Origin of the sequence: Acuticoccus mangrovi (assembly GCF_016411865.1) — a bacterium.
GTDB classification, from domain to species: Bacteria; Pseudomonadota; Alphaproteobacteria; order Rhizobiales; family Amorphaceae; genus Acuticoccus; species Acuticoccus mangrovi.
In genome coordinates this window covers 1-43976 of sequence record NZ_JAEKJA010000030.1, presented here as the reverse complement: position 1 = coordinate 43976, position 43976 = coordinate 1, and the positions used below count along the sequence as shown (strand labels likewise).

37 protein-coding genes and 1 pseudogene are annotated in these 43976 nt (G+C 68.0%); 15 read left to right on the top strand and 23 right to left on the bottom strand.

Annotated elements, in window-relative coordinates:
• From JCR33_RS22700 to JCR33_RS22675, 6 genes and pseudogenes are all read left to right on the top strand, one after another.
• A pseudogene (locus tag JCR33_RS22700) lies at positions 1-536 on the top strand (polysaccharide deacetylase family protein); the annotation flags it as partial.
• Positions 533-1576 (top strand): GntG family PLP-dependent aldolase, encoded by a 1044-nt coding sequence (locus JCR33_RS22695; protein ID WP_198884431.1) that lies wholly within the window; start codon positions 533-535, stop codon positions 1574-1576. The pseudogene JCR33_RS22700 and the gene JCR33_RS22695, both read left to right, overlap by 4 nt.
• Positions 1577-1631: 55 nt before the next feature.
• A complete protein-coding gene (locus JCR33_RS22690) occupies positions 1632-2528 on the top strand; it encodes a polysaccharide deacetylase family protein (protein ID WP_198884430.1) in 897 nt (298 codons plus the stop codon).
• Positions 2529-2539: 11 nt separating this feature from the next.
• Complete coding sequence (locus JCR33_RS22685; protein WP_198884429.1) at positions 2540-3868, top strand: Zn-dependent hydrolase; 1329 nt, start codon at positions 2540-2542, stop codon at positions 3866-3868.
• Between the two features lie 11 nt (positions 3869-3879).
• Positions 3880-4857 carry an NAD(P)-binding domain-containing protein gene (locus tag JCR33_RS22680; RefSeq protein WP_198884428.1) on the top strand — a complete coding sequence of 326 codons (978 nt, stop codon included), beginning with the start codon at positions 3880-3882 and terminating at the stop codon, positions 4855-4857.
• A 128-nt stretch (positions 4858-4985) separates the two neighbouring features.
• Positions 4986-5660 carry a GntR family transcriptional regulator gene (locus JCR33_RS22675; protein ID WP_198884427.1) on the top strand — a complete coding sequence of 225 codons (675 nt, stop codon included), beginning with the start codon at positions 4986-4988 and terminating at the stop codon, positions 5658-5660.
• A gap of 12 nt (positions 5661-5672) precedes the next feature.
• On the opposite strand, the gene JCR33_RS22670 is transcribed toward JCR33_RS22675, so the two are convergent.
• Together JCR33_RS22670 and JCR33_RS22665 are read right to left on the bottom strand one after the other, a co-directional pair.
• Positions 5673-7076, bottom strand: a complete 1404-nt coding sequence (locus tag JCR33_RS22670) for an aminotransferase class V-fold PLP-dependent enzyme (protein ID WP_198884426.1) — start codon at positions 7074-7076, stop codon at positions 5673-5675.
• A gap of 365 nt (positions 7077-7441) precedes the next feature.
• Positions 7442-9109: a sulfatase-like hydrolase/transferase gene (locus tag JCR33_RS22665; RefSeq protein WP_198884425.1), complete on the bottom strand. Its 1668-nt coding sequence runs from the start codon at positions 9107-9109 to the stop codon at positions 7442-7444.
• Between the two features lie 586 nt (positions 9110-9695).
• Here JCR33_RS22665 and JCR33_RS22660 point away from each other — a divergent pair.
• Positions 9696-10721 carry a helix-turn-helix transcriptional regulator gene (locus JCR33_RS22660; RefSeq protein ID WP_198884424.1) on the top strand — a complete coding sequence of 342 codons (1026 nt, stop codon included), beginning with the start codon at positions 9696-9698 and terminating at the stop codon, positions 10719-10721.
• A 341-nt stretch (positions 10722-11062) separates the two neighbouring features.
• Positions 11063-13027, top strand: a complete 1965-nt coding sequence (locus JCR33_RS25600; protein ID WP_211110528.1) for a mechanosensitive ion channel family protein — start codon at positions 11063-11065, stop codon at positions 13025-13027.
• A gap of 114 nt (positions 13028-13141) precedes the next feature.
• Here JCR33_RS25600 and JCR33_RS22650 read toward each other — a convergent pair whose 3' ends face one another.
• The 18 genes from JCR33_RS22650 to JCR33_RS22565 form a co-directional block, all read right to left on the bottom strand.
• Complete coding sequence (locus JCR33_RS22650) at positions 13142-14113, bottom strand: helix-turn-helix transcriptional regulator (protein WP_198884422.1); 972 nt, start codon at positions 14111-14113, stop codon at positions 13142-13144.
• A gap of 341 nt (positions 14114-14454) precedes the next feature.
• On the bottom strand, positions 14455-15207 hold the full coding sequence (locus JCR33_RS22645; protein ID WP_198884421.1) for a GntR family transcriptional regulator: 753 nt from the start codon (positions 15205-15207) through the stop codon (positions 14455-14457).
• Positions 15208-15272: 65 nt separating this feature from the next.
• Positions 15273-16232 carry a 3-hydroxyacyl-CoA dehydrogenase family protein gene (locus JCR33_RS22640; RefSeq protein ID WP_198884420.1) on the bottom strand — a complete coding sequence of 320 codons (960 nt, stop codon included), beginning with the start codon at positions 16230-16232 and terminating at the stop codon, positions 15273-15275.
• Between the two features lie 39 nt (positions 16233-16271).
• Complete coding sequence (locus JCR33_RS22635; protein ID WP_198884419.1) at positions 16272-16922, bottom strand: hypothetical protein; 651 nt, start codon at positions 16920-16922, stop codon at positions 16272-16274.
• Positions 16923-16925: 3 nt separating this feature from the next.
• Positions 16926-18992 (bottom strand): hydantoinase B/oxoprolinase family protein, encoded by a 2067-nt coding sequence (locus tag JCR33_RS22630; RefSeq protein ID WP_198884418.1) that lies wholly within the window; start codon positions 18990-18992, stop codon positions 16926-16928.
• On the bottom strand, positions 18992-21145 hold the full coding sequence (locus tag JCR33_RS22625; RefSeq protein WP_198884417.1) for a hydantoinase/oxoprolinase family protein: 2154 nt from the start codon (positions 21143-21145) through the stop codon (positions 18992-18994). The genes JCR33_RS22630 and JCR33_RS22625 overlap by 1 nt, the downstream gene beginning before the upstream one ends.
• Before the next feature lie 7 nt (positions 21146-21152).
• Positions 21153-21503 (bottom strand): acetone carboxylase subunit gamma, encoded by a 351-nt coding sequence (locus tag JCR33_RS22620; RefSeq protein ID WP_198884416.1) that lies wholly within the window; start codon positions 21501-21503, stop codon positions 21153-21155.
• Positions 21500-23482: a hydantoinase/oxoprolinase family protein gene (locus JCR33_RS22615; RefSeq protein WP_198884415.1), complete on the bottom strand. Its 1983-nt coding sequence runs from the start codon at positions 23480-23482 to the stop codon at positions 21500-21502. The genes JCR33_RS22620 and JCR33_RS22615 overlap by 4 nt, the downstream gene beginning before the upstream one ends.
• A complete protein-coding gene (locus tag JCR33_RS22610; RefSeq protein WP_408628778.1) occupies positions 23479-25161 on the bottom strand; it encodes a urocanate hydratase in 1683 nt (560 codons plus the stop codon). Before JCR33_RS22610 ends, JCR33_RS22615 begins: the two co-directional genes overlap by 4 nt.
• A gap of 588 nt (positions 25162-25749) precedes the next feature.
• The gene (locus tag JCR33_RS22605) at positions 25750-26709 is read right to left on the bottom strand and encodes an alpha/beta hydrolase (RefSeq protein ID WP_198884413.1); all 960 of its coding nucleotides are present in this window, start codon (positions 26707-26709) and stop codon (positions 25750-25752) included.
• A gap of 53 nt (positions 26710-26762) precedes the next feature.
• Positions 26763-27437 carry an ABC transporter ATP-binding protein gene (locus JCR33_RS22600; protein WP_232372775.1) on the bottom strand — a complete coding sequence of 225 codons (675 nt, stop codon included), beginning with the start codon at positions 27435-27437 and terminating at the stop codon, positions 26763-26765.
• A 103-nt stretch (positions 27438-27540) separates the two neighbouring features.
• Positions 27541-28338 carry an ABC transporter ATP-binding protein gene (locus JCR33_RS22595; RefSeq protein WP_198884411.1) on the bottom strand — a complete coding sequence of 266 codons (798 nt, stop codon included), beginning with the start codon at positions 28336-28338 and terminating at the stop codon, positions 27541-27543.
• Complete coding sequence (locus tag JCR33_RS22590; RefSeq protein ID WP_198884410.1) at positions 28335-29405, bottom strand: branched-chain amino acid ABC transporter permease; 1071 nt, start codon at positions 29403-29405, stop codon at positions 28335-28337. The genes JCR33_RS22595 and JCR33_RS22590 overlap by 4 nt, the downstream gene beginning before the upstream one ends.
• Positions 29405-30286: a branched-chain amino acid ABC transporter permease gene (locus tag JCR33_RS22585; RefSeq protein ID WP_198884409.1), complete on the bottom strand. Its 882-nt coding sequence runs from the start codon at positions 30284-30286 to the stop codon at positions 29405-29407. Before JCR33_RS22585 ends, JCR33_RS22590 begins: the two co-directional genes overlap by 1 nt.
• A gap of 2 nt (positions 30287-30288) precedes the next feature.
• Positions 30289-31230: a hypothetical protein gene (locus tag JCR33_RS22580; RefSeq protein WP_198884408.1), complete on the bottom strand. Its 942-nt coding sequence runs from the start codon at positions 31228-31230 to the stop codon at positions 30289-30291.
• Positions 31230-32180, bottom strand: a complete 951-nt coding sequence (locus JCR33_RS22575; RefSeq protein ID WP_198884407.1) for a hypothetical protein — start codon at positions 32178-32180, stop codon at positions 31230-31232. Before JCR33_RS22575 ends, JCR33_RS22580 begins: the two co-directional genes overlap by 1 nt.
• A gap of 30 nt (positions 32181-32210) precedes the next feature.
• Complete coding sequence (locus tag JCR33_RS22570) at positions 32211-33383, bottom strand: ABC transporter substrate-binding protein (protein ID WP_198884406.1); 1173 nt, start codon at positions 33381-33383, stop codon at positions 32211-32213.
• A 49-nt stretch (positions 33384-33432) separates the two neighbouring features.
• Entirely contained in the window at positions 33433-34203 is a 771-nt protein-coding gene (locus JCR33_RS22565) for a GntR family transcriptional regulator (protein ID WP_198884405.1), read from the bottom strand.
• Between the two features lie 410 nt (positions 34204-34613).
• Between JCR33_RS22565 and JCR33_RS22560 the strand changes: the two genes are divergently transcribed.
• Complete coding sequence (locus JCR33_RS22560; RefSeq protein ID WP_198884404.1) at positions 34614-34949, top strand: hypothetical protein; 336 nt, start codon at positions 34614-34616, stop codon at positions 34947-34949.
• Between the two features lie 133 nt (positions 34950-35082).
• Here JCR33_RS22560 and JCR33_RS22555 read toward each other — a convergent pair whose 3' ends face one another.
• Genes JCR33_RS22555 through JCR33_RS22545 form a run of 3 tightly spaced genes read right to left on the bottom strand, consistent with a single transcriptional unit; the run spans position 35083 to position 38009 of the window.
• On the bottom strand, positions 35083-36009 hold the full coding sequence (locus JCR33_RS22555; RefSeq protein ID WP_198884403.1) for an NAD-dependent epimerase/dehydratase family protein: 927 nt from the start codon (positions 36007-36009) through the stop codon (positions 35083-35085).
• Positions 36010-36064: 55 nt separating this feature from the next.
• Positions 36065-36829, bottom strand: a complete 765-nt coding sequence (locus JCR33_RS22550; RefSeq protein WP_198884402.1) for an acetoacetate decarboxylase family protein — start codon at positions 36827-36829, stop codon at positions 36065-36067.
• A gap of 28 nt (positions 36830-36857) precedes the next feature.
• Entirely contained in the window at positions 36858-38009 is a 1152-nt protein-coding gene (locus tag JCR33_RS22545) for an alpha-hydroxy acid oxidase (RefSeq protein WP_198884401.1), read from the bottom strand.
• 289 nt (positions 38010-38298) lie between these two features.
• Here JCR33_RS22545 and JCR33_RS22540 point away from each other — a divergent pair, with 289 nt between their 5' ends.
• The 6 genes from JCR33_RS22540 to JCR33_RS22515 form a co-directional block, all read left to right on the top strand.
• A complete protein-coding gene (locus JCR33_RS22540) occupies positions 38299-39048 on the top strand; it encodes an SDR family NAD(P)-dependent oxidoreductase (protein ID WP_198884400.1) in 750 nt (249 codons plus the stop codon).
• Positions 39049-39069: 21 nt separating this feature from the next.
• Positions 39070-39921 (top strand): fumarylacetoacetate hydrolase family protein, encoded by an 852-nt coding sequence (locus JCR33_RS22535; RefSeq protein ID WP_198884399.1) that lies wholly within the window; start codon positions 39070-39072, stop codon positions 39919-39921.
• Positions 39922-40062: 141 nt separating this feature from the next.
• Entirely contained in the window at positions 40063-41088 is a 1026-nt protein-coding gene (locus JCR33_RS22530; protein ID WP_198884398.1) for a TRAP transporter substrate-binding protein, read from the top strand.
• A 99-nt stretch (positions 41089-41187) separates the two neighbouring features.
• Positions 41188-41676 carry a TRAP transporter small permease subunit gene (locus tag JCR33_RS22525; protein ID WP_198884397.1) on the top strand — a complete coding sequence of 163 codons (489 nt, stop codon included), beginning with the start codon at positions 41188-41190 and terminating at the stop codon, positions 41674-41676.
• Complete coding sequence (locus tag JCR33_RS22520) at positions 41666-42979, top strand: TRAP transporter large permease (RefSeq protein ID WP_332461253.1); 1314 nt, start codon at positions 41666-41668, stop codon at positions 42977-42979. The genes JCR33_RS22525 and JCR33_RS22520 overlap by 11 nt, the downstream gene beginning before the upstream one ends.
• An 8-nt stretch (positions 42980-42987) precedes the next feature.
• Positions 42988-43976 (top strand): GntR family transcriptional regulator (locus JCR33_RS22515; protein WP_198884396.1); only part of this gene is annotated, 989 nt, incomplete at its 3' end.

The following is a 43976-nucleotide window of genomic DNA, read 5'->3' as shown; positions in this document are numbered from 1 at the left end:
ACACCCATCGCCTCAACGAGGTGCCGCCGGAGGAGGAGCGGGTGCTGGTGAAGGAGATCCTCGACACCATCGAGGGGCTCTCCGGGACGCGGCCCGTCGGCTGGCTCGGCTCCGGCCTGCAGGAGACCTGGAACACGCTCGACTACCTTCTCGAGAACGGCATCCGCTACGTCTCGGACTGGGTGAACGACGAGCAGCCGTACATGATGGACGTCGGCGGCAAGTCGCTCGTCAGCGTCCCCTATTCCTATGATCTCAACGACGTGCCGGTGCTGTGGAAGGCGCGCAAGCCGGGGCCCGAGTTCGAACGCATGATCCGCGATGCCTGCGACGTGATGCTCGCCGATGCCCAAAACGGCAGCGGGCGGGTCATGTGCCTCGCCCTGCATCCGTTCGTGATCGGCCAGCCGTCGGTGATCGGCGTGCTCGATCGGGCGCTCGAGTACATCCTCTCCCATGACGAGGTGTGGGCGGCGACCGGCTCGGAAATCTGCGAGGCCTATCTCGCCCAGCGCACGGATGACGCAGCGGGATGATCGATCTGCGCAGCGACACCGTGACCACCCCGACGTCCGCGATGCGCCGCGCGATGGCGGACGCCGAGGTGGGCGACGACGGCTATCGCGACGATCCGACCGTGCTCGCTCTCGAGGCCGCCGCCGCCGAGCGGCTCGGAAAGGCCGCGGCGCTGTACGTGCCGAGCGGCACCATGAGCAATCTCATCGCCGCCATCGTGCTCGGGACACCGGGCGGCCGGCTGGTGGCGCACAAGGATTCCCACATCGTCCTGTCGGAGCGGGGCGGGGCATTCTCGGTCGCCGGACTGGAGCCAGACCTTTGGTCCGGGGTGTCGCCGGTGCCGACCGTCGACGACGTTGGCGTCGGCTTCGGGAAGGGTCCCGCGCTCGCCGTCGTCGAGCTGACGCACAACGCCCTCGGCGGCCGCGCTGCCCCACCCGAGGCAGTCGCCGCCTACGGGCGCGCCTGCGCCGCCGCCGGGGTCCCGCTCCACATCGACGGTGCGCGCATCTTCAACGCCGCCGTCGCGACCGACACGACCGTAGAGGCGCTCGCCGAAACGGCAGTGACGGTCACCTTCTGCCTCTCGAAAGGGCTCGGCGCGCCGATCGGCTCGGTCCTGTGCGGCCCGGTGGAGGTGATCGAGGAGGCCCGCGAGCGGCGCAAGATGCTGGGCGGCGGCATGCGCCAGGCCGGCGTGATCGCCGCAGCCGGCCTCGTCGCCCTGAGCACCATGGTCGACCGCCTCGGCGACGACCACGAGAACGCACGGCTCTTCGCAAGTCACATCGCCGCGGAGCATCCGGAGGTCATCGATCCGGCGGTCGTGGAGACCAACATCGTCCGGCTCAACGTCGCCCCGTCCGGCATGCCCCCGGCGGCGTGGGTCGCCGCCCTCGCTCGGCTCGGTGTGCGCACCAAGGTCCATGGCACGCACGTGCGCGCCGTCTTCCATCATCAGGTGAGCCGGGCGGACGCCGTGCAGGCCGCCGCCGTGGTGTGCACCGTCGCCCGCAACTTCTCCACAGCAACCCGGCCGGCGCGCGGCGCGGCCTGATCCATCTCTCGAGGCCGCCGGCCGCCGACGTCCCCCAACCCACGAGGCTCATTGCATGAAACCTGCGAAATACGGCCCGTTCGAGTTCTCCGCCATCGCCAAGCGGCCGCATTGGACGTGGCCGAACGGCAAAACGCTCGCGGTCTGGCTCTGCCCGAACGTCGAAATCTTCCACCTTGATGTGCCGATGCCCGGGGATTCGCAGGAGCGGCCCACCGGGCGGGAAGCGGTGCCGATGGTCCGCCAGTGGGCGCAGCGAGACTACGGCAACCGCGTCGGCATATGGCGGGTGATGGACGTCCTCGCCAAGCACGGCATGCCCGGCACCGCGGCGCTCAACAGCGACGTCTGCGTCTACATGCCTATCATCGTCGAGGAGATGATGAAGCTCGGCTGGGAGATGATCGGGCACGGCCGCACCAACACCCACCGCGTCAACGAGATCCCGCCGGAGGAGGAGCGCGCGCTGGTCAAGGAGGTGTTCGACCAGATCGCCGAGACGAGCGGCACCCGTCCCGTCGGCTGGCTCGGCTCCGGCCTGCAGGAGACCTGGAACACGCTCGACTATCTGATCGAGAACGGCGCGCGCTACGTCGCCGACTGGGTGAACGACGACCAGCCCTACCGCATGAGCGTCGACGGCAAGCCGCTCGTGTCGATCCCCTACTCGTTCGAACTGAACGACAGCGGCACGTTGTGGCGGCAGAAGCAGTCGATGGTGGAGTTCGAACGAATGGTCTACGACGCGTTCGACGTGCTCTACGCCGAATCGCAAACCTCGGCGCGCGTCCTGTGCATCAGCCTGCACCCGTTCGTGATCGGCCAGGCTCACCGGATCGGCGTCCTCGACCGCTGCCTCAAGCACATCATGTCGCATGACGGTGTCTGGGCGGCGCGCGGCTCGGAGATCGCGGACGGCTTCCTCGAGGCGACCGGGGCGCTGGCGTCGTGACAAGCCCCGCCATGTCGCTTCATGACAGCGCCATCGCCGCCGCCGTCGATGCCCTGATGCCTGAGGCGGCGGACCTCTTCGCCACTCTCGCCCGCGAGACCGCCGACCCGGAGATCGGCATCACCCGCCCCTCTTACGGCGAAGGCGAGACCATCGCCTTCCGCCGCGTTGCGGAGGCGGCGACCCGTCACGGCCTCGTCGTCGGCACCGATGCCGCGGCCAACTGCATCATCACGGCGCCTGGGGCGGCGCCGAAGGGAGCGGGGATCGTCACCGGCTCGCACCTCGATTCGGTCCCGATGGGCGGAAACTTCGACGGGCTCGCCGGGGTCGTCGCCGGCTGGCTCGCCGCCGCCGCGCTCCGTCGCGCCGACGTCACGCTGGCGAACGACCTCACCGTCATCGGCATGCGGGGCGAGGAGAGCGCCTGGTTCTCCACCCACCATATCGGCTCGCGCGCCGCGATCGGCCTCCTCCCGGCCGACGAGCTCGACTCCTCGCGCCGCTTCGACAGCGGACGCACTCTCGGCGAGCACATGACCGACCTCGGCTGCGACGTCGCCGCGATCCGCGCCGGCACCGCGACCTTCGCGCCCGCGGACGTTGCCGCCTTCCTCGAGGTCCACATCGAGCAGGGGCCGGTGCTCGTGTACGAGGAGATCGGCGTCGGCCTCGTCACCGGCATCCGCGGCAACCTGCGGGCCCGCGCGGCGTGCTGCATCGGCGAGACGGCCCATTCCGGCGCGGTTCCCCGCGGAATGCGACACGACGCGGCGCTCGCCGTCGCCGAGTTCCTGTCGCGCGCCGAGGCGATGTGGATCGAGCTCGAAGCCGAGGGTCGCGACATGGTGCTCACCTTCGGCAAGGTCCACACCGACATCGCCCAGCACAGCCACAACAAGGTGCCGGGGCGAATGGACTTCTGCATCGACGTGCGCAGCCACGAGACCGACACGCTCGACATCATGGAGGCGTTCCTGCCGAAGCTCGCCGCGGAGATCGGCGCCCGGCGCGGCGTCACCTTCGATCTGGGCCGCTTCTCCCGGGTGACGCCGGCGCCGATGGCAGCCTCGGTGCGCGCCGCCACCACCGCGGCGGCGGATGCGCTCGGCATCCGCACCATGGAGATCGCGAGCGGCGGCGGCCACGATGCCGGCGACTTCGCCAACGCCGGCGTGCCCGCGGGGATGATCTTCGTGCGCAATCCGAACGGCAGCCACAATCCCGACGAGGCGATGGCGCTCGAGGACTTCGCCGAGGCCGTGAAGGTGCTGGCGCTCGCGATCGTCCGCCTCGACCGCGCCCAGGCGGCGGCCGACGCCGGGACGGTGGCGGCATGAGGAGCGACGCCATGCCCGCAACCTTGACGGTGATCAGCGAGGCGACCACCGCCCGCCTCGCCACCATGGGGGACGCCGTCGAGGCGTGCCGCATCGCCCTCTCCGATCTCGCCGGAGGTGTCGCTTCGCTGTCCAACCCCGCGGCGATGTTCCTCAGCGGCCCGCAGGAGACGGACACCCACTTCAAGGTGAAGGGCGGCTCCGTCCCGACGCTCCGCGCGCTCGGCTTCAGGATGATCGGCGATGTCGGCCGGGACGGTGCCGGCGGGGAGCACCACTGGTGCTACATGCTGGATCCCACCACGGCCCGTCCCCTCGCCCTCGTCGCGCAGACCCACATCCACCGCCTCCGCACCGCCGCGAGCGGTCTCCTCGCGGCAAGACTGCTGAGCGGGGTCGCGGCTCCCAGGGTTGCGCTGATCGGCGCAGGCCGGATCGGCACCTGCCTCGCCGCCGGCTTTCGCGAGGTCTTTCCGGACGGCCGACTGACCGTCGCGTCCCGCCGCCTGTCGAGCGCGACCGCCGCGGCCGATGCCGCCGGCGAGGGCGTCACCGCCGCGTCGATCCCCGAAGCCGTGGCGGACGCCGACGTCGTGATCGCTCTCTCCACCGCGGATGAGCCGGTGCTCGACCCCCTCGCATTCCGGCCGGGCATGACGGTCATCGGCATGGGCGAGAACCACGAGCTGCCGGCGGCGCTGCTTGCCGCCGCCGATCGCTTCGTCGTCGACGACCTCGGCTACGCGACCACGTTGGGGTCGATCTCGGCTTGGGTTCGTCGCGGTGAAACGACGCCCGATGCGCTCCAGGCGCGCCTTTCAGCTTCGCTCGGCGAGGTGCTCGCGGATCCCGCCCGCGGTCGCCGCACCGCCACGGAGCGCGTGCTCGCCGTCGTCCAGGGCCTCGCGATCGCCGATCTCGCGCTGGCCGAGATCTGCCGGAGACGGGCCGAAAGTGCGGGTGCCGGGCGTTCCGTCTCGCTCGACTGACGCCCCGCGGTGAGCCTCGCGCCATGACAAGTCACGCATCCTCGGTCTACGTAGACGATCCCCGGCGCTGAGACGGCCGATTCGTCGGCGCTTCGACGCACCGAAGACAGTAAGGAAACGGCAGGTCGATGACCCAACAAGCGACGGCCCCGCTCGCCCGAAAGGCCTACGAGGAGTTGCGGGCGCTCATCCTCGCAGGTGGACTTGCGCCCGACGAGCCGATCAGCGAGCGCGGCCTGTCCGAGCGGCTGGGCCTCGGCCGGACGCCGGTCCGCGAGGCTCTGAAAGCGCTCAACCGGGACGGCCTCGTCATGATCATACCCGGACGCGGCACGTTCCTGCGCACCCTCAGCCTGCACCAGCTCCGCGAGCTCTACGAGGTGCGCATGGGGATCGAGGGGATCGCCGCCTACCTCGCCGCCCAGCGCGGGCCATCGCCGGCCCTCGCGGCCTTCAAACCGCAGTTCGAGGACCTGCTCGCGAACGCCGGCAACGTCCCGCTGCGGACCATTCAGGACACCGGCACGGAGTTCCACAACGAGCTCGTCGCCGCCGCCCACAACGACCGCCTCCTCGCCTTTCACGAAACGCTGCGGGATCAGATCGAGCTGACGATGCGGCTGACGCGGGACCACGACCACAGCCGCATTCACGCGACGATCGGCGAGCATTTCGCCATCCTCGTCGCCGTGCTCGATCGCGATCCGGCGGCGGCCCAGCAAGCGGTCTACGACCACCTCTCGAACGCCATCTCGGCCGGCGTGCAAATCTTCAGTCGCGTGGGCGCCCAGCGGCTGGGCTGAGGCGCCCGCAGCTCACCCGATCGCCCGCCGAGCGACGTCCAGGACATGGGCGACGTCCGTCTCGTCGTTGAAGCCGTGCAGACCGAAGCGGACGAGGCCGCGACGGATCGAGAAGCGCACGCCCGCCTCACGCAGCGCATCGGCGAGCCGGTTCAGCATCCCATCCGCGCTCGCGTACGCATCGCCGGCGCCGAGCGTCCCCAGCGTCACCATCGGGCTGCGCAGAGCGGGCTCCGCCGGCGCGTTCACCGGCAGGCCGAGCGCGACAAACCCGTTCCGCAGCGCATCGGCGAGCGCGACCGCGTGCCGTTCGATCCGCTCGGGCCCCACGGAGAGGAGCGCCTCGACCGCCGAGTCGATCGCCGCGATGGCGGGCCAGTTGTAGTTGCCGACCTCGAAGCGGGTGGCGTTGTGGCTGAAGATGAAGTCCCCGCCCTCGATCTCCGACTCGTGCCCGGAACCGCGCTCGACACCGTAGCGCGAGACGTAGACGGGCTCGAGCCGGTTGATCCAGTCCGGCGCGACCGCGACGAAGCCGAGACCCGCCGTGCCAAGGAGATATTTCGTCGTCGACGTGACGAGCGCGTCGATGTTCTCGGCGGCAAGATCGTGGCTCAGCACGCCGCAGCTCTGGACCGCATCCACGAGGAAGAAGGCGCCATTCGCCCGCGCCGCCCGACCGACCCGCTCGAGGTCGAGGCGGAAGCCCGGCGTGAACGTCACCGACGAGGCCGTGACGATGCGGGTGTCCTGATCGATCGCGGCGATCAGCTCGTCCGCCGGGATCACGCCGGCACGGGCCGTGACCTCGCGGACGTCCACGCCGTGCCGGCGCATCTTCTGCCAGAGATAGATGTTGTTCGGGTGCTCGAGATCGGCGCACACCACGACGTTGTCCCGTTCGCCGCGCGGCGGCACGGCGGTCGCGACCGCGTTCAGCCCGTCCGAGACGTTCTTCACCACGCCGATCTGGCCGGCCTCGGCCCCGATGAGGCTGGCGAAGCGCTGCCGTGCGGACCGCAGGGTCGGCGTGGACTCTTCCTTGCTGAATTCACCGAGGCAGATCGCCTCGATCACTCTCTGGGCGCGATCGGCAGCCACACGCGAAACGATGCCGGAGGACGCCGTGTTGAGATAGGCCCCGCGTTGCATCGCCGGAAATCCACGACGAAAACTCACGAGGTCGCGAGGCGGTTCGCCCCTCGCGGCAATCCACCAGGGCTCCGGGCCAGACATATCCATCAAACTCTCCGCTCCACCGTTCGGCGGCGAACCAACATGCCACTGGTATACCAATGCTGCCGACGATGAAACCGCTTCATGCACTGAGTCTCGCTCACGCCACGTAGCGCGAGTCCGAACTACGGACGAGCAGACGCGCGTTCTGACTGTCGCCGCACGCACGGAAAGAACCATTGTGACGCTGCAGCTCACCATCACTGCGCGTCGAAAGACAAATGAGCACGGCCTGAGATCGACGCGGGCCGCGGCGATCGACCTATCCATAGCCATAAGAGAGCCCACCGCCTCTACGGGGGACCCGGACCCGCCGTCGGGATCGAAGCGACAGATGGCGGGGACGTCGTCCGGCGCGATCGCCGCCTCGGCGCCGAACGCGAAAGGCGCCGCCCCCCGACGTCGCCTGACCGGCGAGCCGATGGACGGCGCCTTCGTTTCTCAATCTCGGCATCACGGGCACCGAGCCGCCCTCCCAAGCAAGGCGGGAAGAACCGGCCCGAAGGGGTCCGCTCTTCCCGCCCTTTTCGCTTGGGCCTCGTCGGTTAGGGGGTCGGCCGCCCGACGCCGTTCTCCTCGAGCATCTTCTGCATCGCCCCGCGGGCTTCCGGCGCGAGGTTGTACATCGCCGGGTTGTTGCCCACGAAGCCGATCTTGAACTGCGGCGGGTACTTCATCAGCTCGCTCATGTAGGCGCCCGTCGCCCCGATGAGCGGCACCGTCGCCGGGATGTGCCGGACGCCGATGTTGACGTCTTCCTGCGGGCTTTCATACAGGTTGAACAGCACGGCGCCGCCGGTATCGTGGAACAGGCTGCCGCTGAAGCCGCCCCAGCTCCCCTTCTGCACGATCGAGTCCTCGATCTCGCCGGTGAACATGTACTTGAACTCGTCGATGCGGAGCGCGCCGAAATACTGGTTGATCGTATAGGGGCGGCTGCGGCGGTTCGATTCACCCTTGTCGGCCAGGAGGAACGAGGCCTGATCCACGCCGTCGATATAGGTCTTCGCGTCGAAGAGCTTGGCGAGGTCGGCCCCCTTCACACCGCTGAGGGACATGACGGTCGGCAGGATGTCCGCGAAGTCGAACAGGCCGTCCGACCGGCGGGGGGCGATCATCCCGTTCCAGTAGGCGAAGGTGGGAACCCGCACGCCGCCTTCCCAGTTCGTGCCCTTGCAGCCGCGGAAGGGGGTGCGCCCATGCGGCGGGATCTCGCACTCGGGACCATTGTCCGACGTCAGCAGGATCAGCGTGTTGTCCAGCTGGCCGGTCTCCTTCAGCTTATCGACGAGGGCACCGAAGATGTCGTCCATCTCGACCATGCAATCGCTGTACACGGTGTGGGCGGCCGACTTGCCGGCGTAGTCGTCACTCGGATAGTTGTCGAAGTGGCAGCCGCGCGTGGCATGATAGAGGAAGAACGGCTTGTCGCTGTCCTTCTGCTTCTCGATGAAATCGAGACTCACATCCTTCCAGTGCTGATCGAGATCCTTGATGTAATCAAGATCGATCAACCGGCCGCTTTCGCACTTTTCCGTATCGGCGATGCTGCAATGCACCTCCGTATGGTTGAACTCGTCCTCTTCCATCATCTTGAAGCGAGAGGGCGAGAGGGCGATTTCCGGGTTCAGATAGACGTCGCGCCACTCGGTGTACATGTCCGAGACGCCGAGGAAGCCGACATAGTCGTCATAGCCCACGTTCTGCGGCAGCGAGCCCTTGTTCTCGCCCATGTGCCACTTGCCGACCCCCTGGGTCACGTAGCCCTCGGCCTTCAGGAGCTTCGGCAGCGTCGTCGCGCCGTCGAGACCCCCGGCCTCGCCGTACATCGGCGGACGCAGGATGCCGTGATGCAGCGGGTTCTGGCCGGTGTGGATGGTCGCCCGGCTCGGCGAGCAGGACGGCGTGGAGTACGCCGACGTCAACAGCAGACCGTCCTGCGCCAGCTCGTCCATGTTCGGCGTGGCATTGCCGACGGCGACGCCGCCACCGTTGAAGCCCGGATCCATCCAGCCCACGTCATCGAGCAGGAAGATCATGATGTTGGGCTTCTTGCCGGCCTTCGCCTCGAACGCCGACAGCTTCTCCGCCGCCGCCTTGTCCTGCTCCGGCCGCTGCAGCACCGGGTACATGTTGTCCGCCGGCTTCACGTCCTTCATGTGGAGCGAGAAGCCCGGATAGTCGTACCCCTTCGCCGAGGTCGGCCCGGTCATCGAGCCCCGCGGATTGGATGCCTCCTGGGCGTGGACCGCCCCGGGCACCAAGACGGCGAGCGAGAGCGCGATCGCGGCCCCTCTCGCGCGCCGGGTCGCACCTGCAACAGGAATCGGTCGGGGCGACCGGCTCTCTCGTAACGTCCCACAAGGCATATCGTCCTCCTTACGCTCGCCCCCGGGATCTGGAACGAGCGGCATACTTGACAGGGTTCGGGGGGAATTCACGCGACACGACAGTGACGAGAACACGGAAGGCATACATCGAGTGATGCGTCGCACATGCCGACCAAACACAATCTTTGCGTCTCTATTCCAATATTTATATACTATATATACGCCAAATAAGAACTCTCCTGAGCAAATATTTAGATCGAGCGCCTAAACTATATTTTGGCAAATCGCAAAACTGTCATACCTTTGCTTGTCAGCAAGTTCGTATATGCGATGTTGCTTTGCGGTCAGCTCTCGGGTAGGGACCTCCTACCGCAAGATTGCCGCCTCGTTTCCAAGCTACGGACAGCTCCTCTATGGCCCGACCTTCCGTGTTTCGGTTAGTCATTTTGCGTCACTTGGAGGTCCGCCGATGACGAAGCTCGCCGTCGTGCCTCTGGCGCGTGCGCGCGGCTTCGGTTCTCTCCCGTCGTTTCTGGAGGAGCGCGCCGGCGAGGCGGCCCTCATCAGGACCTTTCAATCGACCCAGCTGCCGCTCGCGCTCGAGGCCGAGCCGGATAGGCCGATCCCGATCCGGGCGATGGCCGAGCTGTTCGAGCGCGCCGCACACCAGCTCGGGTCCCGCACGTTCGGCCTCGATATCGGGGAGCGCATGACGCACCTCGGCTACGGCAACTGGATGAGGCACAGCCTGCAGGCGCCGACTCTGCGGGAGGCGATCGTGCGTGTGTGCGCGACGAGTTGGTCGCACCAGCGCGGGTTCACGTGGTCCTTCCATCGCTCCGGTCCGGTGTGGCTGTGGCGCGCGACCCCCCCGCTGGGCGAGACGGTGCGCGCCCAATATATCGACCACCTCATCTACCCGATGATGAAGTTTGCTCAGCATTACTTGGGCGAGGACTGGGCACCGGCCTGGATCGAGGTCAACTATCGCCACGATCGCGACGCCGCGGCGGTGGAACGCCGCCTCCAGACGCCGGTCCACTTCGACAGGCAAGGGATCGCCCTCGCCATTCGGGCAGAGGACGTGCGCCGCCCGCCGCTCGTTCTGCCGCACGCGCGTCCCGTGCAGGTCGAGCTGCACGATGTTCTAGAGGAAACCGTCCCCGAGACCGCGCCCGAGGCGGTCCGCTCGGTGTCGGCCGTCGTCGCGCTGCGCCTGCTCGACGGCCACGCCGATATCGACGGCGCGGCGCAACTGGCCGGTCTCAGCCTGCAGGGGCTGCAGCGTCGGCTTCGGCGAGAGGGCTACTCCTACCGGCAGATCCTCGAGGCCACACGCCGCACGCGTGCCGTGTCGCTGCTGCTCGAAACCAGACTCTCCATTTCCGAAATCGCCCTGACGCTCGGCTACGAAGAGCACTCGAATTTCACCCGTGCCTTCACGCGCTGGATGGGCGTGTCCCCGATGAAGTTTCGCGGGCTCCACAGGTCCTAGAGCACCTCCCGCTCAACCTGAATCGGGTTGAGTGGGAAAAGCGTGCTCGCTCTCCAGATCTGGCGCGATTGCTCTTCGCTCAGGTTGATCCAAGCTGAGCGGCAAGCGCGCTAGACGGCCCGTGGGCGTGACCCGTCCCGACGAACCGCCGAGCGAGCTCTCGGGGTGCGCTCTGTCGGGAGGGCGTTCGCCCGCCCGGCGCGGGGAGTGCCCTGGCCCGCCGCCGGCCGGCTCGCCGAGGGATGGTCGCGGCGCCGCACTGACGCAAAAAGCACAGACACCGCGCGACGGATCGCGTAGTATTACGCGGTCAACATCTTGAAATGGAACGCACACGGGCTGTGTCGGACATCATCATTACCGTCCCGGCGGGAACGCCGGCGGACGAAATCTCTCGGATCCATGCGATCTTCCCCGATGCCGGCTTCGTCGCCCCCACCGCAGCAGCCACGGCCCCGCCCAGCGTCGACGACGCGTTCGCCGCCGCGGTGGTCGCCGCCCGATCGTTCCCGGCAGACCTTGCCAACGCCTTCGCGGCCGCCGGTGGGCTGACCCTGCTCGCCTACATGGCGATCGCCGTCGTCGCGGGCGCCGTGGCGGAAGGCGTGTTCCGCCTGATGTCCCCGAAGCGTTCGGCCGCGGCCGGATCGGACGTCGCCCGCCTGCGTGACCGCGCCCCGCGGGCGCTGCGCTTCCTCGTGCGGCGACTGATCGCACTGGCCATCTTCACGGTGGTCGCCGTCATCGTCGGACGGCTCCTCCCGTTCAGCGACGAAGGCCGCGTCCTCGGCCGCGCCGTCATCATGGCGATCATCTTCGCCCGCATCATCCGTCTGTTCGTCGCGGTGTGCGTCGCCCCGACGGCGCCCGAGCGGCGCCTGATGGGCTTCACCGACGCCGAGGCCCACGTGGTCCAGCGCGCCGTGCTCCCGCTCGCGATCGCCGTCGCCGCGATCGGGACGCTGCGCGGCTTCGTCGAGATGGCCGTGGGCACGGATCCCTCCGGCTCCCTCGCCCGCCTCGTGCTCGCCGTCATCCTGAGTATCGCCACGATCTCGTTCTTCGTCGCGATCCGTCGGCCGCTCGGGAGCCTCATCGGCCGCTCCCTCGCCAACAACGGCGAGGCGAGCCCGAGCTGGGGCACGCGCCTCGCGCGCCGAACCGTCACGCTCTACATCGTCCTCGTCGTTCTCGACATGACGGTGAAGTCCCTCGGCGCGCTCGGCCTCCTCGGGGCCGCCGCGGCCTCCGGGGCGGGCTCCACCGTGTTCCTGCTCGTCCTCGCGCCGCTCATCGTCGCCGCCCTCCGGATCTGGGTCGGCGAGCTCGAGGAGCACGAAAAGACCCCGGCCGTCCTCGCCGGCTTCGCTCTCGCGGAGGGCGCGGTGATCGTCGGCATCGCATCCCTTCTCTTCACCGCCTGGGGGATCCAGCCCTTCGGCAACTCCGACGCCGAAGGGCTCGCCGCCATCGTGCCGCACATCATGGAGGCCGCGGTCATCATCGTCGTCGGCGTCGCGGTGTGGCGCGCGGTCCTCGGCATTCTGGGCGAGGCACACGGCAAGAAGGACGGCGACGAGGCCGCCGAGCACGGCGAGATGGGTGGCGCCGGCGACCGCATGGACACGATCCTTCCCATCCTGCGGGGCGCCGCCCTGGTGCTGATCGTGCTCGTGACGGCGTTCACCGCGCTGACGTCGCTCGGCGTGAACGTCGCGCCGCTGATCGCCTCGGCGGGCGTGCTCGGCCTCGCGATCGGCTTCGGCGCGCAAACCCTCGTCACCGACATCATCAGCGGGCTCTTCTACCTCTACGAAGATGCCCTGCGGGTCGGCGAGTACATCGAGACCGACGCCGGCGGCGGCGCGGTGGAGCGGATCTCGTTGCGCTCGGCGACGCTGCGCCACCCGCGGGGCGCCGTCATCACGGTGCCGTTCTCCAAGATGGGCACCATCAAGAACGCCAGCCGCGACTGGGCGGTGATGAAGTTCACCTTCCGCGTCCCGGCCGACACCGACGTCGAGATGGTCCGCAAGCTCGTCAAGAAGGTTGGCGAAGAGATGGCGCAGGATCCGGAGCTGAAGGACAAGATCATCGGCCCGCTGAAGTCGCAGGGCGCCGTCTCCATCACCGGGCGCAGCTATGAAATCGGCTGCAAGTTCACGGCGGTTCCGGGCCAGCAGTTCGCGATCCGCCGCTACGCCTTCGCGATGCTGCAGCGCGCTCTCAAGGAAAAGGGCGTTCCGCTGGCGGGCCAGGACGTCGACTTCTCGCAGCTTGCCCAGGCCGTCCACCCCGCGCCGTAGGCACTCGGAGACGCATCGGCCCCTCCCCGGCAGGCTCGCCGGGGACGCAGCCCGGGCCCCGTCGGCGACGACCCTTCGATCCGCGGCTCTCGGTCGACCGTGCCGATAGCCCTGTCATTTCCGCTTGGCGCGCACGCCCGAAAGAGCCGCCTCCCTCATGGTGTTGCGATAGGTCGACGGGGCACATCCCGCCCATCGCCGAAACGCACGGCTGAAGTTGGGGTGGTCCTCGTAGCCGAGGGAGAGGGCGATATCGAGCACCGACATCTCCGTCTCGCGAAGCAGCGCCTCGGCCCTCCTGTGGCGCGCCTGGTTGACGATCTCGCGGTACGTGTAGCCCTTCTCCCTCAGTCGCCGCTGAAGGCTCTGGACGCTGAGGTCGGTCATCTGAGCCACACCGTCGATGTCCGCCCGCCCGTCGAGAAGACGAAGCGTCACCACCGCCGCGATCGACCGGGCCGGCTCCGGCGCATCGGCGAGAACGACGTCGGCCACCACCTCGCGCAGCGTGACGGCCCCCGCGCAACCGGCCGGCGCGACCCGCTGGCGCTGCAACAGATCGGCCGGCTTCAGAACGACGCCGACCCCCGGCTGCTCGAAGCGAACCGGGATCTGCAAGCGCTCCTCGATCAACCCGGCGTCCGGATCGCGCCTGTAGCTGAGCTCGACGAACTCGGGCTTCCAGCCGAGCCCCAAATAGTGCTGGCACAACAGGAGCATCGGGCCGAGCACGTGATCGGCGTGGGTCTGGACGTCGACGTCGAACCGCCGCACGAGCCAATAGCGCCAGACGTACCGGTCCCCCATCGGCAGGAGCGAGAGATGGGCCCCGGTCTGATGCATCGACAACGTGTTGCAGAGCCGCCGGATCGCGGTGCCGAGATCGGGCGCCAGCGCTCCATATTCCCGCCAGCGCCCGTAGGCCGTCGCCGCCATCGTCTGGCCGAGCTCCAGCCCGAAGGTCCGGTCACCGAGGCAGTGTGCCGCGCGGTCGTGAAGAGCGATCATCGCCCGCAGCGGGATCGGGATGTGCGGCGCCTCGATGACGGCCTGCGGCACGCCCACCGCCTCGAACGTGCGCTGCAAGCCGCGCTCCCCAGCGCGCTGCTCGAGAAGTCGCGGCAAGGGACCAAACCCGTTCGCCCGCGTCAGATCGATGGATGAGTCCAAGGCGCATCACCCGCTCTGTCGATCTGAAATGGCATCGACCGATGTAAAATGACAAGTCCTCAATCGTGGATTTTTGCAATCGCCGCAGGCGCCTAACGCAACCGTGAAGAGCCGGCGCAAGCGGGCGCTCCCGCGCCTCACCCCCATGTGCGCAGACCAATCGCCCGACATACAGGCGTCTTGCCGTCGCGGTAGGCACGAGCATGTTCGACGGCTCAGCCCCGGGCGAGCGACCAACGAGGTCGCCGTCGGCGTCGCTAGTCGACCGTGTCCTGGCGGCCGAAGGCCTCGACGAGCCATCGCCCCGCACGCAGAATGTGCTTCCGCGTCGCCTCGCGCGCATCGGATGGGCTGCGTCGGCGGAACGCGTCGATGATCTCGTCGTGATCCTCGACGTTGAGGCGGTGCGCTTCGTTCGCGTTCTTTACGGCAAACCACACCTGCCGCACCGGCACCGAGTTCTGCAGGTTGACGATCAGTCCCTTCAGCCGCTGATTGCGGCACGCGGAACGGAAGATCGCGTGGAACTCCTCGTTCACCGCGGCGATGCGCGTCGCCACTTTCGTCTCCGACTCCGACGTGACGTTGGCATGGCTGAGGGCGATCTCGACGAGGGCCGTCAGCTTGGCTTGCGTCGACAACAGCTCGATCTCGTCGTCCTCGGTCCAGTTGGCGACCGCCAGCTCGGCGGCAAACCCTTCGAGCTCCGCGCGGATCTCGTAGACTTCCATCAGGCCGCTCGCCGTCGGCGACTGAACGATCGCGCCCTTGTTGGGCACGATGACGACCATGTCCTGCGCCTGAAGCTGCTGCAGCGCCTCCCGGATCGGCGTCCGGCTCACGCCGTAGCGATCGCACAGATCGGTCTGCTTCAGGTGCTGGCCGGGCGCGAAGGCGCCATGCAGGATGTCCGCCTGGAGACGAAAGGCGATGTCGTCCACGAGGTTCGAGCCATGCCCGACCTCTTCGAGGAGTCTGTGCGGGCGAACGATCGTATCGGTGCTCTTCATCGTCTTCGCATCGGTCTCACGTCGTCTATGCGACCCTCGCACAAGTCTTCATCCAAAGGAGGCTGTCACGTGCGCTCGGCGCGGCGGAGGGCACGGATTGCCGCAGCGCGACGTTGGAACAGTTTGGTTACCGACACGCTATCATAGCCGCCGCAGATGCCCCGTCCGGACTTCGCGCCGAGATCTCCCTTCGCGACCAGCTCGACCAGCCGGGGATGCGGCTCCGTGGCGGCGGACAGTTGCGGATAGAGCTGCTGGGCGACGGCGAGGTGAACGTCGAGACCGGCGAGATCCATGCTCTCCAACGGTCCCGTTGCCGACCAACGCGGACCGAGACAGGCCACGAGCGAGGCGTCGATGTCCTGCGCGTCGCACACGCCCTCGGCCATCAGATGGTGCGCCTCACGCAGCAGCGCATATTGCAGTCGATTGACGACGAAGCCCGGGATCGGTCGCTTCACCCGCACGACCTGCTTGGCGATCCCCTCGGCGAAGGCTTGCAGCGCGTCGAGAACGGCCGGCGCCGTCGACGGGGCGGCGACGATCTCGACGACCTCGACCAACTCGGCGGGGTAGAACCAGTGGAGCCCCGCAAACCGGGCCGGCCCCGCGACGGCGCCTTCGAGCTCTGCGAGATCCAGCGAGCTGGTGTTCGTCGTGATGACGGCACTCTCCTCGCAGCTGTCCGAGATCGCGGCCAAGATCTCGAGCTTGAGCGGAACCGCTTCGGGCACCGACTCCACGATCAGCGCGCTGCCCTCGACGGCCTCGCCGATCGAGGGCGCCGTTCTGATGCGCTCCACGATCCCGTCCTTCTCGGACGGCTGTGCGAGGTCGGCGGACACCAGAACGTCCAGCGCCGTGCCGATCCGCTCGAAGAGCTTCGACCGCGACTCGTCGCTGCGCACGAAGCAGCGCACCGGATGCCCCGCCCGAGCGCAGGCGATGGCGATCCCCGCTCCCATCGCGCCGGCACCGACGATGGCCACCGTCTGGCGCGCGTCGGCGGGCGAGCCCATCGTCATATCAAGATCCCCTTCCCGTCGGGTCGATGCCACCCGCCGTCACGGCGCGCTTCCGAACTGCTTGATCTCGGCAAGGGTCCAGCTGCGGCTGACGTCGCCCGGCGTCAGAACCACGCCGGCTGGCACGTCCCCCGCCACGGCCACCGCCCCGTCGCGGGTGATCTCGCGCGCGCCGTCCTCGCCCAGCACGATCACGGGAAGATCGAAATTGTCCGCGAGCCGCTTGATCCGGCCGGCCACCGCCCCGTCGGCGCCAGCGATCAGGATCGCGGCGATGCCGGTCCCCATCGCCGCTCCGGCGATGTCGCACAGAATGTCACCCACCAGGTCGGCGTCCCCGTCGTGGAAGCTTGGAAGGGCGGCGACGAGCGGAACCTGCACCGTCGCCGCAAGACGGCTGAGCCTGTCGATCGCGTCGGCGACGACCGGGTTGTCGAGGACGTCGTCGCAAAGGCCCTCCAATCCGGGCTCGTCCGCCAGCAGGCGCTGCTCGCTTGGGTGAAGGATATCGACCACCGCGCCGTGCGCTCCGGTTGCCCCGATCAGGTCGAGCAGGAGGCGTCGGCACCCGGTCGCATCGGTCCACCAGCCGGGGCCGGCGCTCATATTGACGAGCGACGGCAGTTCCTCCCAGGCGTACGGGACGAAGCAGCGGCTCTTCCCTGCCAAGGCGTCACGCAGCGCGGCCATCCCTCAGATTCTCACCACGTCCCGGTTGGGCTTGGCGTCGGGCCAGGTTCCGAACCACTTGAGCGCCTGATCCGGCGGCCGCTTCGCCTCCCACGACTTGACCCATTCGCCGTAGGGCTTGGCTTTGGCTCCACGCGCCTGCCGCATCTCCTGGCGGCGCGCCGCGGTGGCCTCCTCGTCGACCAGGAAGCGCTGGGGATCGACGATGACCCCGTAGACGTCGCGGGCGACGCCGAGGGTGATGACCTCCTTCCTGAGATCCTCCGCCACGCTCGCCGGGTCGCGTTCGAGCACGTCGCCGTAGCCGCCGCTCCCCTGCGTGCTCGCGGCGAGGATGTCGCCCTCGGCAAGCACGCGGATGCCGCGCGTCTGGTGCTCCATGATCACCTCGCCGCCCAGCGTCTTGTTGGCCTCGGCGACGGCCAGCTCGTAGTCGTCGGTCGGGATGTTGGGGTCGCCGGCCGCCATCCTGGCGAGCGCGTCCGTCCCGCGGACCTGAATGCCCGGCAAGGTGGACATGGAATAGCCGCCGAAGAGGCCGTTGTGGGCGGGGAACTTCGATTCCTTCTGGCTCGAGGTGAACGCCACGTAGGGCGACCCGCGCACGATATAGGCGATCGACGCGCCCACCCCGCCGCGATATTTGCCGTAGCCGCAGGTATCCGTCATCTGACGCTGGTAGAGATGGAGAAGCGGGAACTCCGACTCGATGTCCTCGACGTCCGGCGCCTTGCCCCACGGGCCGTGCGGGAAGCCGAACACGTCCACCCCGTCCTGATCGCACCGGGCGCCGAGCCCGTAGGCGTTCAGCGGATAGCCCATGAAGTCGGTCACCCGGACACCGTGCTGGTTGGTGCCCGATACCATGACGGCGGAGGCGCTGGACGAGGTGTAGCCGCACACCTGGTCGCGCTGCTCGGAGCTGTACATTGCCTTCGACAGCACCACGCCGAGGAGCGGGAAGACCATACCGCCGACGAGCGGCGAGCACGAGATCGCCGCCTCGGGCCCGGCGTCGAAGAACGACCCCTTCGGCACCGCGATCTCGATGTGCTCCATCATGCCCGACGACATCGGAAAGTCGTTGAACGGGAGTTCGAAGAGGATCACCGCGCAGTGGGCGCGGATGACGGAGGCGAACGCGTTGTAGCTGCCTTCGTGCTCCGGCGAGCTGCCTTCGAAGTCGATGCTGAGCTTGCCGTCCTTGACGGTCAGCGTCACCGACGCGCGCAACAGCGAGTCCTCGTGGCCGGTGGTGTCCATGAACACCGTGTGGCGGTAGGTGCCGTCGACCCATCGCGCGACGCGCTGATGCACGCCGGACGACGTCTCCTGGATCATCTTGCGGAAGAGACCCTTCATGGTCGCCGTGCCGCGCCGCGCCGCCATCGCCTGAACCCGCTGGCGCACGCGGTCGCAGGCCGCCACGCGCGCCTTCACGTCGGTGACCTGCATGCGCGGCGCGCGCGAGATGAAGTTCTCCATCATGTTGAGGAGGTCGGTGCGCAGACGGTAGTTCTCGCCGATCTTGATCGGCGTGAGCTTCATGCCCTCGTCGTGGCGCGTCGTCGCCGCGGGGATCTCGCCGCCCGGCTCCGAGCCGCCGGTCTCCGACTGATGCGCCCCGCTGACCACCCAGGCGAGCAGCTCACCGTCGACGAACACCGGCATGATCGCGAACTGATCCGGGTTGTGGATGCCGCCGTAGAGCGCCTCGTTGGTGTAGTAGACGTCACCTTCGCGCACGCCGACACTCGGATCGTCGGTGAAGTGCTTGATGATGTATTTGATCGGAATCTGGCCGGTCACGCTGTGCAGCAGCGTGCCGCACACGGTGGTGACGAGGTCGCCCGCCGCCGTGTAGATCCCGACCATCGTGTCGCCGGAATGAAGCATGGACGAGATGCCCATCTTCGTCATGACCTCTTTTCCCTCCTGGGCGATCAGCACCAGGTTCTCGGAAAAGATCTCGTAATCACCGACCTGGAGCGCCTCGGCCGCGTCGAGTTCTTCCTGGGTCGGCGGCACCGGCTTGATGCCGGATTCGATCAGAGCGACGTCGAGTGCCATCAGGCAGTCTCCCTTGACAGTACGAGCGCGTGGTGACGGTCGACATTGAGGGTCCAACCCGGGTCGAGAACAAGTGTCGTGCTCTCGTCTTCGATGATCGCCGGCCCGCGCAGACGGTCGCCATGCAGCAGCAGGTTCATCTGATAGACGGGGGTCGGCTCGAACCCCTTCTCGACATCCCAGAAGGCGAGGCGCGTGCCGGTCTGCGCCTCCTTGGCGCCTTCCGGCCGGCCGCCCTCGGGGTAGACCGGGAGAACCGGCCGCGGCTGCGGCAGCCTCGCCTTCAGAATGAAGCCTTCGATCTCGATGCCGGCGTCGGGGTTCAGCCCCATCGCGCTATAGGCCTCGCTGAACTCCTTCTCGAAGGCGGCGGCGATCGTGCGGGCGTCCTCGGTGCCGGTGAGCCGGAGCATCGGCGAGGCCACCCGCTTGACGTTGAGCTGACCGCCGAAGCGCATCTCGAGCTCGAGCTCGAAGGTCAGCTTGGAGCTGTCGAAGCCCTCGCCGGAGAAGTCGCGGCGCGCCTGGTCGGACAAGTCCTCGACCACGGCGTTGAAGGTGCTGCCGTCGGCGAGCCAGGAGTCCGGATCGCTGGGCTTCAGCAGCGTGATGCGCTGCGACCGCTCGTAGACGTGGAGCACGTCCATCGTCGACGATCCGAAGGCGCAGAACGCCGAGGAGAACGGGAAGACCACGATCTCGCTCATGTTCGCCGCGGCGGTGTAGCCGCAGCAATGGACCGGGCCCGCGCCGCCCATCGCGAACACCGTGAAGTCGCGCGGGTCGTAGCCCTTCAGCACGGTTTCCTTGTGGATCTCGAGGCCCATTTTGGCGTCGATGATCCGCTTGATCAGCAGCGCCGCGTGGGGAACGGAGACGCCGAGCGGCTTGGCGATCTTCGTCCCGATCACTCGCTCGGCCCGCGCCTTGTTGAGCGTGAGCTTGCCGCCGTGGAAGTTGTCGGCATCGAGGTAGCCGAGGACGAGGTCGGCATCGGTCACCGTCGGCTCGCGCCCGCCCTGGTCGTAGGAGACGGGGCCCGGGATCGACCCGGCGCTCTCCGGGCCGACATCGAGGCGGCCGCCGAGCTCCTCGCTGACGCGGGCGATCGAGCCGCCACCGGCACCGATCGAGCGCGTATCGAGGATCGTCGCGTCGATCACCCAGCGATCGATGGTCGGCGCGAACTGATAGAAGCGGGTGCTGCCCTGCACCACCATGCCGATGTCGAAGGAGGTGCCGCCCATGTCGGTGGTGACGACGTTCGAGCGCCCGTAGGACTCACCGATCGCGGCGCTGCCCATCAGACCGGCGACGGGACCGCCGCTGAAGGTCTGCACGGCGGACGAGCGAAACACGCTCGCCATGCCGCCGGTGTTGTGCACCATCATCAGCGGCGCCTTGTAGCCGCGGCTGCGCAGCTGCTGGCCGATGCCGACGAGCTCCTCATAGATCGACTGATGGAGGTAGGCGTTCAACAGCGTCATCGTCGAACGCGTGTACTCCATCTTCCGCGGCGAGACCTCGTGCGACAGGAACACCGGCATGCGACCGAGATAGGACTCGTCGTATTCGCGCTCGATCAGCTCGCGAATCTTCAGCTCGTGCACCGGATTGAGGTAGGAAAACAGCGTGCAGACGACGAAGCCGCGCACGCCCTGGTCGACGAGATGGTCGAGCTTGGCGAGGAAATCGTCTTCGTCCAGCGGGCGCAGCACCTCGCCGAACGAGCCGATGCGCTCCTTCACCCCCACCGTCAGATGCTTGGGGATCAGCGGAACCGGCTTGTTCACGCGCGCGACGTTGCGCTGCTCCTTGAACGGCAGGCCGTCCGACCACTGGCTGGCGCGGCCGATCAGCAGGGTGTCGTCGAAGCCGGACGTGGTGATGTAGGCGAGTTTGGGCCCGCTGCGCTCGATCAACTTGTTCAGCGCGACGGTGGTGGAGTAGCGGACGATGCTCGTCTCTTCGAGCAGCGCGTCGCCGGACGTGTCCAACCGCTGGGCCGCCTCATCGATCGCGCGGGACAGGCCGAGACCGAGGTCGTGCGGCGTCGTGCGCACCTTGCACCAGGTCGTCCGACCATCGCGGGAGGTGACGTAGCAATCGGTGAACGTGCCGCCGATATCAATCTCGATCGATGAATGATTCATCGTTCTCTCACGCTGATTTCTTCTTCAAGGAATCGATATCGATCTCGATGTCGTGCGTGACCGGATGGCCGGGCGGCAGATATTCCGCCTCGATGAGGGTCAGGCATCCGGGGCAGTAGAATTCCACGATCCGGCACCAGTCGGGATCGGGCGCGAAGGTGTACGGACCGTCGATGACCGGCGGGTGCACCTCGCGCGGGTCGCGGTCGGCGACCAGGCAGGCGAACTTGTAGTTGCTCGCCGCCTCGCCGAGATCGTGACCGCAGCAGCGGCACTGCCACCGCCGCGCGTCCAGATCGATGGCGAGATATTCGGTCACCTCGAGGAGGCTCGGTCGCTCCGTGTCGGGCTTGCTCATTGGGATGCCCCCTTGCGCAGAGTGCCGAAGCCCAGCGCGTCGAACGTGCAGTGCCAGCCTTCGGGAATGACGATCGTCGTGTCCTGGGCCGCGAGGAATGCCGGTCCGTCGACGGGCGCGGCGTTCGGCTCGCCCAGCCCGCGCACGATCGGATAGGCGCGCGCGCCCTCGCGTGTGTGGACGGTCCGGTCTGCCTTACCCAATTCCGGCACGCCCATGCGCACCGTCACGTCGAGGGGACGCTCCACCTCCACGCGCAGGTCGACCCGATGACTGCGCGGCGTCAGGTCGACGCTCGCGTCGTCCGCCTTGAGCGACGCGAGGTCCGACTGAATCTCCGTCTCCACCCCGTCCGTCGACGACACGCTGACCGAGGCTTTGACCGCGGCGAGGTCGGTGATCCCTTCGGCCCGCAAATCGCGCTCGGCGGCGCCCACCAGAGCGGCGAGCTTGAAGGGCCCTGCAAGACGCGAGGCGGACGCCCGATAGGCGTGGGCGATCGGCATCAGGCCGCCGCCGAACGCCGAGAACACGGACGACTGCGGGAACACCACGACCTGGTCGATGCCGAGGGATTGCGCCGCCTCCACACACAGGAGACCGCCGCCGCCGCCGTAGGAAAAGAGCCAACGCCCCGGGCCCGACAACAGCTCCGGGTGGTTCGCGGCCCACGCCCGCATCCCGTCGGCCAAGGCGCGATGGACGGCGTCGAGCGCATCGAGGGCCTTGTCTTCCGCCGATCGGTCGTCGCCCGGAAAGACCGCGTCGAGCGCGGCGATCGAGGCGTCCTTGCGCAAGGTGCGGCGCCCGCCGAGATAGCCCTCGGGGTCGATATATCCGAGGATCAGCCAGACGTCCGTCGGCGTCAGATGGGTGCCGCCCAAGCCGAAGCACGCCGGCCCCGGCGACGAGCCGGCGCTGTTCGGCCCCACCGTCAACGCCCCGTCCTTGCGCGCGATGATCGACCCGCCGCCGAGGCCGAAGGACCAGAGGTCGATGGCCGGGTGCGGCACCGAGAGGCTCGCGGCGACGGTGTGCGGCGTGCGCAGGGCCGTGCCGTCGTGGATGTAGGCGACGTCCGTCGTGGTGCCGCCGACGTCGAAGGTGCAGACGTGCTCCGCCTTGATCGCGGCGGCGACATTCGCCGCGCCGATCACGCCGGCCGACGGGCCGGAGTTGAACGTGTCGAGCGCCCGCGTCTTGGCGACGCGCGTGGTCGAGCCGTCGGTGTTGACGATCAGCAGCGGGCGCTGGTGTCCGCTGGTGCGCAGCCCGTCTTCGGCCTTGTAGAGGCTGCGCACCAGCGAGGGGTGCAGATAGGCATTGAGGATCGCCAAGGCCGTGCGCCCGAAGTCGCTCGGCGACAACGACAGCCGGGCGGCCTGGAGAACCGGAATGGCGCCGAGATAATGCCGCGGATAGGAGGCGGTGATGAGCTCCCGCGCCGCCGCCTCGTTCGCCGGGTTCTTGTCGGCGTTGCGAAAGCTGATCACGATCATCCCGACGCCGCGCTCGAGGAGACGGCGCACGGCGGCCTCGACGTCGGCCGGGTTCGGTGCCAGCTCGACGACGCCCTCATCGCTGACGGCTTCGGGCACCGCGACGACGAAGTCGGGATCGATGAAATCGCTAAGCGACGCGAACTCGCCGTCGGAGCCGTAGGCCGCGAGCCCGCCGTCGCTGACGATCAGCCCGACGCGGTGGCCGAGCCGCTGCACCACGGCGTTGGTGGCGATCGTGGAGGAGAAGCGCACGTCCCGCAGCAGGGCGAGGAAATCCTCCAGCGGTTCGTTCATCGCCTCGGCGGCCGCTTCCACGCACGCCATGAAGCCCTGGGTCAAATCATGCGGGGTCGTGTCGACCTTGACCTGAACCTGACCATCGGGACCGGATGCGAAGCCGTCGGTGAACGTGCCCCCCGTGTCGATGCTCAAACTGTAGCATGGCGAGCGGTCCTGTTCCGCCAACTCCGGCTTCATCGGGCTTCTCCCGTGTGACGTTTCGCAAGTGTGTCGGTCAGACGCGGCAGGTTGAGCCCTGTCTCCGCGGCCCGCTGGATGGCGGCGTCGTAGCCGGCGTCCGCATAGCGGGCGACGCCGAGCGCCGGGTCGGTCCAGAAGACGCGGCGGATCTTCTCGGCGGCACGCGGCGTGCCGTCGGCGACGACCACCATGCCGGTGTGGATGCTGTTGCCGACACCCACGCCCCCGCCATTGCCGACGGCAACCCAGGTCGCCCCCTGGGCGCAGTTGAGCATGGCGCTGAGCACGGGCCAGTCGGCGATCGCGTCCGAGCCGTCGAGCATCCCTTCCGTCTCGCGCAAGGGCGAGGCGACCGAGGCCGGATCCATGTGGTCGCGACCGAGCGCCAGCGGGCCGATCTCGCCGGCGGCGACGAGCTCGTTGAGCCGCGTGCACACCGCATCGCGCTGGCCGAGACCGAGCCAGCAGATGCGCGCCGGAAGACCCTGCCGCGGGATGCCCGCCCGGGCGAGCTCGAACCATTTCTCGAGGCCGGGCGTTCCGGCGACCTCGAGCACCGCGTCCTCGCTCTTGCGCAGATCCTCGTCGTCGCCGCTCAGCGCGATCCACCGGAACGGCCCCACGCCGGAGGCGAAGATCGGGCGGACATACTCGTTCACGAAGCCCGGAATAGACATGATCTCGTCGAGCCCGGCCCGGCGCACCTGGTCGCGCAGGTTGTTGCCGTACTCGAAGACGATGCTGCCCCGACGCCTGAACTCCAGCAGTGCCTCGCCATGCCGCAGCATCGAGGCCTTCACGGCGGCGAGATATGCCGTGTCGTCCGCCGTGGCGGTGCGGGTGTCTTCCGGAGAGTAGCCGATCGGCACGTAGCCGTTCAGCGCATCGTGGGCGGCCGTCTGGTCGGTGACGGCATCGAAGTGGACCCCGTCACTCAACAGCCGCGGCGCGACCTCGGCGATGTTGCCGATCAGGGCGATCGCCTCCGGCGCGTCGGACGCGTGGAGAAGCGCTATCGCCTCGTCGTAGTCGTGCGTCAGATGCTGTACCCAGCCCGCCGAAGCGCGGCGCCGGGCGCGCTTTTCATCGACCTCGACGATCAGCGCGCGGGCGCCGGCCTTGGGGATGGCGAAACCCTGGGCGCCGCCCATGCCGCCGAGACCCGCGGTGAGGACGCGCTTGCCCGCGAGCTTGCCGTCGAAGTGCTTCCGCCCCAGCGCCAGGAAGGTCTCGTAGGTGAAGCCGAGCACGCCTTGGGTGCCGATATAGAACCAGCCGCCCGCCGTCATCTGACCGTACATCGTCAGTCCGCGCGCCTCGAGGTTCCAGAAACTCTGGGAATCCGACCAGGCCGGCACCAGCATGGCGCTGGAGATGATCGCCCGCGGTGCGCCGGGATGGGTCGGAAGCACGGCGACCGCGGCACCCGACTGGACGATGAGGGTTTCGTCGTCTCCGAGATGCTTCAGAGCCTCGACGATGAGGTTCAGGTCCTTGTGGCTGCGCGCCGCGCGGCCCTTACCGCCATAGACGACGAGCTTTTCGACGTCCTCGGCGACGTTCGGATCGAGATTGTTGAGCAAGCAGCGCAGGATGCCCTCTTGCTCCCAACCGCGACACACGAGCGGGCCGCCAGGAGTTGCGCTGCCTACCATCTCGTCCCTCTCCAACCTCATCGATCAAAATTGGATACATGGATCCCCGAGAGTCAAGGGCATGCCCGATCCAATTGGACGCGGTGTGCCCGCATGACGCGGGTTCGGAAGCTCCCGCCAGGAAGGGCGGCAGGACCGGCGTTCGTGAGGTGGAGGAGTGTTCGCGATAAATTCCGCGTAATTTCAGTTGGTTATTCTGCGATCTGAGAGTTCGCATTGCCACCCGAGAAGAGTCGGACCGGCGACCTCAAGCCCTCGATCGGCCGACCCGAGTCCCGATCGACTACGTCCTCGGGGCCGCCCACCTCGGCGACGCTTCGCCTCGACCGCCAGTGAGCGGAGCGAAGGCACATGCAGTGTATCCACGCGCAAGTCGGCACCCGGTCTCGACCAGAGCGTCGAGCTCCGAGCGAAGTCACTGAGAAATCGGCGATCCTGGAGCGGGAAGCCTCGCGCCCTGCCGTCACCCGGTTCGCGGCGACGCGGCGCAGTCGGCCGCATGGCGGGCCCTGTGGTGCGGAGGCGGAGGCCCGTTCAGGGCCGCAGCCGGCCGAGGTGGCGGCAACGCGAAGCCCCGCCGCGGCGCAGAGGGGCTTCGCCGCCGGCGTGTCAGGCGGGCTCCGAGACCTTTGCGGCGAGCCAGGCGCCGGCCTCGCTCAGCGTGGCGTCGGCGGCCGGCAGGGTGCGGCCATAGGAGAGGAAGCCGTGAATCACCTGCGGCACCACGACGAGCTCGGCATCGACCCCCGCGGCGCGGAGCTTCTCGTGCATCATGATGTTCTCGTCGTAGAGGACGTCGCACTCGGCGGCGACGACGAGGGAGGGGGGCAGGCCCGCAAGGTCGGCGTAGAGAGGATAGAGCTCCTCCTCCTCGCCGCCGTTCGCGGCATAGGCCTCCCAGTACATGCGCATCGCCGCCAGACTGAGGCCGAAGTCGCCCCCACCGAAGCGCACGTAGGAATCGAGCGCGAAGTCCTTCTGGTAGCAGCCGTAGAAGAGGAGCAGCGCAACCGGCGCCGGGAGCCCCGCCTTGCGCAGGCGCAGGGCCGCGGCGACGGCGAGGTTGGCGCCCGCCGAATCGCCCGAGATGATCCACCCCGTCGCCTCGCCGATCCGCGGATCCGTCGGCGGCGCCGACACGAGCTCCACGAGCGCGTCGAGCGCCAGCGGAAACGGTGCCTCCGGGGCGAGCGGATAGTCGAGCGACAACACTCGGAGCCCCGAGGCGAGCGCCAGCAGACGGGTGATGCGGTCGTGAGTGTCGATGCTGCCGACGCACCAGCCGCCACCGTGGAGATAGACGCATACGGGCCGCGTGTCGGTGCTCGTCGCGGCCCCCTCGCGCGGATCGTAGAGGCGGGCGCGGAAGGTCGATCCGGCGGCCTCGATGGTGAAGGTCTCGATGCGGGGGAGATCCGGGTTCACGTCGTTCCACCAGGAACGCTGGGCTTCCAGCGCCTGCCGAGCCTCGGGGAAGGAGAGCTCGTAGCGATTGACGCCGATCGCGGCGCTCGCCAGGCGGGCGAGGACGTCCTGCATTTCGGGCGAGAGATAGTCTGAGGCAGTCACCGTCTTCTCCGGGGGCGAAGTCATGGGGGAAAGGGATTGGGGAAAGGGATGGGTCAAATGCCGAGATAGGCCGCCTTCACCGCCGGATCGGCGGCGAGCTTCTCCGAGGTGCCCTCGCTGATGATCTGTCCCTCGCTGAGGACGTAGCAGCGGCTCACCGTGCGGAAGGCCATGCGGGCGTTCTGCTCGGTGAGGAGGATCGCGAGACCCTCCGCGCTGATCCGGCGAATGACGGCGAAGATTTCCTGCACCACGCGCGGGGCGAGCCCCATCGACGGCTCGTCGAGGAGGAGGAGGCGCGGGCGGGACATGAGGGCGCGGCCGATGGCGAGCATCTGCTGTTCGCCCCCCGAGAGCGTCCCCGCGAGGGAGGTGCGGCGCTCCTTGAGGCGGGGGAAGATCTCGTAAATGTGGGCGAGGTCGGCGGCCACCTTCGGGTCGCGCCGGGGCCACAGGCGCTTGTAGGCGCCCATCTCGAGGTTTTCCTGCACCGTCATCGGCTTGAAGACGTGGCGGCCCTCCGGCACCAGGGCGACCCCCTCGCGCACCCGCGCGGCGGCGGAAAGGCCGGTGAGGTTGCGCCCGGCGAAGCCCACGGTGCCCTCGTAGGGGCGCAGAAGCCCGGCGAGGCAGCGCATCAGCGTCGTCTTGCCCATGCCGTTCGCCCCGATGAGGCAGACCGCCTCCCCCGCCGCCACCTCGATGTCGACGCCGTGCAGGACGCGCATCTCGCCATAGCCGGCGTGGATGCCGCGCACGACGAGACCGTCGCCGAGGCTCGCGGCGGTGGAGGCCGGGACGGCCCCTTCGGGAGCCGGGGCGATGGCGGCGTCAGGCATCTTCGTCCTCGCCCAGATAGGCGGCGATCACGTCGGGGTTGGTGCGCACCGCGTCGGGGGTGCCCTCGGCGATGAAGCGGCCGTTTCCGATCACCAGGATGTCGTGGGAGAGGTTCATCACCATGCGCATGTTGTGCTCCACCAGGAGGACGCTGAGGCCGTCCGCGTTGAGCTCGGCCACGATCTCCATCATCCGCTCGGCGCCGGCATGGGAGAGGCCGGCGGCGGGCTCGTCGAGGAGGAGGAGGCGCGGCCCCGTCGCGAGCGCGCGCATCAGCTCGAGGAGCTTGCGGTCGCCGAAGGAGAGGTCGCCGGCGCGGTCGTTCGCCCGGTCGGCGAGGCCGACGCGTTCGAGGAGCGCCATCGCGTGCTCGCGCTCCCGCCGCTCCTCCGAGAGGCCCGACGGTAGGCGCAGGAGCGCGTTGACCCAGCCGCTGTGCCCACGCGGATAGTGCCCGACGACGACGTTCTCGAGCACCGACATCTCGGTGAAGATCTGCAGCGTCTGGAAGGTGCGGCCGATGCCGCGGTCGACGCGCTTGTGGGCGGGCATCCGCTCGATGCGCTCGCCGGCGAGGGTGATGCGGCCGGAGGACGGCGCGGTGACGCCGGCGATCATGTCGAAAAGGGTGGTCTTGCCGGCGCCGTTGGGGCCGATGACCGCCTTCACCTCGCCCTCGCGCACCTTGAAGGAGAGGTCGGCGACGGCGGCGATGGCGCCGAAATTGCGCGACAGCCCCGCGACCTCGAGGATGTCGCCGGTGGCGGCGGCGATGCTCTCCCCGCTCATTTGAGCCACCGGCGCCAGCCGTCGGCAAGGCCGGCGATGCCCGCCGGGAAGCCGATGAGGACGATCAGCATCGCGAGCCCGAAGAGGAGGAGCTCGAGGTCGGCGAAGTCGAGCAGCACCTGGGGCACGGCGATGAAGACGGCCGCGCCGAAGATCGGACCCCAGAGCCGCCCCGTGCCCCCGAGCGCGACCATCACGAGGAGCATGATGGAGGGGAACACCGAGAAGGTTTCCGGCGACACGTAGAGGTTCACGTGGGCGTAGAGGCTGCCGGCGATGCCGGCCATGGCGCCGGCGATGGCGAAGGTGGCGAGCTTGGTGCGGTAGGTGTCGATGCCGAGGGAGGCGGCGCCGCGCTCGCTGCCGCCAATGGCGCGCAGGCTCCGCCCCATGCGCGAATCGACGAGGTTGGCGATGGCGATCATGACGACGAGCGACACGATCCACACGAGCCAGAACACCGTCTCGTCGGTGTCGAGGGCGATGGGGCCGAGGGCGAACGGCTCGATGCCGAGGAGGCCGTTGGGGCCGCCGGTGAGGGGGATCAGCTCGTTGAACAGGACGACGAGGATGGCGTTGAAGCCGAGCGTCGCCATGGCGAGGTAATGCCCGTGGAGGCGCAGCGCCGGCAGCCCGATGACGAAGGCGCCGAGCCCGCCCGCCAGCGCCGCCGCCGGCAGGCCGAGCCAGGGGGTGAGGCCGAACTTGGCGCTCAGGATCCCGCTCGCATAGGCGCCGAGGCCGAAGAACCCCGCATGCCCCAGCGAGATCTGGCCGCAGAAGCCGATGACGAGGTTCAGGCTCGCGATCAGGATCACGTAGATCAGGAAGAGGTTGACCAGCGAGACGACGTAGAAGTTGGGCGCGACGAAGGGGACCGCGATCATCAGCGCCCACAGGACGACGAAGCTGACGGCGTTGCGGGCGAAAAGGCGCGGCTTGCGCACCGGCCGGGCGGCGGGCGCGGCGTCGGTCCCGCCGGTGCCCTCGCGGGCGTCGTCGCGGACGTCGTCGTGGGCGGGGAGGGCGCCGGCGGGCGGCGCTTCGGTGGCGGCGGTCTGGCTCATCAGGCCTTCACCACTTCCACCCGGCCGAACAGCCCCGCCGGTCGCATGAACAGGATGAGGAGGAGCACCGCGAACGAGATCGCATCCTTGAAGTGGGACGAGATGTAAAAACTCCCGAAGGTCTCGATGAGGCCGAGCAGCAGCCCGCCGACGACGGCGCCCGGCAGGTTGCCGATGCCCCCCAGCATCGCCGCGCTGAACCCCTTGAAGCCGAGGGTGGCGCCCTGGTCGTAGGTCATCAGCGTGAGCGGGGTGACGATGGCGCCCGCGATCCCGCCGGCGAGGGCGGCGAGGCCGAAGGCGAGCATCAGCATCTGCGACGACGGGATGCCGACGAGGGAGGCGGCCTGCGGGTCGGCCGACACCGCCCGGAGCGCCTTGCCGAGCACGGTGCGTTCGAAGAAAAAGTGCATCAGGACGAGGAACAGGAGCGTGATCGCGATGATCCACAGGCTCTGCGTCTGCACCGTGACGCCCTCGATGCTGATCACGTCGGTGCCGGAAAAGCCGGAATAGCCCGCCGGCATCTTGCCGAGGAAGATCATCACGAGGCTGCGGCTGACGATGGCGAGACCCACGGTGACGAGGGTCAGCGTCATCGGGTCGGGCCGGCGCACGGGCCAGATGGTGATGCGCTCCGACACGAGCCCGATGGCGCCGATCAGCACCGTCGCGGTGACGACCGCGAGCCCCACGGAGGAGAACACCCCGAAGAGCGCCGCGGTCACCATCCCCCCCATCATCACCCATTCGCCCTGGGCGAAGTTCATCGCCCCGGTGCACTTGAAGACGATGTTGAAGCCCAGCGCGATGAGCGCGTAGATGCTGCCGATCGACAGCCCCGCGATGACGAGCTGGACGAGGGTGTTCGTGCCGTCCACGGTCAGAACCAGCCGATGTGGTTGGAATTGAACCGCGGCAGGTCGATGCCGAGCTCGGCGAAGCGCTGACGCGCATCGGCGACAAAACCGACGAGAACCTCGCTTTCCGCCTCCTTGGACACGGCGCCAAGGCCGGCCTCGGCGGTGATGGCGTCGGCGCGCGCCTCGGCCTCGGCCCGCTCGGGCGCGAGCCAGGGGCAGTGGAGGCCGAGCATCTCGACGTCGTTCACGTGGCGCACCAGCTGTTCGGTGATGGCCGCCTTGTCCTCCTCGCTCCAGGTCGGAGCACGGTGTTCCAAATAGAGCCAGCCGAAGGTGCCGTGGCGCTCCTTGCCAGGCAGTATCTTGTCGAACATGCCGGCGAGGATCGGGTCGGCCGCCCCCTCTCGCCACGCCTTGGTGAGGCCGTATTCGAGCCCGTCCTCGAAGGCACAGTGGACGGCGACGTAAGCATCGAGCAGCTGGCTCGCCGACACCACCTGGCGATGGCGGTGCTGGTTGAAGGCGGCTTCGTAGGCCCGGTTCTCCGGCCGCTCGATGCGCCCGCCGAAGGCTTCGGCCACCCGGTCGAAGCACTCGATGGCCCACACTTCCTCGGTGTTGCGCACGGTGAGGAAGAATTTGGGGTCGACCTCGCGACCCGTTTCCATGCAGAAGCGGATGAGGAGGGCGGGGGTCTCGGTGAGACCGGTCGCCTCGCCCCAGGCGCGGCGGCTATAGGTGCGGCGCACGGCGGCGGCGGTCTCGGGGTCGAGGCCGTCGGCGGTCAGCGCCTTCCAGGGTACCTCCTGGAAGGGGTTCCAGCGCCCCTGCTTGGCGGCCTCGTAGAGGTCGTTGATCGAGGCGATCTTGGGCGACAGATAGAGCGGGAAGCGCTGCTCGACGAAGGAATAGATCGTGTCGAGCTCGCCCTGGGTCGGCCGGTCCGCGGCGAGGGTCGACATCAGAAGGTCCCGACCTTCGGGTGCTCGAACGGCGGCAGGTTGATGCCGAGATCGCCCATCTGCTTGCGGATGCGGGCGATGGACTCGATGAAGATCGGCTTCTCGAGCTCCTCGATGGTCGCCCCGAGGCCGGCGCCGTGGGTCACCTCGTCGGTCTGGATCTCGTGGCGCGTGCCGGGGTTGTCGGGCGCGAGCCAGACGCTGTGGTAGCCGTTGAGCTCCACCTTCTCGATCATGTTGACGACGGCTTCCTCGATCATCGTCTTCTGCTCGTCGGTGAGGTCGTCGCAGATTTCTTCAAGGAAGTACCAGCCGAAGGCGCAGTGGCGGCTCTCGTCGCGCATGATCAGGCGGACGATCTGCTTGGCCACCGGGTCCGACGTCACGTCGGTGAGGTGCTTGAAGACGTCGAAGGCGATCTCTTCGGCGGTGCACACGAGGGCGGCGATGATGCCCTCGAGCGGCACGTCGGCGGCGAGCGCGGCGCGGCGCACGCCGTGGGTCGACACCGAGGTCTGGAACAGCTGCTCGATGGGCTTTTCGATGTAGCCGCCGAGGCGCTCGGCCATGTCGTGGCAGACCTCGGCGTGGCGGGCTTCTTCCTGGGAGCGGATGGAGAAGAACATCTGCATGTCGGAGGGGCGGTCCTCCTCCACGAAGCGGATCTGCAGCGCCGGGCTTTCGGAGATGGCGCCGTATTCGCCCCAGGCGCGGCGGCTCCAGTAGAGCCGCGCGGCGTCGCGCTGCTCCTTGGTGTAGGCGTCGGGGTCGAGCTTGTCCCAGGCGATGTCGAGCTTGGGGTCCCACTGGTTCTTGGTCGCCGCCTGGAACAGCTCGCGGATGCGGGGCATCTTGGAGTTGAAGTTCAGGGGAAAGCGGCTTTCGGGGGCGTCGAACAGCGTCGCGATCTGTTCGAGCGCCTGCTCTCGGGTGATCTTGTCGTCGGACATTTCGCAGGTCCTTCGGGTCTGAGAACGGCGTCAGGCGTAGTCGGAAAGGTGGAAGCGACCGTCGGCCCAGCTGACGAGCACGAGGTCGTTCTTCGACAGGCCCGAATGCTTTTCGGGCGAGAAGTTGAAGACGCCGCCGGAGCCGGCGTAGCCTTTGATGCTCTCGATGGCGTCCTTGACCTTCGCCATATCGCCGTCGGCGCCCTCGATGCCGAGGCGGGCGAGCTGGATCGCGTCGTAGGCCTGGGCGACGAACTGGTTGGGCTTGCGGTCGTAGCGCTCGATGAAGGCGTCGGTGAGGCTCGCGATGACGGGCTTCATCGGGTCCGCGTCGGGCAGCTCGTCGCCGACCGGGAACTTGACGCTGATGAGCTGCAGGGTGTCGGCGGCGCTGCCGGCGAGCTCCATGTACTGGGGAGCGACGAAGCCGTAGGAGTGCAGGAGGGTGCGCTTGTCGAGGCCGAGCTGCTGGGCCTGCTTCAAGAACACCACGCCGGCGGGGGTGACGGTCCAGCACAGGATCGCCTCGGCGTCGGAATCGCGGACGCGGGTGAGCTGGGCCATCATGTCGGTGTCGGTGGGGTTGAACCCCTCGTACATCACGCTCCAGGAGGGGTTGTTCTCCTCCGTGAACTTCTTCATCTGCGCGACGGCGGCCTGGCCGAAGCCGGAGGTGTCGGCGACCATCGCGACCTTGGTGATGCCCTTCTTGGTGAAGTAGTCGTCGAGGCGGCCCATCACGAGGGAATCGTCGACGGTGCTCTTGAAGATGTACTGACGTTCGGCGACCGGTTCGACGATGCTGATGGCGCCTTCGGTGGAGATGAACGGCACCTTGGCCGCCTCCGCCATCGGGGCCATGGCGAGGGCGATGCCGCTCATGGCGCCGCCGCCGACGATGATGTCGGCCCGGTCGCGGGTGAGCAGGCGCTTGGTGGCGGCGATGGCCTTCTGGGTCTGGCCTTCCGAATCGTAGGCGATCCAGTTGATCTTGCGCCCGCCGATGCCGCCGGCGTCGTTGATCTGCTCGACGGCGAGGCCCATGCCGTCCTTGATGTCCTGGCCCAGGAAGGCGCCGGGACCGGTGGCGGAGACGATCGACCCGATGGTGATCTCATCTGCGGCGCGTGCGCGGATGGGGGCAAGCGCCGTACTGGCGGCCAGTCCGCCCATCCCAGCCAATACGACACGACGATTGAGCATAGCCCGGCTCCTCAGTTTGCACCGCTTCAAAGGGTGTTGGGAAGTGTGTTCACTCGCACTCAGGTAGTCGCAACAAAGCATCTTCAGCATCGTTCGCAGGCACATCGAGCCCAAGAGACACGAGTTTTGCGAACGGTTGCTCTCCATCGGCCGGTTTTTCGAGCGGAACTTGCATCGAATAGCGTGCAAGATCGGCACGATGCACGGTTTGACCGGCCAATAGGATGTCTCCCGCGGCGTTGTGGTACCGCAGCTGGCGGATGAGGACCGGCGCCCCCTCGGGAAGCATCAGGTGAAGCCGGGCCTCTTCGTCGGCGAGGTCGGCGGTGATGGTGAAGTCGCCGACGCTGAGGCCGTGCTCCTCCCACACGCGGTGGAGGATCGAGGCTTCCGCCGCCTCCGGCCCCCACTCCTTCACGAGGCGCGCCGGCAGGTAGCGGTGGTCGAGCGCGATCGGCACGCCCGCCGTCGAGCGCATGCGCTTGATGTAGAGAATCTCGGTGCCGACGGGCAGCGCGAGGCGGGCGGCGACGTCGGCATCGGCGGCACGGATCTCGAACGCCAGACGGCGGATCTGCATCGGCGTGCCGCGGTCGGCCCACTGCTGCTCGAAGTTCATCCCTGCGTTGAAGCGCTCCTCCACGGCAGGGAACACCACGAACGTTCCGCGCCCCCGCACGCGGGTCAGCAAACCGTCCTCGACAAGTCCAGAAATCGCCTGTCGCGCCGTATCGCGACTAACGTCGAATAGACGCGTCAACTCTTCATCTGTGTAGAACCGTTCATCCACGTTTTCCCAATGCGAAAGAATGGGAAACAAGCGACTCTTTAGTTGCGCATACAACGGAATCGGCGACGATCGGTCGAGAGGAGCTATGTTCGTTCTTTTCAATTCGTTGGCCTATCGCATGTTCACGCTCACAACGACTTGCAAGTTGGAATATATGGTCAAACCTACAAATCGCGCAACACGGTTGTGTGCTGATTTTGCAGCCGCCGCTTGATGCAATCCTGTGCACCCCGATGAACGCTGAATCGCGGCGCCGGCGGGCCGCACGATTGCCCGCTTGTTGCCGCCCGTGAGGGTGCGGCCGAACGAAGGCTCGAGCCGGCCCCGGCGCGGCGGGAACGCCGTTTCGCCCTGCTCGACCAGACTGTCATCTGCATCACAGGCCGCTGGCCGATGACCGCCCATGTTCAGTCTTGTCAGACGAACAGGAGAACAGAGCGATGGCCAACGACGACATCACGACCGAACCGAACGGCCGTGGCCCGGAAGACGAGGACACCCCGCGCGCCGGCAACCGCCGCGTCGAGATCGTCATCGTCGACGACAGCCCGCAGGATCCCACGCCGGAAACCGAAACCTTCATCGAGGATGGCGACGATGCCTTCGTCTTCGCCCCGCCCCGGACGGGCGACACCGGCCCCGCCGACTTCGCCACCGATCTTGCGGCTCCGGACGAAACCCCGCCCGCAGATCCGGACCTAGCCGGCGACGACGGCGGGCTCTTCCCCTTCGACGTGGGCCACGGCTTCAGCGACCTTCCCGACCTTTTCGGCTGAGGCTGAGGTCGCGGAACCCGCTCGGCACCCCGCCCCGCTGCCGGCGATCAGGCTCGGCGCGCACCGTGGTCGGCTTGCTCGTTCCTCATGCGGTCACGGCGTTTTGCTAAACGCCGGTCCGCAAGGCGCGCTCTCAGGAAGTGGCGCCGTCCGCGGCGCGGGCCATTTCGGCGCGGAGGGCCGCGGCGAAGGGCTGGGGGCGGAAGCCCAGGGCCTCCCGGGCGAGATCGCCGGAGAGACGATCGACGAAGGGCATCTCCGCCGGATGGTCCTCGAAGGTGAAGCGGGCGCGCGGCTCGATCTGCACGACCATGTCGGCGACGCCCTTCGCGCTCGCGCGATGGCCGCCGGAGTTGACGAGCGGCGGCAGCGCACCGGACGCGCCCACCGCGAGGGCGAGAAGCCGGGCCGCATCCTCCACCGAAATGAGGCTCAGCGCCTGCTCCGCCGCAAGCGGGACAGGGACGCCCTCCCCGCTCGGCGGATCGAGCATGCGGGACGTCCACGCCGTGAAGCCGTGGCGGCGACCGGGCCCGAAGACGATGCTGAGCCGCACGCCGCAGGTCTCGACCAGTCCCCGTGCCCGGTAACGCGCGGCGACGAAATCGTTGAACGCCTTCATCGCGCCGTACGTCGTGCCGTGGTGCTCGAGCGGGCACGAGTCGCTCTCGACGATGTCGCGGTCCCCGTAGAGCGCCTGGTCGGGCCCATAGGCCGCGATCGAGCTCGAATAGACCACGCGGCGCGCCCGAGAGGCGATCGCCGCGTCGAGCACATGGACGTGACCCCCGAGGTTGATGCGTGTCGACCGGTCGAGGTTCGCCTCGATGGCCGCGCCGGTCGCGTAGGCGAGGTTGACGACGACGTCGGGCCGCACGTCCGCGGTGAGTCCGGCGACGGCGTCGCGATCGCCGACGTCGACCGCATGGATGGGACAGGGCGCGGCGCCGGCCGGAGCGGCCGCGATGTCGGCGCCGACGACGTCCACACCACTCCCGGCGAGCGCCGCGACGAGCCGGCGCCCGACGAAGCCGGCCGCACCGAATACGAGAACCCTCATGCCATCCCCTCCCCCAGCGGCCGGTCGCCTGCGGCGTCTTGCCGACGGCCCTTGGTCAGGGCGTCAGGCGCTTGATGAGGCGGCGATCCTCGAGATCGAAGCCGCCGGCGTAGACGCGCGACGTCATGAAATGCGCGCCGAGCACCTCCGGCTCGAGGTCGGCGATGGGATCGAACTCGGAGGGGTAGAGGTCGAGGTCGACTTTGCCGACGAGAGGTGCGGAATATTGCAGCGGAGTGAGGCGGTAGACGATGTCCTCGTAGGCCGGCTCGGGCCGCTCGGGGTGAGGCAAGCGCCGCACGTGGATCTCACCGCCCGGCTGCGTGTCCCCGTCGACGAGGCGCACCAGCGGCGCCGTCTCGTCCGGAACGAAGGAGAATTCGGCGAGCTGGAAGCCGCGGCGATTGACCCAGCCGCGGATCGCGCCGAAGGCATCCTCGTCGAACTTGTAGGTGCAGTCCTTCTTCGTGTAGCCGAAGATCTCGCGGCCCGCGGCCATCCCCATCGGATCGCTGCAGTACATGTAGACGTGGGTCTGCGTGAAGAGGTCCTGATAGCGCACGGCGACGGTGATCATCAGATCGAACATCGCCCCGTTCGGCACCGACAGGGTGTGCCCCGGCGAGAGCATGAAGCGGAAGGCCACGCGGTCGTTGACCCGCTCGAAGCCGCTGCCTTCGAGCATCGCGTCGATCTTCGCCGGGTCGACGCGGGTGACCACCTCGACGGTGCGCAGCGTGCAGTCCCATTCCAGCGGATAGGCCGGCGAATGGTGGGGATTGACCCCGCTCTTCGGATAGAGCTTGAAGTTTCCGAACATTGACGTTCCTCCTCGGTATATCGCCGGCTCAGCTTCGCGGGATGATGGTGTCGCGCGTGATGCCCTCGACCGTGCGGACCCCGCACAGCGCCATGGTGAGGTCGAGTTCCTTCCTGAGGATGCGGAGGCAGCGCGCGACCCCGTCCTCTCCGAGCGCACCGAGCCCGTACATGTAGGCGCGGCCGATGTGCACACCCTTGGCGCCGAGGGCGACCGCGCGGTAGACGTCCTGACCGGAGCGCACTCCGCTGTCGAAGTGGATCTCGGTCCGCCCCGCGACGGCGTCGACGATGGCCGGCAGGGCGCGGATGCTCGACGGCGCCCCGTCGAGCTGGCGCCCGCCGTGGTTGGAGACGACGATCGCATCGGCACCGGCGTCCGCAGCGAGCCGCGCGTCGGCGGGATCCATGATGCCCTTGAGGATCAGTTTGCCGCCCCACCGCGCCTTCACCCACTCGACCGCATCCCAATCGAGCGTCTGATCGAATTGTTCGCTGACCCACAACGCCATCGAGCTGGTGTCCTCGATATTGGGGGCATGGCCGACGATGTTGCCGAAGGTGCGCCGCTTCGCCCGCAGCATCCCCCAGCACCAGCGCGGCTTGGTCAGGAGGTTGAGGAGGTTGGCGACAGTGAGCTTCGGCGGTGTCGAGAGGCCGTTCTTGATGTCCTTGTGGCGCTGCCCCTGGACCTGGAGATCGAGGGTGAGGACGAGCGCCGAGCAGCCGGCCGCCTTCGCCCGGTCGATGAGATCGCCCATGAAGGTGCGGTCACGCATCATGTAGAGCTGGAACCAGAAAGGGCGCTGGGTCGCCTCGGCGACGTCCTCGATCGAGCACACGCTCATCGTCGACAGCGTGAACGGCACGCCGAACGCGCCGGCCGCCCGCGCGGCGAGGACCTCCCCGTCGGCGCACTGCATGCCGCCGAGGCCGGCGGGCGCCAGGGCGACGGGCATCGCGGCGACCTCGCCGAGCAGCGTCGTTTCGGTGGAGCGGCCCTCGATGTTCACCGCGACGCGCTGCTTGAACTCCCAGTGCGCGAAGTCCCGGCTGTTGGCCCGATAGGTCGCCTCGCTCCACGAGCCGCAGTCCACGTAGTCATAGAACATGCGCGGCACACGGCGGCGCGCCAGGATCCTCAAGTCCTCGACCGCAGTGACGGTTCGGTCGGCGTTCATACATCGTCGCTTCTTGCCAGGGCATCGGCTCGAACGCGAACCGATATGATTTTCGTATCCAAAGTACGTCAACAAGCATCCGTGTCAATCGGGGGCACGTCAATTCCGTGAAATGCCCTCCATGCGTTGCGTGAATCCGCGAATTTCCATCAACTTTCAGTCGCATCGGCCAAATTTCTCCGCCGCACTTGACGGCTCTGGTCGAAGCGTACAGGATATTCAAAATACATATTGAGGCCGCCGATACACACGGTTCGGTGGCCCGAAGCGGAAGGAAGCGGGGACGGGAATGGAGCCCCTCGACGATCCCGGTGTCGCGGTCGTCACCGGTGGAGGTGGCGATCTGGGCCGTGCCACGGCACTCCGGCTCGCCCGGGACGGGGCGGCCGTCGCCCTTCTCGACAGCAGTCTTGCCGGCGCCCAACACACCCTCGACGAGATCGAGGCGGCGGGCGGGCGCGGTATCGCGCTCGAAGCGGACGTGACGCGGGCGGACACGCTCGAGCACGCCTTCGACGCGATCGAGCGGACGCTCGGCGGGGTGGCGGTCCTCGTGAACAGTGCCGGTATCGCCGGCGCCGTCGCCCCGATCGACGCCTATCCCGAGGCCGTCTTCGACCGCGTCATGGCGGTGAACGTCAAGGGCGTGCTGCTCGTCATGCAGGCCGCCCTTCCGCGCATGGCGCGCCGCGGCCACGGCGCGATCGTCAACGTCGCCTCCACCTCGGCGATCCGCGGACGGGCCGGGCTTGCGGGCTACGTGGCGAGCAAGCACGCCGTGCTCGGGCTGACGCGCGTCGCCGCGCTCGACGCCGCCGGGCGCGGAGTGCGGGTCAACGCCGTGCTGCCCGGCCCGATCGCCGGCCGCATGATCGAAAGCATCGAGAGCCAGGTCGACGGCGGGGTGCGCCGCGCCGGAGCGGCGAACTTCGCCCGCCCCGAGGACGTCGCGAACGTCATCGCCTTCCTCGCCTCGGAGGAGGCGCGCCACATGAACGGCGCCGCCCTCGTCGTCGACGACGGCTCAACCCTGATGTGACCCGGTGAGGACAGACACACGATGAAGCTTCTGAGATTCGGAGAGCCCGGCGCGGAGAAGGTCGGCGCGGTCGATGCCGACGGCGTCGTCCGCGACCTCTCCTCGAAGGTCCCCGCCCTCCATGCCCGCGCCTTCGAGAACGGTCTCCTCGCCGAGCTGGCGCGCCTCGATCTCGCCGACTTCCCACCCGTCGAGGGCACCCCGCGCCTCGGCGTGCCGTGGGAGGGGATCTCCAAGTATGTCTGCATCGGGCTCAACTATTCCGACCACGCCGAAGAGGCGGGCATGCCGCTGCCGCAGAAGCCCATCGTCTTCCTGAAGGCGCCCTCGGCGATCTGCGGACCCGACGACGACACCGTGCAGCCCGTCGGTTCCACCAAGCTCGACTGGGAGGTCGAGCTCGGCGTCGTCATCGGCCGCACGGCGCGCTGCGTCCCCGAGGAGAAGGCGGGCGACTACATCGCCGGCTACTGCGTCCTCAACGACGTCTCGGAGCGCGCCTTCCAGATGGAGACGACCCAATGGGCGAAGGGCAAGGGGTGCGACACCTTCGGCCCGATCGGCCCCTGGCTCGTGACCGCCGACGAGGTCCCCGATCCCGGCAAGCTCGACCTCTGGCTCGACGTCAACGGCGAGCGCATGCAGACCGGGAACACCGACAAGATGATCTTCCCGGTCGCCGCCCTCATCGCCGACGTCAGCCGCTGCATGACCCTCCTGCCCGGAGACGTCATCGCGACCGGCACCCCGCCGGGAGTCGGCATGGGCAAGAAGCCCGAGCCGATCTGGCTCAATCCCGGCGACGTCGTCGAGCTCGGCATCGCCGGGCTCGGCCGGCAGCGCCAGACCATCGTTTCGGCGCCGCGCCCATGAGTCCGGCGCCGCGCCCATGAGCGAGCCGGCGTCCCTTCCGGGACGATCGACACCCGGACCCCGCGTGGTCCGAACGGGACCGGCACACCGCTAGACGCGCCGCGACGGTCCCAACCCGCATCAGCAGGAGGAAACGAAGAGATGAAGAGAGCATTCACGGCCGCCACGACGGCCGCCCTTCTCGCGACCGCGACATTCGCGGGTCCCGCCGCCGCGAAGGACTACAACTGGGCGATCCAGAGCCTGTGGCAGGCGGGAACGGCGACGCAGCAGAGCTTCGAGCGCTTCGCCGAGGACGTCGCCGAGCGTACCGACGGTCAGATCAAGATCCGCCCGCTGCCCGCCGATGCCGTCGTCGGCACCGCCGAGACGCTCGAGGCGGTGCAGATGGGCGTCCTCGACGGCGAGCACAACGCGCCGGCCTACTGGACCGGGCGCGAGCCGGGCTTCGCGATCCTCGGCGGCCTCGTCGGCGCCTATCAGACGCCCGAGCAGCTGCTCGACTACCACTACGAGAACGGCGGCCTCGAGCTGCTCCAGGAAGCCTACGAGCCGTTCGGCCTCTACCCGATCGGCGTCACGACCTGGGGCGCGGAATCGCTGCCGCTGATGAAGCCGGTCGAGCATCCCGACGAGTTCAAGGGCATGAAGCTGCGCATGTCGAAGGGCATGTTCTCCGACGTGTTCGCGAAGTTCGGCGCGATCCCCATCGAGATGGCCGGCACCGAGGTCTACAGCGCGCTCGACAAGGGCGTCGTCGACGGCGCCGACTGGGGCACTCTGTCGATGAACGAGGAGCTCGGCTTCCACGACATCGCCAAGTACGCGATCTATCCGGGCGTCCACTCGATGTCGATCGCCGACGTCGCGATCCGCAAGGACGTGTGGGACTCCCTGTCGCCCGAACTGCAGACGACGCTGAAGGAGGCGGTGCGGGCCTTCGCCGACGACATGGTCGCGACGATGGCGCAGAAGGACGCGGAAGCCGCCGAGAAGCTCACCGCCGAGGGCGTGACGCTGATCGACTGGAGCGACGAGGACAAGAAGGCGTTCCGCGAGGCGGCCGTCGACGTCTGGAAGGCCTACGCGACCCGCAGCGAGTTCGCCCAGCGGGCGCTCGAAAGCCAGCTCGATTACATGAAGAAGATCGGGCTGATCGACGACTAGTCGTCGATAGCGGGAGCCGAGCGCTCCCGATGGCCGGTCCGCGTCGGCGGGTCGGCCATCTCCCCTTCGACGCGATCCGCAACCCCTAAGGTCGCCACCGTGAGATATATCAGCCTCTTCAACCGCAAGCTCGGCGAATACGGCTCAATCGCCGCCTACCTCGCCGTCTTTCTCATCACCGTCTACGACGTCGGCATGCGGTACTTCTTCGATTCTCCGACGGTGTGGGGCCTCGAGCTCGTCATCGCCATCGCCGCCGTGCAATACGTCCTCGCCGGCGCCTACGTCCTCGGCGAGGACAAGCACGTGCGCATCGACGTCATCTACAACTGGTTCCCGCCGCGGGCGCGGATGGTGCTCGACGTCGTCGCCTACGTCCTGTCGATCGCCTTCCTCGCCGTCATTGTTTACTACGGCAGCAAGCAGGCCATCCCGGCGATCCGCAGCGGCGAAACCTCGGGCGGCGGCTGGAACTCGCACGCGCCGACGATCATGAAGACCGCCATCCCGGTCGGTGCCGCCCTGATGATCCTCGAATGCGTGAACCGTTTGAAGATCGCGATCGGGAGGCTCTCCCGTGAGTGGTGAATGGCTCAGCCTTCTGACGCTCGGCGTCCTCCTGGCGCTGCTCGTCACCGGGATGCCGCTCGCCTTCGCGACCGGCCTCACCGCCGTCATCCTGACGCTGTCGACCTACGGCCCCAACGCGCTCTACCTCATCCCGAGCCGGATGCTGACGCTGATGGGCAACTACGCCCTCATCGCCGTCCCGCTGTTCGTCCTGATGGGGTGCCTGCTGGAGCGGGCCGGGGTGGTCGAACGCCTCTTCCACGCCCTCCACGTCTGGTCCGGCCGGCTGCGCGGCGGCCTCGCCATCGGCACGCTGCTGACCTCCACCATCCTCGCCGCGATGGTCGGCATCATCGGCGCGGAGATCGTCGTGCTCGGCCTCGTGTGCCTGCCGGCGATGCTGGGCCGCGGCTACGATCGCAAGCTCGCGCTCGGCGTCATCTGCAGCGGCGGCTCGCTCGGCACGCTGCTGCCGCCGAGCATCGTGCTGATCGTCTACGGGCTCGTCGCGCAGGTTTCGATCGGCGAACTATTTCTCGCCGCGGTGATCCCGGGCCTGCTCCTCGCCGGGCTCTACATCGCCTACGTGATCGTCACCTGCCATCTCCAGCCGGAGAAGGGCCCCCTCGCCGACGCCGCGGACCTCGACATGCCGCTGCGCGAGAAGATCGGCCTCGGCAAGGCGCTCATCCTGCCCATCCTGCTCATCGGGGCGGTGCTCGGCTCGCTCTACACCGGCGTCGCCACGCCGACGGAGACGGCGGGCATCGGCGTTCTCGGCGCCCTCGTCGTGGTCGTCGTCAACGGCAAGTTCTCGTTCCCGATGCTGTTCGACGTGCTGAAACAGACCGGCAGCACGGTGGCGATGCTGACTTGGGTGTTCTTCGGCGCCTCCGCCCTCGTCGGCATCTACACGCTGGGCGGCGGCACCTCGTTCCTGCAAGGCACGATCTCCGACCTGCCGCTGCCGCCGCTCGGCATCGTCGTGGTCATGATGCTGATCCTGATCGTGCTCGGCGCCTTCATCGACTGGATCGGCATCGTCCTGCTCACGATGCCGATCTTCGTGCCGATCATCAAAGATCTCGGGCTCGATCCCATCTGGTTCGGCATCCTGTTCACGATGAACATGCAGATCTCCTATCTGACGCCGCCGTTCGGCCCCGCCGCCTTCTACCTGAAGGCCGTGGCGCCGAAGGACGTCACGCTGGGTGAGATCTTCCGCTCCGTAGTGCCGTTCGTCTTTCTGCAGATCATCGGTCTCGCCATCGTGCTTTTCCTGCCGCAGCTGACACAATGGCTGCCGGCGATGATGGAATGATGGACGCGATGGACGAGAGACCGGCAGCACGCAGAGGCCTGGCGCGCTCGCGATCCCTCAGCCAGCGGATCTACATGCTGCTGAAGACGATGATCGAGAACGGGCGCGTCAAGGCCGGCGAGCGGGTGATGGAGACGCAGGTGGCGAAGGCCTTCGGCGTCAGTCGCTCGCCCGCGCGCGCCGCGCTCGTCGACCTCCACAGCGACGGCTTCCTGCGCGAGCTCGACGGGCAGGGCTACATCGTCGTGAGCGCCTTCCCCTCCGCGCGCGTGGGCGAGCCGGCGCTGCTCGACAGCTTCCGCCTCGACACCCCCCGCCAGTGGGAGCGCATGTACGCCGAGCTCGAGAAGGAGATCGCCATGCGCATCCTCTTCGGCTCGGTGCACATCAACGAGCAGAAGCTCGGCGAGCACTTCGGCGTCAGCCGCACGGTGACGCGCGACGTGCTGGCGCGGATGAACGGCGTCGGCCTCGTCATGAAGGATCGCGCCGGCCACTGGCATGCCGAGAAGGTCACGCCCGAGCGCGTCGGCTATCTCTACGAGCTGCGCTGGCTCCTCGAACCGCAGGCGCTGTTGAAGGCGTTCCCGCTGCTGCCGCGTCAGCGGATCGAGGCCGCGCACAAGGACGCGGTGGAGACGCTGAGCCGCTCGCCGATCGACAGCGCCGAGTTCGACCGCGCCGAGATCGACCTGCACAGCAGCCTTTTGTCCTACTGCCCCAACACCGAGATCCTCGGCGCGCTGCAGCGCACCCAGTTCCTCTTCGTGCCGACGCGCTACCTCACCGACCCGTTCCTCGGGATCCCGATGGAGCTCATCGAGGACGCGGTGAAGGAGCATTTGAAGATCCTGCAATGCCTTCTCGACGGTGACCCGGAGAGCGCCGCCCAGCACCTCGTCGACCATCTGAAGGTCGCGCAGTGGCGCTGGCTCGAACGCTTCGAGATCACCGCCAACGCCGTCGATCCGAAGATGCCGAACTACTTGAGCATTTC

What these genes read in the sequence shown, in the direction of transcription:
- JCR33_RS22570 (WP_198884406.1), bottom strand. Translation starts at nt 33,383, where the DNA reads ATGCTCAATCGTCGTGTCGTATTGGCTGGGATGGGCGGACTGGCCGCC.
- JCR33_RS22680 (WP_198884428.1), top strand. Translation starts at nt 3,880, where the DNA reads ATGCCCGCAACCTTGACGGTGATCAGCGAGGCGACCACCGCCCGCCTC.
- JCR33_RS22615 (WP_198884415.1), bottom strand. Translation starts at nt 23,482, where the DNA reads ATGAAGCCGGAGTTGGCGGAACAGGACCGCTCGCCATGCTACAGTTTG.
- JCR33_RS22695 (WP_198884431.1), top strand. Translation starts at nt 533, where the DNA reads ATGATCGATCTGCGCAGCGACACCGTGACCACCCCGACGTCCGCGATG.
- JCR33_RS22540 (WP_198884400.1), top strand. Translation starts at nt 38,299, where the DNA reads ATGGAGCCCCTCGACGATCCCGGTGTCGCGGTCGTCACCGGTGGAGGT.
- JCR33_RS22635 (WP_198884419.1), bottom strand. Translation starts at nt 16,922, where the DNA reads ATGGCCGCGCTGCGTGACGCCTTGGCAGGGAAGAGCCGCTGCTTCGTC.
- JCR33_RS22690 (WP_198884430.1), top strand. Translation starts at nt 1,632, where the DNA reads ATGAAACCTGCGAAATACGGCCCGTTCGAGTTCTCCGCCATCGCCAAG.
- JCR33_RS22685 (WP_198884429.1), top strand. Translation starts at nt 2,540, where the DNA reads ATGTCGCTTCATGACAGCGCCATCGCCGCCGCCGTCGATGCCCTGATG.
- JCR33_RS22560 (WP_198884404.1), top strand. Translation starts at nt 34,614, where the DNA reads ATGGCCAACGACGACATCACGACCGAACCGAACGGCCGTGGCCCGGAA.
- JCR33_RS22575 (WP_198884407.1), bottom strand. Translation starts at nt 32,180, where the DNA reads ATGTCCGACGACAAGATCACCCGAGAGCAGGCGCTCGAACAGATCGCG.
- JCR33_RS22620 (WP_198884416.1), bottom strand. Translation starts at nt 21,503, where the DNA reads ATGAGCAAGCCCGACACGGAGCGACCGAGCCTCCTCGAGGTGACCGAA.
- JCR33_RS22630 (WP_198884418.1), bottom strand. Translation starts at nt 18,992, where the DNA reads ATGGCACTCGACGTCGCTCTGATCGAATCCGGCATCAAGCCGGTGCCG.
- JCR33_RS22555 (WP_198884403.1), bottom strand. Translation starts at nt 36,009, where the DNA reads ATGAGGGTTCTCGTATTCGGTGCGGCCGGCTTCGTCGGGCGCCGGCTC.
- JCR33_RS22675 (WP_198884427.1), top strand. Translation starts at nt 4,986, where the DNA reads ATGACCCAACAAGCGACGGCCCCGCTCGCCCGAAAGGCCTACGAGGAG.
- JCR33_RS22535 (WP_198884399.1), top strand. Translation starts at nt 39,070, where the DNA reads ATGAAGCTTCTGAGATTCGGAGAGCCCGGCGCGGAGAAGGTCGGCGCG.
- JCR33_RS22590 (WP_198884410.1), bottom strand. Translation starts at nt 29,405, where the DNA reads ATGAGCCAGACCGCCGCCACCGAAGCGCCGCCCGCCGGCGCCCTCCCC.
- JCR33_RS22530 (WP_198884398.1), top strand. Translation starts at nt 40,063, where the DNA reads ATGAAGAGAGCATTCACGGCCGCCACGACGGCCGCCCTTCTCGCGACC.
- JCR33_RS22600 (WP_232372775.1), bottom strand. Translation starts at nt 27,437, where the DNA reads ATGCGCGTCCTGCACGGCGTCGACATCGAGGTGGCGGCGGGGGAGGCG.
- JCR33_RS22550 (WP_198884402.1), bottom strand. Translation starts at nt 36,829, where the DNA reads ATGTTCGGAAACTTCAAGCTCTATCCGAAGAGCGGGGTCAATCCCCAC.
- JCR33_RS22660 (WP_198884424.1), top strand. Translation starts at nt 9,696, where the DNA reads ATGACGAAGCTCGCCGTCGTGCCTCTGGCGCGTGCGCGCGGCTTCGGT.
- JCR33_RS22645 (WP_198884421.1), bottom strand. Translation starts at nt 15,207, where the DNA reads ATGAAGAGCACCGATACGATCGTTCGCCCGCACAGACTCCTCGAAGAG.
- JCR33_RS22670 (WP_198884426.1), bottom strand. Translation starts at nt 7,076, where the DNA reads ATGGTTCTTTCCGTGCGTGCGGCGACAGTCAGAACGCGCGTCTGCTCG.
- JCR33_RS22595 (WP_198884411.1), bottom strand. Translation starts at nt 28,338, where the DNA reads ATGAGCGGGGAGAGCATCGCCGCCGCCACCGGCGACATCCTCGAGGTC.
- JCR33_RS22580 (WP_198884408.1), bottom strand. Translation starts at nt 31,230, where the DNA reads ATGTCGACCCTCGCCGCGGACCGGCCGACCCAGGGCGAGCTCGACACG.
- JCR33_RS22545 (WP_198884401.1), bottom strand. Translation starts at nt 38,009, where the DNA reads ATGAACGCCGACCGAACCGTCACTGCGGTCGAGGACTTGAGGATCCTG.
- JCR33_RS22625 (WP_198884417.1), bottom strand. Translation starts at nt 21,145, where the DNA reads ATGAATCATTCATCGATCGAGATTGATATCGGCGGCACGTTCACCGAT.
- JCR33_RS22640 (WP_198884420.1), bottom strand. Translation starts at nt 16,232, where the DNA reads ATGACGATGGGCTCGCCCGCCGACGCGCGCCAGACGGTGGCCATCGTC.
- JCR33_RS22665 (WP_198884425.1), bottom strand. Translation starts at nt 9,109, where the DNA reads ATGACCGGGCCGACCTCGGCGAAGGGGTACGACTATCCGGGCTTCTCG.
- JCR33_RS22610 (WP_408628778.1), bottom strand. Translation starts at nt 25,161, where the DNA reads ATGAGGTTGGAGAGGGACGAGATGGTAGGCAGCGCAACTCCTGGCGGC.